The organism is Amycolatopsis jejuensis (assembly GCF_000717335.1).
In the GTDB taxonomy this organism is placed as follows: Bacteria; Actinomycetota; Actinomycetes; order Mycobacteriales; family Pseudonocardiaceae; genus Amycolatopsis; species Amycolatopsis jejuensis.
Window position 1 is genome coordinate 1 of record NZ_JNYZ01000015.1, and the last position, 57,351, is coordinate 57,351.

The 57,351-nt window shown below is 67.8% G+C and carries 52 protein-coding genes and 1 pseudogene (1 of these 53 only partly in view); 14 read left to right on the plus strand and 39 right to left on the minus strand.

The window, feature by feature from the left end; genetic code table 11:
• On the plus strand, positions 1 to 248 hold a 248-nt coding region (locus tag OO71_RS21855; RefSeq protein ID WP_033291720.1), incomplete at its 5' end, for an IclR family transcriptional regulator domain-containing protein.
• 21 nt (positions 249 to 269) lie between these two features.
• On the opposite strand, the gene OO71_RS21860 is transcribed toward OO71_RS21855, so the two are convergent.
• A complete protein-coding gene (locus OO71_RS21860; protein WP_162186090.1) occupies positions 270 to 1,031 on the minus strand; it encodes a GntR family transcriptional regulator in 762 nt (253 codons plus the stop codon).
• A 274-nt stretch (positions 1,032 to 1,305) separates the two neighbouring features.
• Between OO71_RS21860 and OO71_RS21865 the strand changes: the two genes are divergently transcribed.
• The 4 genes from OO71_RS21865 (at position 1,306) to OO71_RS21880 (ending at position 5,819) form a co-directional block, all read left to right on the plus strand.
• Positions 1,306 to 2,772 (plus strand): amidohydrolase family protein, encoded by a 1,467-nt coding sequence (locus OO71_RS21865; protein ID WP_051791824.1) that lies wholly within the window; start codon positions 1,306 to 1,308, stop codon positions 2,770 to 2,772.
• 68 nt (positions 2,773 to 2,840) lie between these two features.
• A complete protein-coding gene (locus OO71_RS21870; RefSeq protein WP_051791826.1) occupies positions 2,841 to 3,581 on the plus strand; it encodes a sulfite exporter TauE/SafE family protein in 741 nt (246 codons plus the stop codon).
• Between the two features lie 55 nt (positions 3,582 to 3,636).
• Positions 3,637 to 4,986 (plus strand): MFS transporter, encoded by a 1,350-nt coding sequence (locus OO71_RS21875; protein WP_156096470.1) that lies wholly within the window; start codon positions 3,637 to 3,639, stop codon positions 4,984 to 4,986.
• The gene (locus tag OO71_RS21880) at positions 4,983 to 5,819 is read left to right on the plus strand and encodes a polysaccharide deacetylase family protein (protein ID WP_033291722.1); all 837 of its coding nucleotides are present in this window, start codon (positions 4,983 to 4,985) and stop codon (positions 5,817 to 5,819) included. The genes OO71_RS21875 and OO71_RS21880 overlap by 4 nt, the downstream gene beginning before the upstream one ends.
• Positions 5,820 to 5,838: 19 nt before the next feature.
• Here OO71_RS21880 and OO71_RS21885 read toward each other — a convergent pair whose 3' ends face one another.
• The 3 genes from OO71_RS21885 to OO71_RS21895 are packed head-to-tail and all read right to left on the minus strand — an operon-like array spanning position 5,839 to position 8,884.
• Positions 5,839 to 7,164, minus strand: a complete 1,326-nt coding sequence (locus OO71_RS21885; protein WP_051791830.1) for an MFS transporter — start codon at positions 7,162 to 7,164, stop codon at positions 5,839 to 5,841.
• Between the two features lie 38 nt (positions 7,165 to 7,202).
• Complete coding sequence (locus OO71_RS21890) at positions 7,203 to 8,144, minus strand: arginase family protein (protein ID WP_211260577.1); 942 nt, start codon at positions 8,142 to 8,144, stop codon at positions 7,203 to 7,205.
• On the minus strand, positions 8,141 to 8,884 hold the full coding sequence (locus tag OO71_RS21895) for a FadR/GntR family transcriptional regulator (protein ID WP_051791833.1): 744 nt from the start codon (positions 8,882 to 8,884) through the stop codon (positions 8,141 to 8,143). The genes OO71_RS21890 and OO71_RS21895 overlap by 4 nt, the downstream gene beginning before the upstream one ends.
• Positions 8,885 to 9,091: 207 nt before the next feature.
• Here OO71_RS21895 and pdxR point away from each other — a divergent pair, with 207 nt between their 5' ends.
• From pdxR to OO71_RS53135, 3 genes are all read left to right on the plus strand, one after another.
• Positions 9,092 to 10,552 (plus strand): MocR-like pyridoxine biosynthesis transcription factor PdxR, encoded by a 1,461-nt coding sequence (gene pdxR, locus OO71_RS21900; protein ID WP_033291723.1) that lies wholly within the window; start codon positions 9,092 to 9,094, stop codon positions 10,550 to 10,552.
• A 100-nt stretch (positions 10,553 to 10,652) separates the two neighbouring features.
• Positions 10,653 to 12,017 (plus strand): aspartate aminotransferase family protein, encoded by a 1,365-nt coding sequence (locus OO71_RS21905; RefSeq protein WP_033291724.1) that lies wholly within the window; start codon positions 10,653 to 10,655, stop codon positions 12,015 to 12,017.
• Positions 12,018 to 12,092: 75 nt separating this feature from the next.
• Complete coding sequence (locus OO71_RS53135; protein ID WP_084145135.1) at positions 12,093 to 12,371, plus strand: transposase; 279 nt, start codon at positions 12,093 to 12,095, stop codon at positions 12,369 to 12,371.
• A 19-nt stretch (positions 12,372 to 12,390) separates the two neighbouring features.
• On the opposite strand, the gene OO71_RS21910 is transcribed toward OO71_RS53135, so the two are convergent.
• The 3 genes from OO71_RS21910 to xsc all read right to left on the minus strand — a co-directional run bounded on the left by OO71_RS21910 (position 12,391) and on the right by xsc (position 15,960).
• On the minus strand, positions 12,391 to 13,116 hold the full coding sequence (locus OO71_RS21910) for a sulfite exporter TauE/SafE family protein (RefSeq protein WP_033291725.1): 726 nt from the start codon (positions 13,114 to 13,116) through the stop codon (positions 12,391 to 12,393).
• Entirely contained in the window at positions 13,117 to 14,124 is a 1,008-nt protein-coding gene (locus OO71_RS21915; protein WP_245633745.1) for a phosphotransacetylase, read from the minus strand.
• Between the two features lie 63 nt (positions 14,125 to 14,187).
• Positions 14,188 to 15,960: a sulfoacetaldehyde acetyltransferase gene (gene xsc / locus OO71_RS21920; RefSeq protein ID WP_051791835.1), complete on the minus strand. Its 1,773-nt coding sequence runs from the start codon at positions 15,958 to 15,960 to the stop codon at positions 14,188 to 14,190.
• Between the two features lie 153 nt (positions 15,961 to 16,113).
• On the opposite strand from xsc, the gene OO71_RS21925 reads away from it, so the two are divergent.
• Genes OO71_RS21925 through OO71_RS21935 form a run of 3 tightly spaced genes read left to right on the plus strand, consistent with a single transcriptional unit; the run spans position 16,114 to position 19,559 of the window.
• Positions 16,114 to 16,914, plus strand: a complete 801-nt coding sequence (locus tag OO71_RS21925; RefSeq protein ID WP_033291727.1) for an IclR family transcriptional regulator — start codon at positions 16,114 to 16,116, stop codon at positions 16,912 to 16,914.
• The gene (locus OO71_RS21930) at positions 16,911 to 17,858 is read left to right on the plus strand and encodes an AAA family ATPase (protein ID WP_033291728.1); all 948 of its coding nucleotides are present in this window, start codon (positions 16,911 to 16,913) and stop codon (positions 17,856 to 17,858) included. Before OO71_RS21925 ends, OO71_RS21930 begins: the two co-directional genes overlap by 4 nt.
• A gap of 3 nt (positions 17,859 to 17,861) precedes the next feature.
• The gene (locus OO71_RS21935; protein WP_033291729.1) at positions 17,862 to 19,559 is read left to right on the plus strand and encodes a cobaltochelatase CobT-related protein; all 1,698 of its coding nucleotides are present in this window, start codon (positions 17,862 to 17,864) and stop codon (positions 19,557 to 19,559) included.
• Between the two features lie 207 nt (positions 19,560 to 19,766).
• Here the strand turns inward: OO71_RS21935 and OO71_RS21940 are convergent, their stop codons facing one another.
• Positions 19,767 to 19,970 (minus strand): hypothetical protein, encoded by a 204-nt coding sequence (locus tag OO71_RS21940; protein WP_033291730.1) that lies wholly within the window; start codon positions 19,968 to 19,970, stop codon positions 19,767 to 19,769.
• Between the two features lie 278 nt (positions 19,971 to 20,248).
• Positions 20,249 to 21,136, minus strand: a complete 888-nt coding sequence (locus OO71_RS21945; RefSeq protein ID WP_033291731.1) for a LysR family transcriptional regulator — start codon at positions 21,134 to 21,136, stop codon at positions 20,249 to 20,251.
• 244 nt (positions 21,137 to 21,380) lie between these two features.
• Between OO71_RS21945 and OO71_RS46550 the strand changes: the two genes are divergently transcribed.
• A complete protein-coding gene (locus tag OO71_RS46550) occupies positions 21,381 to 21,797 on the plus strand; it encodes a hypothetical protein (RefSeq protein ID WP_033291732.1) in 417 nt (138 codons plus the stop codon).
• 183 nt (positions 21,798 to 21,980) lie between these two features.
• On the opposite strand, the gene OO71_RS47590 is transcribed toward OO71_RS46550, so the two are convergent.
• The 9 genes from OO71_RS47590 to OO71_RS21995 all read right to left on the minus strand — a co-directional run bounded on the left by OO71_RS47590 (position 21,981) and on the right by OO71_RS21995 (position 30,001).
• Entirely contained in the window at positions 21,981 to 22,997 is a 1,017-nt protein-coding gene (locus OO71_RS47590; protein ID WP_162186091.1) for an NrtA/SsuA/CpmA family ABC transporter substrate-binding protein, read from the minus strand.
• Between the two features lie 111 nt (positions 22,998 to 23,108).
• On the minus strand, positions 23,109 to 23,558 hold the full coding sequence (locus OO71_RS47595; protein WP_162186092.1) for a nuclear transport factor 2 family protein: 450 nt from the start codon (positions 23,556 to 23,558) through the stop codon (positions 23,109 to 23,111).
• A complete protein-coding gene (locus tag OO71_RS47600; protein ID WP_051791840.1) occupies positions 23,558 to 24,112 on the minus strand; it encodes a nuclear transport factor 2 family protein in 555 nt (184 codons plus the stop codon). Before OO71_RS47600 ends, OO71_RS47595 begins: the two co-directional genes overlap by 1 nt.
• The gene (locus OO71_RS21970) at positions 24,109 to 25,320 is read right to left on the minus strand and encodes a pyridoxal phosphate-dependent decarboxylase family protein (RefSeq protein ID WP_051791842.1); all 1,212 of its coding nucleotides are present in this window, start codon (positions 25,318 to 25,320) and stop codon (positions 24,109 to 24,111) included. The genes OO71_RS47600 and OO71_RS21970 overlap by 4 nt, the downstream gene beginning before the upstream one ends.
• Positions 25,317 to 26,309: a phosphotriesterase family protein gene (locus tag OO71_RS21975; protein WP_033291734.1), complete on the minus strand. Its 993-nt coding sequence runs from the start codon at positions 26,307 to 26,309 to the stop codon at positions 25,317 to 25,319. Before OO71_RS21975 ends, OO71_RS21970 begins: the two co-directional genes overlap by 4 nt.
• A complete protein-coding gene (locus tag OO71_RS21980) occupies positions 26,309 to 27,178 on the minus strand; it encodes a carbon-nitrogen hydrolase family protein (RefSeq protein ID WP_084145139.1) in 870 nt (289 codons plus the stop codon). Before OO71_RS21980 ends, OO71_RS21975 begins: the two co-directional genes overlap by 1 nt.
• Before the next feature lie 84 nt (positions 27,179 to 27,262).
• Positions 27,263 to 28,138 carry an ABC transporter permease gene (locus OO71_RS21985; RefSeq protein WP_084145141.1) on the minus strand — a complete coding sequence of 292 codons (876 nt, stop codon included), beginning with the start codon at positions 28,136 to 28,138 and terminating at the stop codon, positions 27,263 to 27,265.
• Positions 28,131 to 28,937, minus strand: coding sequence for an ABC transporter ATP-binding protein (locus OO71_RS21990; protein ID WP_033291735.1), 807 nt, complete (start codon positions 28,935 to 28,937; stop codon positions 28,131 to 28,133). Before OO71_RS21990 ends, OO71_RS21985 begins: the two co-directional genes overlap by 8 nt.
• Entirely contained in the window at positions 28,937 to 30,001 is a 1,065-nt protein-coding gene (locus OO71_RS21995; protein WP_033291736.1) for an NrtA/SsuA/CpmA family ABC transporter substrate-binding protein, read from the minus strand. Before OO71_RS21995 ends, OO71_RS21990 begins: the two co-directional genes overlap by 1 nt.
• A gap of 359 nt (positions 30,002 to 30,360) precedes the next feature.
• Here OO71_RS21995 and OO71_RS53360 point away from each other — a divergent pair.
• Positions 30,361 to 31,350 (plus strand): annotated as a pseudogene (locus OO71_RS53360) (IS256 family transposase); the annotation flags it as partial.
• Positions 31,351 to 31,554: 204 nt separating this feature from the next.
• Here OO71_RS53360 and OO71_RS22005 read toward each other — a convergent pair.
• The 15 genes from OO71_RS22005 to OO71_RS47615 are packed head-to-tail and all read right to left on the minus strand — an operon-like array spanning position 31,555 to position 49,615.
• Positions 31,555 to 33,015, minus strand: a complete 1,461-nt coding sequence (locus OO71_RS22005; protein WP_425388696.1) for an amidohydrolase family protein — start codon at positions 33,013 to 33,015, stop codon at positions 31,555 to 31,557.
• Between the two features lie 60 nt (positions 33,016 to 33,075).
• Positions 33,076 to 33,834 (minus strand): pyrroline-5-carboxylate reductase family protein, encoded by a 759-nt coding sequence (locus tag OO71_RS22010; RefSeq protein WP_051791853.1) that lies wholly within the window; start codon positions 33,832 to 33,834, stop codon positions 33,076 to 33,078.
• A 30-nt stretch (positions 33,835 to 33,864) separates the two neighbouring features.
• Complete coding sequence (locus OO71_RS22015) at positions 33,865 to 36,138, minus strand: S9 family peptidase (RefSeq protein ID WP_051791856.1); 2,274 nt, start codon at positions 36,136 to 36,138, stop codon at positions 33,865 to 33,867.
• Positions 36,131 to 37,069 carry an SDR family NAD(P)-dependent oxidoreductase gene (locus tag OO71_RS22020; protein WP_051791858.1) on the minus strand — a complete coding sequence of 313 codons (939 nt, stop codon included), beginning with the start codon at positions 37,067 to 37,069 and terminating at the stop codon, positions 36,131 to 36,133. Before OO71_RS22020 ends, OO71_RS22015 begins: the two co-directional genes overlap by 8 nt.
• Positions 37,066 to 38,526, minus strand: a complete 1,461-nt coding sequence (locus tag OO71_RS22025; protein ID WP_033291738.1) for an AMP-binding protein — start codon at positions 38,524 to 38,526, stop codon at positions 37,066 to 37,068. The genes OO71_RS22020 and OO71_RS22025 overlap by 4 nt, the downstream gene beginning before the upstream one ends.
• Before the next feature lie 6 nt (positions 38,527 to 38,532).
• On the minus strand, positions 38,533 to 38,949 hold the full coding sequence (locus tag OO71_RS22030) for a Zn-ribbon domain-containing OB-fold protein (protein WP_033291739.1): 417 nt from the start codon (positions 38,947 to 38,949) through the stop codon (positions 38,533 to 38,535).
• Positions 38,942 to 40,096, minus strand: a complete 1,155-nt coding sequence (locus OO71_RS22035) for an acetyl-CoA acetyltransferase (RefSeq protein WP_033291740.1) — start codon at positions 40,094 to 40,096, stop codon at positions 38,942 to 38,944. The genes OO71_RS22030 and OO71_RS22035 overlap by 8 nt, the downstream gene beginning before the upstream one ends.
• Positions 40,096 to 41,451: a serine hydrolase domain-containing protein gene (locus OO71_RS22040; protein WP_033291741.1), complete on the minus strand. Its 1,356-nt coding sequence runs from the start codon at positions 41,449 to 41,451 to the stop codon at positions 40,096 to 40,098. Before OO71_RS22040 ends, OO71_RS22035 begins: the two co-directional genes overlap by 1 nt.
• Positions 41,411 to 42,106 (minus strand): pyridoxamine 5'-phosphate oxidase family protein, encoded by a 696-nt coding sequence (locus OO71_RS22045; protein WP_051791860.1) that lies wholly within the window; start codon positions 42,104 to 42,106, stop codon positions 41,411 to 41,413. The genes OO71_RS22040 and OO71_RS22045 overlap by 41 nt, the downstream gene beginning before the upstream one ends.
• On the minus strand, positions 42,103 to 43,482 hold the full coding sequence (locus tag OO71_RS47610; protein ID WP_051791862.1) for a serine hydrolase domain-containing protein: 1,380 nt from the start codon (positions 43,480 to 43,482) through the stop codon (positions 42,103 to 42,105). The genes OO71_RS22045 and OO71_RS47610 overlap by 4 nt, the downstream gene beginning before the upstream one ends.
• Positions 43,479 to 44,276 (minus strand): ABC transporter ATP-binding protein, encoded by a 798-nt coding sequence (locus OO71_RS22055; protein ID WP_051791864.1) that lies wholly within the window; start codon positions 44,274 to 44,276, stop codon positions 43,479 to 43,481. Before OO71_RS22055 ends, OO71_RS47610 begins: the two co-directional genes overlap by 4 nt.
• Positions 44,273 to 46,153, minus strand: coding sequence for a dipeptide/oligopeptide/nickel ABC transporter permease/ATP-binding protein (locus OO71_RS22060; protein WP_051791866.1), 1,881 nt, complete (start codon positions 46,151 to 46,153; stop codon positions 44,273 to 44,275). Before OO71_RS22060 ends, OO71_RS22055 begins: the two co-directional genes overlap by 4 nt.
• Positions 46,150 to 47,136 carry an ABC transporter permease gene (locus OO71_RS22065; protein ID WP_033291742.1) on the minus strand — a complete coding sequence of 329 codons (987 nt, stop codon included), beginning with the start codon at positions 47,134 to 47,136 and terminating at the stop codon, positions 46,150 to 46,152. Before OO71_RS22065 ends, OO71_RS22060 begins: the two co-directional genes overlap by 4 nt.
• Positions 47,136 to 48,719: an ABC transporter substrate-binding protein gene (locus OO71_RS22070; RefSeq protein ID WP_033291743.1), complete on the minus strand. Its 1,584-nt coding sequence runs from the start codon at positions 48,717 to 48,719 to the stop codon at positions 47,136 to 47,138. The genes OO71_RS22065 and OO71_RS22070 overlap by 1 nt, the downstream gene beginning before the upstream one ends.
• Positions 48,716 to 49,615, minus strand: coding sequence for a PaaX family transcriptional regulator (locus OO71_RS47615; RefSeq protein ID WP_051791869.1), 900 nt, complete (start codon positions 49,613 to 49,615; stop codon positions 48,716 to 48,718). Before OO71_RS47615 ends, OO71_RS22070 begins: the two co-directional genes overlap by 4 nt.
• 94 nt (positions 49,616 to 49,709) lie before the next feature.
• On the opposite strand from OO71_RS47615, the gene OO71_RS22080 reads away from it, so the two are divergent.
• Positions 49,710 to 50,942: an alanine racemase gene (locus OO71_RS22080; protein ID WP_033291744.1), complete on the plus strand. Its 1,233-nt coding sequence runs from the start codon at positions 49,710 to 49,712 to the stop codon at positions 50,940 to 50,942.
• An 82-nt stretch (positions 50,943 to 51,024) separates the two neighbouring features.
• On the opposite strand, the gene OO71_RS46560 is transcribed toward OO71_RS22080, so the two are convergent.
• From OO71_RS46560 to OO71_RS22110, 6 genes are all read right to left on the minus strand, one after another.
• Positions 51,025 to 51,501: a hypothetical protein gene (locus OO71_RS46560; RefSeq protein WP_051791871.1), complete on the minus strand. Its 477-nt coding sequence runs from the start codon at positions 51,499 to 51,501 to the stop codon at positions 51,025 to 51,027.
• Positions 51,502 to 52,027: 526 nt separating this feature from the next.
• Positions 52,028 to 53,260: a tryptophan synthase subunit beta gene (gene trpB, locus OO71_RS22090; protein ID WP_033291745.1), complete on the minus strand. Its 1,233-nt coding sequence runs from the start codon at positions 53,258 to 53,260 to the stop codon at positions 52,028 to 52,030.
• Positions 53,261 to 53,341: 81 nt separating this feature from the next.
• On the minus strand, positions 53,342 to 54,145 hold the full coding sequence (locus OO71_RS22095) for a helix-turn-helix transcriptional regulator (protein WP_051791873.1): 804 nt from the start codon (positions 54,143 to 54,145) through the stop codon (positions 53,342 to 53,344).
• A gap of 96 nt (positions 54,146 to 54,241) precedes the next feature.
• The gene (locus OO71_RS22100) at positions 54,242 to 54,628 is read right to left on the minus strand and encodes a RidA family protein (RefSeq protein ID WP_033291746.1); all 387 of its coding nucleotides are present in this window, start codon (positions 54,626 to 54,628) and stop codon (positions 54,242 to 54,244) included.
• Entirely contained in the window at positions 54,625 to 55,662 is a 1,038-nt protein-coding gene (locus OO71_RS47620) for a dipeptidase (protein WP_051791875.1), read from the minus strand. Before OO71_RS47620 ends, OO71_RS22100 begins: the two co-directional genes overlap by 4 nt.
• Positions 55,662 to 57,351, minus strand: the 3' portion of a protein-coding gene (locus OO71_RS22110) for a hydantoinase B/oxoprolinase family protein (protein WP_033291747.1). The gene runs 41 nt beyond the window's last position; only the last 1,690 of its 1,731 coding nucleotides appear in the window; the start codon falls outside the window, past its right edge; the stop codon is at positions 55,662 to 55,664. The genes OO71_RS47620 and OO71_RS22110 overlap by 1 nt, the downstream gene beginning before the upstream one ends.

Here is a 57,351-nt window from a genome sequence, read left to right on the forward strand (position 1 = left end):
TCGACACGCTCCACCGCGAGCGGCAAACGGCGTGCTGCATTGCGATCGACGAGCTCGAAGCAGGTCACATGTCGATCGCTGCACCCGTCCGCGATTCCATGAACTGCATCATCGCGTCGGTGAATGTCGCCGGCCCGAAGTTCCGGCTCGCCGAGCGGGTCGAGACCCTCTCGGCCACCGTGAAGGTCGCCGCCCGCCGCTTGAGTTCCATCATGGCCGGCGGACCAAGCGGATTCCGGCCGCGGTGACGGCGCGTCCCCGCGGAGTGGTCAGCCGTTGCGGCGCAACACCATCAGCCGCATCGGCTTGGCCAGGCAGTCGATGAACGAGAAGCCCAGCAGGTTGCCACTGACGCCGTAATGGGTTTCTTTGAGGCGGATGAGGGGGGTTCCGGACGCGATCCGCAAGTGCTCGGACAAATCCTCGTCGGCGAGCGAGATCTCGATTTCCGCCATCGCGTAGTCGATCGGTTCGACGCAGTGCCGTTCGGCGAACGTGAATGTCGACCCGGGGACCGGCACCTGCGGATCCAGCGCCGCGGTGAGGGAGGATTCGGGAAACACGTCGCGAACGCGGGCACACGCGACCTTGTCCGCATGAAATGTCTTGTCCACCAAGACGCAGGACTGTGCCGGGTCGAGCCCCGCGCTCGCCAGCACCTCGGGCGCCGTCTCGACCGCCACCCGGGTGACCGTCACCGTCGCCACCGCGCCGGCCTCCTGGATCAGCTGCTCGAATCCGGCGAGCCGGTTGAGCGGGATGGGCGAAGAAAGCACGTCGAAATTGATGAACGTGCCGATGCCGTGCCTGCGCGACACGACGCCGTCCCGTTCCAGTGACTGCAAGACGGCGCGGATCGTGGTGCGGCTGACCCGCTGCTCCTTCGCCAGGTCGTCCTCACGCGGCAGCCGGCCGTCGGCATACGCGCCGCTTTTCATCCGCTCGATCAGCCCGTCGCGGGCCACCTCGACCCGGGAGGCCAAGGGATACCGCAGCTGCCGGTCGTCCGGCCGGTCAACCTCAGCACTCATGTCGGACATCATACCCACAAGCCCCCGGTCATGATTCGCTGCTTGACGCACCTCCCTGGAAAGGTATGATGTCCAACGTCAATGAGCTTGGCGGGCACCCCCGGACCAAGCCGCAGGAGGAAGTCGTACTCGCGACCCCGAGGCCCTCCTGCCGAGCACGGAAGCCGGTCTGGCCGGCACCCACTCGCGAATACGGTCACGTCCCCCGGTTCCGGTAAGGAACCGGTCCTCTCACCGGCGTTCGCCGGCATACCCTGGGCAGGAGACGCACCCCATGATCGAAACGCATCCCGATCGCGGCCTTGCCGTCACCGGTGGTCTGGTCCTCGTGCGCGCCGACGGCGCCTTCGTCGCACGCCGTGCCTGCGACATCGCCGTGTCGAACGGGCGGATCCAGTCCCTGCACGACAGCGGCACCTGGCAGATTCCGGAGAGCTGGGAACGCATCGATGCTTCGGGCCACCTCGTGACGCCCGGTTTCGTGAACCTCCATTCCCACGGAACCGACACGCCCTACACGCGAGGCGTGCTGGAGGATGCCGGATCACCCTCGCTCGGCGAGAGCCCGCTTTACGAGCACCTGCCTGCCGTCCGGGCGGCAATCAGGCCCGCGGACGAACTCGCGGCGACCGAGCTCAGCTTCGTGGAGCGAATCCGCTCCGGCATCACCACCAGCGTCGAAATGACCTACTTCACGGAAGTGCAAAGCCGCGGGTCCCTCGATGTGGTCGAAGAAATCGTGAAAACGGCCCGATCCCGCGGATGGCGGATGATCATCGCCCCACGCTACAAGTCGGCCGACTGGGTCACCGACGGCCGTTCCCTGGACTACCGGTGGTATTCCGACGAAGGGTTCACCAGGTTCTCCGAATGCCTCGATTTCCTCGACTCGCTGAACACCGGGGAAAACGACCTCGTCCAGCCGATGCTGGCACCGGCACAGATCGACACCTGCACCGAGCGGTTGCTGCAGACGACGACGGAGGAAGCACGGCGACGCGGCTGGAAGGTACAGCTGCACGCCGGGCAGTCGGAAAAGGAATTCTTCAGCATGCTCGAGCGAAACGGGAAAACCCCGCTCGAATGGCTGGACCACATCGGCTGCCTGACCCCGGACATGATCCTCGGGCATGGCGTGCACCTGTCCCACCATTCCCGTGTGCAGCACGACGACGGATCCGATCTCGGACGGATCGGCGCCGCCGGTGCTGCAGTGGCGCATTGCCCGGTCGTGAACGGGAGGAAAGGGCGGCTGCTCGAGTCCCTGCCGCGCTATCTGGACGCCGGGATACGCGTCGGGCTGGGCACCGACACGTACCCGCAGGACATGCTCAACGAGATGCGGATCGCAGCCATGTTCGGAAAAGCTGCCTCCCAGACGTCCCGCCGGCCGACCGCCGCGGACGTCCTTTCGGCCGCGACGTGGGCAGGCGCCGACATCCTCGGCAGGCCGGACCTCGGCCGGATCGAGGAAGGCTGCCGGGCCGACCTCGTCTTGTGGAAGCTGTCGGCGGCGGCCAATGTACCGACGCGCGACGTCGTCAAGTCGCTCGTCTACTCCCAGCCGCATGCCTCCGCCGACACCGTCCTGATCGACGGCAGGGCGGTGCTGCGGAACGGCCGGATGGCCGGTGTGGACGAGGACGCCCTCGCCGCCCGGATCCAGGAGCTCGCCGAAGGCGTGTGGGCACGAATGGGTGAGCTGGGACGGCTCGCGCCACTCGAAGCCGAGGTGGTCTGAATGCCCGGCACGAACCCGGACGGAAAAGCCTCGAGCGCCGGCAGCTTCCGCGTGCGGCACGTGCCGACGTGAGCACTGCGCTGATCCTGCTGGTCGTGCTGGCCGCCGCCGCGGCGCAGCGCGTCACCGGCATGGGATTCGCGCTCATCTCCGCACCCCTGCTCGTCCTCCTCCTCGGCGGGTTCACGGGCGTGCTCGTGGTCAACGTGTGTGCCGCGTTCACCAGTGCGGTGATTCTCACCCGGCTGTGGCGCGACATCCAATGGCGGCGCTGGCGGATGCTGGCCGGTGGAGCCACGCTCGGCGTGGTCCCCGGGGTGTGGATCGTGCGGATCGTGCCGCCGGGCTGGCTGGAACTGACCGTGGGGATCCTCGTCGCGCTCGGTCTATTCGCGGCCAAGCTCGTGCGGACGCCGCGAACCGGTGCGGGGCGCCTCGCAGTGGTGGCGTCCGGGGCCGTGAGCGGCCTGATGAACACGTCCGCCGGGGTCGGCGGGCCGGCGCTGACCGTGTACGCCGTGGCGACCGCTTGGGACCAACGGAGTTTCGTCGCCACCGTGCAGCCTTATTTCCTGACGGTGGGGGCGATGTCGGTCGCCGCACTGCTCATCACGCATCGCCCGGCGGAAGGTCTCGCCCCGGGGCTGTGGGCAGCGATCTTCGGGGCCTGCGCAGCCGGTCTGGTGATCGGCGAATGGCTGAGCGGGAGGGTGAGCGAACTCGCCTCGTACCGAATGCTCCTTGCGCTCGCTCTGCTCGGGGCCGCGGCCGCAGCCACCCGCGGTGGCCTGTCCATCGCCGGTGGGTAGGGGAAGAAACGTCTGTCCGCTCCCAGGGGACGTCAGTCACGTGGAGGTCAACCCGATGTCAACGACCAATCAGCCTGCCGCCCATGGCAAAGCGCAGCTGCGCCGTATCGCCTTCAGCGGTTTTCTCGGCACCACCTTGGAATGGTACGACTTCTTCATCTTCGGCTCGATGGCCGCACTTGTCTTCAACAAAGTCTTCTTCCCCAATTTCTCTTCTGCCACCGGAACGCTGGCCGCCTTCGCCACGTTCGGCGCAGGATTCGTCGCCCGGCCACTGGGCGGGATCGTCTTCGGGCATCTCGGTGACCGGGTCGGCCGCAAAGTGTCCCTCGTCGTGACGCTGACCTTGATGGGCGGCGCGACGTTCTGCATGGGAGTGCTCCCCGGCTATGCGAGTATCGGTGCCGCGGCTCCGATCATCCTGGTGGTGCTGCGCTTGCTCCAAGGTGTGGCACTGGGTGGCGAATGGTCGGGTGCCGCCTCGCTGGCGATCGAACACGCACCCGAAGGACGCCGCGGTTACTACGGGGGCTGGGTCCAGTACGGCGGGGTTTTCGGCCCTGCGCTGGCCACGGTGACCGTCCTGGTGCTGAATGCGGGTCTCAGCGATGCGGCGCTCTTTTCCTGGGGCTGGCGGATTCCGTTCCTGCTGAGCGGGCTCCTGGTCGTCATCGGGCTCTTCGTGCGGCTCAAGATCGACGAGACGCCGGTGTTCCGGACCATCAAGGCAGCGCAGGAAACGGTCCGGTTCCCGTTCCTGGTGGCCATCCGCACGCAGTGGCGCAGCATCCTGGCCGTCGCCGGAATGCATCTCACGAACTCCACGATCGCCTACACGGTGGAGGTGTTCCTCCTCTCGTACGCGACCAAGGACGTCGGGCTCGACCGCACGACGGTCCTCCTGGCGATGTTCATCATGCAGGCGATCGCGTCCGTGTCGGCACTTCCGCTGGGAGCGCTCGCGGACCGGGTGCGCCCGGCCTCCATCTACCTCGTCGGCACGATCGGGCTCTTCGTCGTCGCCGCACCGATGTTCTGGCTCATCGGCACCGGGACGTTCGTGCTGATCGTCGCCGGGTTCGTCCTCGGGAAGACCATCGCGATCACCACGTACATGGTCCAGGCCAAGCTGTTCACCGAACTCTTCCCCGCCGACGTGCGGTGTTCCGGTACCGCGATCGGCCTGCAGGGGGCCACGGTCCTCGCCGGCGCCACCGCACCCCTCGTCGCCGCGGCCCTCATGACCTGGTCCGGGGGCAACCCGATGTCGGTCGCGAGCTATCTCATGGTGATCGCGCTCATCTCCACGGCCGCCACCCTGTACGCGCGGCGGAAGTCACGGGTGAACCGCGCGGCGACGGGCAGCTCGCAGGAGCCGGCCACGGCGAGCGGTGCCTCCTCATGACGTCCGGCACCGTCTGCCTCACCTTCGACTTCGACGCGCTCAGCCGCTGGATCGCGTGGGGGCTCGCGTCGCCGGGACCGTTGTCCCGCGGGGAGTTCGGCGCAGTCGCCGTGCCGCGGATTCTCCGGTTGCTGTCCGGCCACGACATCCCGGCCACCTTCTACACCCCGGGGCACACCGCCGAAACCTACCCGGACCTCGTGCGGCAGATCGCCGACGCCGGCCACGAACTGGCGCTGCACGGCTACTGCCACGAACCCGTGTCGGAGCTGAGCGAAGCGCAGGAACGGGAGGTGCTGTTGCGCTCGGCCGACATCCTCGAAAAACTGACCGGGCAGCGGCCGAGCGGGTGCCGGACCCCGAGCTGGGATTTCACCGAGCACACCGTCGGCCTGATGGCGGAACTCGGTCTCTCGCACGATTCCAGCCTGATGGGCCACGACTACCTCCCCTACCCGGCGCGCACGGGCGACCGGTGGCCGGCCGGCGAGCCGTACCGGTTCGGGTCCCCGACCGGCATCGTCGAGGTCCCGGTGAGCTGGACCCTCGACGACTTCCCGGCGTTCGAGTTCATCCGGACCGAGCAGCTCGTGATGCCCGGGCTCCGCCGTCCCGGCGAGGTGTTCGCCAACTGGCTCGACGATGTGCGGTACATGCTCACCGAGTATCAGGACGGCGTCTGTGTCCTGACCTTCCATCCCCAGGCGATCGGGCGGGGGCACCGGATGATCGCGCTGCGGCAGCTCATCGCCGAGCTGAAGGACCTGGGCGTCCGGTTCGCCCGGGTGGATACCGTCGCCGAGGCTTGGCGCCAGGGACGGCACCGCCGCTGACCGCCCCCGTGAGCTCGGCTCAGTCAGCTGTCTCGACCGCAGCCGGGCGCATCCCGGCAACCCCGGCTTCCTCAGCGGAAGGCCGGGACCTGCTTGCCCAGCAACCGGCGGCACTGACCAGAGCGACAATGGCGAGCAGCCCGGCCACGCTCCACACACTGTGGAAGACCGACAGCAGATACGTGGCGATGAACGGAGTGAACCCGCCGATCATCGCGGATCCCTGCAGGCTCAGGGAGATTCCGGTGTAGCGCAGGTGGACCGGGAACTGCGCCGCCAGCAGTGAAGGGAGAACCGCCCACAGCCCGGTCTGGAACACCGTCGCCACGGCTTGGCCGAGCCAGATGGCGACGGGCGCGCCCGTCTGCATCAGGCCGTAGAAGGGAAAGGCCCATGCCGCGACCAGCAACGCCGCTGCCGTGGCCAGCAACCGCGGTGAGCGGCGCATCGACCATGCCCCGACGACCAGGATCAGGGACGCCTGCACGATCGAGGTGACGATCTGCCCGATCAGCCCGACCTGCTGGGGCAACCCGAGCTCCTGCGTCGCATAGGTGATCGTGAAGGTGTTCACCAGGAAGTAGCCGCCGGTGGTCAGGAAGGTCGCGGCCAGTCCGGCGAGGAGCGGCTTCGGGCACGTGCGCAGCGTGTCCAGCAGCGGCACCTTGACCTGCCGGGACGTTTCCCTCGCCGCTTCGAACTGCGGTGACTCCGGAACGCGCGCCCGGATGAGGAACCCGATCACCAGCAGCACGCTGGAAAAGAGGAACGGGATCCGCCATCCCCACGAGAGGAATGCCGGGTGCGGCATCAGGCCGACCAGCAGGATCATCGCGGTGGAGAGCAGCAATCCCAGCGGGGACCCGAGCTGGGGAAAGGAACCGTAGAAACCGTCCTTGCCGCGAGGCGCATGTTCGACGGACAGCAGGGTTGCGCCGCCCCATTCGCCGCCGACGCAGATTCCCTGGACGAACCGCAGCACGACCAGCGCGATGGGCGCGATGACACCGGCTTGGCCGTAGACGGGCAAGACGCCGACCAGGCAGGTCGCCAGTCCCATTCCCCACAGGGTGATCACCAGTGTCTTCTTGCGGCCGACCCGGTCGCCGAGATGGCCGAAGAGGATCGCCCCGAGAGGCCTCGCCAGGAAGCCGACCCCGAACGTCGCGAACGCGGTCAGCGTCGACACCAGATGGTTGGCGCTGGGGAAGAACAAGGGGCCCAGCACGAAAGCGGAGACGGTGCCGTAGATGTAGAAGTCGTAGTACTCGATGGTCTGACCGCTCATCGCGGCCAGTGCGACGGCGCGCGGGCTGGGCGGAGCGGGGGTCGCCGATGTGGTCATGGGCCTGATTCCTGTCTCGCCGGTACGGAAGGGACGGGTCAGCGGTGGGCAGCCCGGTCGATGAGGTAGAGGAATTCGAGAACGATTCGCGCGGCGAGGGTCCCGGTGAGATTGCCGAGATCGTGCGGCGGGCTCACCGTGTTGACGTCGACGGTGATCGGCCGGATCCCGGTCAGCGCGCGGATGAAGGCAATCCCTTCCGCGGCGGTCAGCCCTCCCCATTCCGGGGTGCACACGCCGGGAGCCACGGCCGGGTCGAAGATGTCCATGTCCCAGCACACGTACACCGGCGCGCCGGCGAACCGCTCCGCCAGGGCGGACGCGACGTCCTCGACCCGGCTCCGGCGCAGGCTCTCCATCGTGACGACCTCGAAGCCGTGCCCGCGGGCCAGCCCGACCGGATCCGGCACCGGAGACGTTCCCCTGACCCCGAGGTGCACACACCGCTGCGGGTCGATCAACCCCTCTTCCGCGGCACGGACGAAGGTCGTGGCGTTGGTGTAGGGCTCATCGGCCGAGCCCGGAAGCGCATCGGTGTGCGCGTCCAGATGGATGACCGCCAGCTCGCCGGGCCCGTATCGCCGCGCGGCCGCTCGCAGCTGCGGGAGTGTCACCGCGCCGTCGCCGCCCAGCGTGAGCGGGACCGCGTCCATGTCCAGCACCATCCGGCTGACTTGTTCGATCGCCCGGTACGCCGGCTCCACCCGCCCCGGCGTGACGACGACGTTGCCGCCGTCGACGATCGTCAGTGATGCGAACGGATCCCCGTCGAGCTCGACCAGGTGGGGCCGGAGCTGGGCCGACAGGTAGCGGACATGGTCCGGGCCGAGCCGCGACCCCACTCGCTGCGGATGCGTTCCGATGTCGAACGGGATCCCGAGGACGACCACGTCGGCAGGCCCGCCCGGTGAGGCGGCCGGAACGCCCATGAACGTGCCTGCCGAAGGACCGGTCAGGTCCCCGAATGCCGATCCGGTCATTGCGCACCGTCCTTCCCCGGGGCGTCCCCGGACCGGGCACCGCACGTGGCCGCCACGCCCAGCGTCGACACGAGCTGGAGATGTTCGGTCATGGCCGCTCGCGCTTCCGCCGCCGCACCGCGGGAAATCGCCTCGAAGACCTGCCAATGACCGGACAACGATCGCCGCCGCCCCTCCGCCGTGCGATGGGACGCCTCCCGCGCCTCGGCGATCCAGCCGGCCATGGTGCCGACCACCGCGCCGAGCAAGGGATTCTGCGTCGCCCCGGCGACCGCGTCGTGGAACCGGCGATCCAGCTCGGCCGATCGCTGCCAGGTCAGCTCGCCTGCCGAGGAGTCCAGCAGCTGCCGCATGCGCACCAGGTCGGCCGGCGTCGCCCGGACCGACGCCCGCGCCGCGACCTCGGGCTCGACGACCGTGCGCAGGTCGTGCATCTCGAGAAAGGTGCGGCGCTGCGGGTGCAGTGCCCCGAGAAGCTGGACCTGGGACCGGCTGACCGGGCGTACCCGCGTCCCGCGCCCTTGCCGCCGCTCCACGAGCCCCTTCAGCTCGAGCTCGTGGAAGGCCTCCCGGATCGTCGAACGGCTCAGCGACAACCGCCCGGCCAGCTCCCGCTCCGGTGGCAGCCGATCACCCGGGCCCAGTACTCCCTCGTCCAGCAGCGTCTCGATGGCAGCCGTCACGTCCTCGGGCGACGTCCCGTCCAGTCCCGGCAGCCTCGACCACACGCCGATCTCCATCTGCACCTCCGCTTGGTCCTACCAATCCAGGAAGTGTCCGGTCGCGAGGCACCTCGCAGTAGGCCCAGATCCGTCCGGAACTGTGGTGCCAGTCACGCACCCCGCTCCGTCTGGTCCCCTCGAAAAGGCGCCTTCTGGCCCTTCCGACCGGGCCAGAAATCGGCGACGCTGAGCTGAGCGCGCCTCCGACGGCAGCAAGGAGCAACGGTGCCCCACCCGCTGATCGAACTCGACCGGTCGTCGCCGGAGCCGCTCTATCGCCAGGTGCGGCGCGCGATCGAGCACGGCATCGCGGCAGGCACGTTCGACCCGGGACACCGCTTGCCCAGCTCCCGGGAGCTCTCGGCCGAGCTCGGCGTCTCCCGCAACACCATCAATCTCGCGTACCAGGAGCTGGTGGCCGAGGGCTTCGTGGAAAGCCGGGAACGCAGCGGCCTCTTCGTCAATGCGGAAATGCGGTCACCGTGCCCGGCGCCGGAACAGCGAGCCCGGCCCCGCATCGACTGGAGCGACCGGGTACGCCGCTTCCCCGACGCGGGTGTGCCACACCTCGAAAAGCGCACCGACTGGCATACCTACCCCTACCCGTTCGTGGCCGGGCAGATGGACGTGAGCGCGTTCCCGGCCCGGTCCTGGACCCGCTGCCTGCGCGACGCGCTGTACCGCCCGCATCTCTTCCCGGCCCTGCAGGACAGTGTCGGGGCAGACGATCCGATGCTGGTCGACCTGGTGTGCCGGCACCTGCTCACCGCCCGCGGCATCGAAGCCGACCCGGCCGAGGTGCTGATCACCGTCGGCTCGCAGCAGGGCCTCGACCTGCTCGGACGCGCGCTGCTCGGACCGGAGCACCTGGTGGCGATGGAAAATCCCGGCTATCTCGACGCCCGGCACATCTTCCTGCGCACCGGCGCCGGGGTGCGCGGGCTCCCCGTCGACCAGGGCGGCCTGCTCCCGCCGGACGACCTCGCCGACATCGACCTGCTGTATCTGACGCCGAGCCACCAGCACCCGACCAATGTCACGCTCAGCATCGGCCGCCGCCGTCGGCTGCTGGAGCTGGCCGCGGCGGCCGGCACCGTGGTCGTCGAGGACGACTACGACAGCGAGTTCCGCTACCAGGGCAGCCCCACCCCGGCGCTCAAGGCCCTCGACGGCTCCGGCGACGTCGTCTACCTCGGCACCTTCTCGAAGTTCCTCTCCCCCGGACTACGGCTGGGATATCTGGCCGCGCCGCGGGAGCTGGTCCGGGAGCTGCGCGAGATCCGCCGTTACGTACTGCGCCACCCGCCCGGCCACCTCCAGCGCGCGATGGCGCTGCTCATCGACAGCGGGGAGTACCAGCGATCGCTGCGCCGCTATCGCACGAAGCTGATGCGCAAGTGGGAAGCGACCTGCGCGGCAGTCGCGGAACACCTGCCGTGGCCGCAGGGGCCGTACCCGCCGGGCGGGGTGAGCCTCTGGATGACTGGACCGTCCACATTGGACTGCCGTCGCCTCGCCGAACGCGCGGAACGCGACGGCGTTCTCATCGAGGGCGGGGACCTCTTCTTCCTCGGCGGCGAGCCACCCCGCAACCACTTCCGGGTGGGCTTCGCCGCCATCCCGCCCCGGGCGATCGAACCGGGGATCCGCCTGCTCGGCCAGGTCTGCCGGGAGCTGCTCGGCTGACCGGCTGGACCCATCGGAACGCGCGTTTCTGGCGCTGGGCCGGGACCAGCGCGGCTGCGAGAGTCGACGCACATCACTCGCGCCTTGAAGGAGGTTCCCGGTGGAGGTCACCCAGCTGCGAGCGCAGGCTCGCCGGCATCTCGGCCCGCATTTCACCCGCAAGGACACCTGGGACAGCGACTTCCCGGTCTTCGTCCGCGGCGAGGGCTGTCACCTCGTCGACACCGAAGGACGCCGCCATCTCGACGGGCTCGCCGGGCTGTTCTGCGTGAACCTCGGGCACGGGCGGGCCGACGTCGCGAAGGCCGTCGCCGGGCAGGTGGCCACCCTCGGCTACGCCAGCAACTGGGGCTCGGCGCACCCGCCCGCGATCGAGGCGGCCGCACTGATCGCCGAGCTGGCCCCCGGCGACCTCGGCACCACGTTCTTCGTCAACTCCGGGTCCGAGGCCGTCGAATCGGCAGTGAAGTTCGCCCGGCAGTACCACCGCAGCCAGGGGCAGCCGGAACGGACGAAGATCATCGCCCGCGAGATGGCCTACCACGGCACCACGCTCGGCGCGCTGTCGGTGACCGGGCTGCCGAAGATCAAGGAGCCGTTCGGCCCGCTGCTGCCCGGCGTCCGGCACGTGCCGAACACTCTGGGACTGATCGGCGACTGCGGGCCCGCCGCGGAACTGGCCTGTGTCAAGGCGATCGAGGACGTGATCCTCGAGGAAGGCCCGGAGACGATCGCCGCGCTGTTCGCCGAGCCGGTGCAGAACGGGCGCGGCGCGCTGGTCCCGCCCGACGGGTACTGGCCGGCTTTGCGGGCGCTGTGCGACAAGTACGGCATCCTGCTGGTCTCGGACGAGGTGATCTGCTCGTTCGGCAGGCTCGGGCACTGGTTCGGCCACGGCCTGACCGGCGTCGTCCCGGACCTGATCACCTTCGCCAAGGGTTCGACGTCGGGGTACGCACCGCTCGGCGGGCTGATCGTGCGCGAGCGGCTGGCCGCCGAGCTGTACGACTCGCCGCGCGGTGGGGTCTTCACGCACGGCGCCACCTGGGGCGGACATCCGGTGGCGACCGCCGCAGCGGTGGCGAACCTGACCGCGATGCGCGACGAAGGCGTGCTCGGCCACGTCCGGGCGGCGGCACCACGGCTCTCTGCCGCCCTGCACGCGCTGAAGGACGCACACCGCTGCGTCAAGGACGTTCGCGGGACCGGGTTCTTCTACGCGATCGAACTGACCGCCGACCATCGCAGCGGGCGCGAACTCACCGAGGCCGAGTCGCTCAAGGTCCTGCGCGAGGTCCTGCCCGAGGCGTTCCGCCGGACCGGCGTGCTCCTGCGCGGCGACGATCGCGGGGCCACGATGCTGATGATCTCGCCCCCGCTCGTGGCAGGCGAGAGCGAGCTCAGCGAGCTGCTGCACGGCATCGACGCCATGCTCACCGACGTGGAGAAGGCCGTCCAGCCCTGACCGCCTGTCGGTGATCCCGGTCAGTATGGTCGGGCCGCTGCCAGTGATCTTGACACCACCGCTTCCGAGTGGTCGTTGCTGCCGCGCCCGGCGTGCACGGGCCCGGCGGGCGGCCGTCCGGAGAAACATCAGCGGCGTGCAATCACCGACGAGTTGCGATATGTCGCGGACAACGGCGCTCTGCCGACGGATTTCCCGCCGTGGCGGACGGTGCACGGATTCTTCACCTACCGGCCGCGTGCTGGGGTTGTTCGAGAAGATCCGCGACCGGTTGCGGGAGCACTCCGCAGCATTCAGGCGCCCGACCCGCCAAAAGCGGACCATCACCTGGACAGGTTCAAAGACAGGCACTGAGGCGGGGTTGGTCACCGCGCTACGAAACCGCGGTGACCAACCCGCACACCACCACGAGTCCGGCGACCACGTATTTGAACGCCTTCTGCGGAACGCGCGCCGACGCGGCCGTGCCGAGCTGATTGCCTGCGATTGCCGCCACGAGCAGGACCGGGAGCGCGGGCAGGAGGCCGTGGTGCGGGATTCCGCCGGTCATCGCCAGCACCGCAAGGGAAATCAGGTTCGTGGAGATGAAGTAGCACGCCAGATTCGCGATGAACGCCCGCACCGGCAGGTTCGCCGCGCTCAGCAGCGCGGCGACCGGCGGCCCGTTGAGCGACACCGAGGTGGCGAGATACCCGCTCGCCAGCCCGGTCGCAACATGCCCGGCGGAGCTGGGCCCGGTTGTACTCCGCGCCGCTGCCGGGAGGAGCAGGAGCAGCCCGAGCAGCGTGACCACGATGCCGGCGAAGATTCGCAACGTGTGCACCGGTATCGCACCGACGGTCAGCGCGCCCAGCACCGCCCCTGGTGCACTGCCGGCGACGAGCAGGCCGATCCGCCTCGGTTCGATCACCTGCCAGGACTGGCACACCACCACGATCCGCGACACGAGCGTCGCCGCGAGGTTGACCGTGACCACGAACGGCACGTCGTACCCGAGCAGCAGCAACGCCGGTGTGGTCAGCAGCGACGCCGCAAATCCCGCTGCACCACCGATCAGCGCCGAGGTGCCCATTGCGAGTGCGGCGAAGAGCAGGTCCATCTAACTCCCTTCGACCGACTGGACCGCGGTGAGCAGCGCGGTCGCCCGGATGTCCCCGGCACTGCATCCGCGGGACAGATCGTTCACCGGCGCAGCCAATCCTTGCAGGATCGGGCCGAACGCGCGGGCGCGGCCGAGCCGTTCGGCGATCTTGTAGCCGATGTTGCCCGCGTCGAGGTTCGGGAAGACGAGCACCGTCGCTTTGCCCGCGACCGGCGAGCCCGGCGCTTTGCGCAGCCCGGCGCTCGTTTCGACGGCGGTGTCGAACTGCATCTCGCCGTCCACCCGGTACCCCGGGTTGCGCTCCCGCAGCAGGCTGGTCGCGCGGCGCACCCGCTCGACGCGTTCGTGAGCTGCACTGCCGAGGGTGGAGAACGACAGCATCGCGATCACCGGCTCCTCCCCGGTCAGTGCGTGGTGGGTGCGCGCCGACGCCAGCGCGATCTCGGCCAGTTCCTCCGCCGACGGATCGGGTACCACGGCACAGTCGGCGAACGTCAAGAACCGTTCGCCGGGAAGGGCGAGCAGGAAACAACTGCTCAGCGTCTTCTCGTCGGGGACGAGCCGAACGTACCGAAGACAGGCTCGCAGCACCTCGGCGGTCGGCCGGTTCGCGCCCGCGACGCACGCGTCGAAGGCCCGGGTGGCCACGCCGGCGACGGCGAGGTCGACCGGATCGGCCAGCGCTGCCGGAATGCGGTCGGGCGCTTTTCCGAGGCGGGTCGAGATCAGGGCACGAATCGCCGGGTCAGCAGCGAGGTCCCGGGGATCGGCCAGCACGTCGTCCGGCAGCCGGGCGCCGGTTTCCCGGCACACCCGGCGGATCGCCGCCGGATCGCCGACGAGACGGGGTTCCACGCCGTCGGATTCGCGAAGCCGGACGGCCGCCTGCACCACCCGTGGATCGTCGCCGTCGGCCAGCGCGACGACGGGCCGGTGCCCGGCCAGTGCTGCGCGCCAGCGACCGTGCAGCGGAAAGGGCTCGGCGACGGCAGGAGAAATCGGCACAGGACACCGCTTTCCGGGCTCAGCGGCAGGGCGGCCCCGCGCGGAGCCGCCCTGCCGAGGTGATCAGACGTAGTCGCGGTACTTCTCGAGCAGCCGCACCGGTTTGCGCAGCGCGTCGCGGCGGAACGGGTCGCCGAGCTCGCGCGAGCACATCACCTCGATGACCGTCGTACGGCCGTCGTTCATCTGCGCGTCGACCGCTTTGCGCAGCGCCGGTCCGACCTCGTCGAGCGAGTCGGCCACGATGCCCTCGGCACCCATGGCCTGTGCGATCCCGGCGAAGCTCTCGCTCTCCAGTTCGCCCGCGACGAACCTGCGGTTGTAGAAGTCGACCTGGTTCTTCTTTTCCGCGCCCCATTGGCGGTTGTGGAACACGACCGCGGTCACCGGGATGTCGTGGCGCACCGCGGTCATGACCTCGACCATGCTCATCCCCCACGCGCCGTCACCGGCGTAGGCGATCGCGGGCCGGTCCGGCGCCGCGACCTTCGCGCCGATGATCGCCGGCAGCGCGTACCCGCAGTTGCCGAAGCTCATCGGCGCGAAGAAGCTGCGCGGCTCTTCGAACCGCAGGTAACTGTGCGCGACGGAGTTGATGTTGCCGATGTCGGTGGACACCATCACCCGCTCCGGCAGCGCGTTTTCCAGTTCGCGGAGCACCTGGCGGGGATGCAGCCAGCTGTCGGCTTCCTTCTCGTGCTCGGCGATCATGTCGAGGCTGTACGGGTCGGTCTCGTGGATCCAGCCGCCGAGTTCCTTTTCCCACGCCGCTTTCTCGTCGCGGATCTCGCCTGCCCGCCGGTCGCGGGTCGCGTCGCAGGCGAGGGTCCGCGTGCGCAGCCGCTCGGTGAGCGCGGCGGCGGCTTCCCGCGCATCCCCGCAGATGCCGACGTCGATCTTCTTGACCAGGCCCAGCATCGTGTTGTCGGCGTCGACCTGGATGATCTTCGCGGTGGCCGGCCAGTAGTCCATTCCGTGCTGGGGAAGGGTGCCGAACGGGCCGAGCCGGGTACCGAGGGCGAGGACGACGTCGGCCTTCGCGATGAGCCGCATGGCCGCCTTCGAACCCTGGTAGCCGAGCGGGCCGCACCACTGCGGATGGCTCGCCGGGAACGAGTCGTTGTGCTGGTAGCTGTTCACCACGGGCGCGCCGAGCCGCTCGGCGAGTTCCCGGCACTGCGCCACTCCGCCGGAGAAGACCACTCCGCCGCCCGCGACGATCACCGGGAACTCGGCGGCGGCAAGCAGCGCGGCGGCCTCATCGAGGCTGCGGGTGCCGCCGGGGCCGCGGTCGAGCCGTTGCGGTACCGGGATCTCCGTCTCGATCTCGCCGTAGAAGTGGTCGCGCGGGATGTTGAGCTGGGCCGGGCCCATCTCCGACATCGCCCGGTCGAACGCCCGCCCGGTCAGCTCCGCCATCCGGGCCGGGTTGTTCACGTGTGCCTGGTACTTGGTGAACTCCTGGAACATGGGCAGCTGGTTGGCCTCCTGGAAGCCGCCGAGGCCGATGCCCGTGGTCCCCGCCTCCGGCGTGATCATCACGACCGGGCTGTGCGCCCAGAACGCGGCAGCGATCGCGGTGACGCAGTTGCTGATGCCGGGACCGTTCTGGCCGATCACCACGCCGTGGCGGCCGCTGGCACGGGCGTAGCCGTCGGCCATGTGTGCCGCGCCCTGCTCGTGCACGACCGGGATCAGCTTGATCCCCGCGGGCGCGAAGATGTCCATGGCGTCCATGAAGGCCGAGCCCATGATGCCGAAAATCTCGGTGACCCCGTTGGCCGCCAGCGTCTCGACGAACGCCTCCGAGGGGGTCATCTTCCGCGGCTCGCTCATTACCTGCTCCCTCCGTTTCACAAAATTTGGAACAAATCATTCCGAAAAGTTGCACTCGGCTGGACTGTAGGAGACTCCGGCGCGTCGCGTCAACGGGTTGTCTTCAAGACCGAGACGAGGTGTACTGTTTTCCGAGACGCGATAGGAGGCAGCGTGGACCATGCGGAGCTGATCCAGGAGCCGGACGGGCCGCTCTCCGGCGACACCCCGGCGCTGCGGTTGTTCGCCTTGCTCGAATTGATCGCGGCCAGTGACCACCAAGTGTCACTGCCTGCCCTGGTCGCCGAGACCGGGCTGCCGAAGCCGACCTTGCACCGCATGCTGCAGCAGCTGGAATCGGCGGGGCTGCTGCTGCGCGAGCCCGGCGGGCGCAGCTACACGACCGGCGCCCGGCTGCACCGGCTCGCGGAACGGCTGCTGCTCAACGACTCCCGCAACGGCGGGCGGCACGTGATCCTCCGGCACCTGGTCGACGAGCTCGGCGAAAGCTGCAACATCACGACGCTTTCCCGCGGCGAGGTCGTCTACCTCGACCGCGTGGAGACCCCCGAACCACTGCGGTTCTACCTCCGCCCCGGTTCCCGCGTCCCGGTGCACTGCACCGCCACCGGCAAGCTGTTCCTCGCGCAGATGTCCGCGCAGCAGCGCCACAAGCTCATCGGGCACGCACCGCTCAAGCGCTACACCGACACCACGATCACCGATCTCGACGCGCTGGAGGTCGAGTTCGAACGGATTTCCGCGCAGGGCTACGCCGTCGACGACGAGGAGTACCTGCCCGGCCTGGTGTGCGTTGCCGTGACCGTGCCCCGCGCGGACGGAAGCCCGCCGGTGCTCGCAGTCGCGGTGCAGGCACCGGTGATGCGGCTGTCTCTCGACGACGTCACCACCACGCTGCCCGCACTTCGCAGTGCCGCCGAGGCAATCGGCCGCCACGGAGAGGAACAGCCGTGACCACCGGGACGCCGGACGCGATCGTGGATGCTCGGGACGTGTTCGGCATCGGCGGGGCGCTGAAGGTCCCGGCGTTCTCCGATCCCGGCGAGCACACCCCCGCCCGCGACGACGCCTACTGTTTCTCCCCGGAGGCCACCCTCGCCGTGCTCCTCGGCTTCGCACACAACCGCCGGGTGCTGCTGCACGGCCGCCACGGCTCCGGCAAATCGACCCTCGTCGAGCAGGTCGCCGCCCGGCTCAACTGGGGCTGCCTGCGCGTGAACCTCGACGGGCACGTCGGCCGGCTGGAGCTCGTCGGCCGCGACGCGGTGACCCTGCAGGACGGCAAGCAGGTCACCGAATTCCGCGAGGGAATCCTGCCGTGGGCGGTCCGCCGCCCGATCGCGCTCGTGCTGGACGAATACGACGCCGGCCGCCCCGAGGTGCTGTTCGTCATCCAGCGCCTGCTCGAAAAAGACGGGCGATTCACGCTCCTCGAACGCAACGAGGTCGTGACGGCTCACCCCGGCTTCCGGCTCTTCGCCACGGCCAACACGAGCGGCCTCGGCGACGAAGACGGGCTCTACCACGGCGTGCGCCGGCTCAACCACGCCCAGCTGGACCGGTGGAACGTCGTCGCCAAGCTCGACTACCTGCCCGCCGGAACCGAGACCGGCATCGTCCGCGGCCAAGTGCCCACACTCGCCCCGGCGACCGCGACCGCCATGGTCGCACTCGCCCGCCTCACCCGCGAGGGCCACCACGCCGGAGACCTCAGCACGCTCATGTCCACCCGAACCGTGGTGACCTGGGCCGAGAACACCCGCTACCTCGGTGACCCCGCGCTCGCGCTGCGCATCACTTTCACCAACAAATGCGCCGAGCACGAACGAGAAATCGTCGGCGAGTACTTCCAGCGGTGCTTCGGGTACGAGCCCCGCGAGTTGCCCGCCAGCGGCTGAGCAATGAACGCGCTCACCGATCGCGCTGCCGCCCGCGCGGCGCACCGGCTCGATGTCTTGCGGGCCACCACGGTCCGGGCGATCGGGCAGGATCCCGAGGTGCGTTTCCGCGCCGGGGCGCCGTATCGCGGCGGCACCCCGCTCACCATGCTGGCCCCGCACCTGCGCGTCGATGCGCACGACGATCTTCCATGCCTGCGCGGGGCAGCGGACGGACTGGCGTTGCGGCTGCGGCACACCGACCTCGCGGTACACCGGGAGCACCGCCCCGACGACGTCGTCGGCGGCCTCGTTTTCGACCAGCTCGAGCAATACCGAGTCGAATCCCTTGTGCCACAATGGCTACCCGGCGCCGCCGCCAATCTGGCGCGCCGGATGGAACACTGGCTCGGCGCCGCTGACGACCTCATCCAGACAACCACCGGCCTTCTGCTGCACTCCACCGCCGCCATGGCCTGGTCACACCTCACCCGATGCCGGGTACCCGCGCTCGTCCAAGAAGTCACCGAGCCGATGCGGGCCGCGCTCGCCACCGAATTCGGGCCCCGCATCTCCCAGCTCGCCGCAGTACGCCGCGAACAACCCCTCTTCGCACCACTGGCCGCGGAATTCGCCGCCGGGATCGCGGGCCTGCTCGGCACCCCGGCCGGACGCCCGCGCCGCGCCCGGTCCGCCGGGCAACGCGCGCTCGCCTCGTTGCTCCACGGCTCCGCAACGGAGGACACCGGGATGTCCACGGCAGACGCCGGCCTTCCCGAGTCCGAAGTGGACGAATACCGGATCTTCACCACCGCCCACGACCGGGAGCAGGAAGCGGTTGATCTCGTCCGGCCCGCACAGCGGAACGAATTCCGGCATCGGCTCGACAACCTGGTCCACCGCGCCCGGATGAATCGCGCCAAACTGCGCCGCGATCTCGCCGTCGCGCTCGCGATCCCGGCCACCGGAGGATGGGACCACGGTCTGGAAAGCGGTCACCTCGACGGCAGGCGCCTCACCAGTCTGATCACTTCTCCTGCCGAGACGCGTCTCTTCCGCGCCGAAGCCACCACCGCGAAGGTCGACGTCTCGGTCACGTTCCTGCTCGACTGCTCCGGCTCGATGAAGCAGCACGTTCCGGTGACCGCAGTCCTCGTCGACTCGCTGACCCGGGTACTGGACGAACTCGGGGTCAGCACCGAGGTGCTCGGCTTCTCCACCGGCGGCTGGAACGGCGGCCGCGCGGCGCGCGACTGGGCCGGGGCAGGCCGGCCCGCCGACCCCGGGCGGCTCAACGACCGGCTGCACCTGGTCTTCAAAAGCCAGAACCAGTCGTGGCGGCGGTCCCGGTATGGTCTCGCCTGCTTGTTCAAAGCCGACCTGTTCCGGGAAGGCCTTGGCGGGGAGGCCGTCCGATGGGCTGCGTCGCGCGCTCACGCGAGCGGCGCCCAGCGCCGGATCATGCTGGTGCTTTCCGACGGCAGCCCGGCCGACAGCGCCACCGCCGCCCACAACGCGACCGGATTCCTGGAAACCGACCTGCGCCGCGCCGCGGATCACGCCGAATTCGACGGAATCGAAATCCGCGCATTCAGCCTCGGCGTCGACCTGGGGGACTTTTTTCCGCGGTCACTCGTACTGCCCGCGCAGGACGCGGCAAGGCCGATGGCCGACGAAATCATTGCGGCCCTCTGTCCCGCTCGTCGAGCTGCGGCGCAGTAATGCGCCGCGGCTCTATTGCCCGAGTTCGTCGACCGCCGAGTGGGCCGCACGAGTATGTCGTTGTCTTGTGATCGGCAGGTCGAGAAGGCACAAACAGGCGCGTACCGACGGCAGGGCGGCAACTCTCGTTGTGGTCCTGATCGCGGGCTGCTCGGCCACCGGTGGCCCTGCTCCAGATGCCGGATCCCGGCTCGAAGACCGGCCAAACTATTCGATCTGGAAGCCCTGCAGGACGCGCATCGTACTGCCGATCCCGGACGAGCACTGTTTGTTTTGCGGCACGGTGGCAGCATGATCAGCAAGAAGGTGCCGGTCTGTGGCTCGAGTGCGGCCGGGCTCGCCCTCGCGTACTTCCTTCGCCGCGGCGGAGCTTGCTGGCCACCAGTCGATGGGCGCGGCGACGACGACCATGGCCTCTCGCCATCCGCCAGCCACAATTCACCATGCGCGAGTCTGCTGCGCGCGGCTGGCGGCGACATCTTCATCGGCTTCTCGCCGCGTCGGGCCACGGCGACGCCGCCGTCACGGAAGCACGGGGGCAGAGGTCGGTTACCGACGCACCCTGTCCGGTGAGGCCGCAGCTCCACCGGCGAAGTATCACCCGAACCCCTGCGCAGGCCGTACTTTCGAAGATCAGCGTCGACGCGCCTGGGCAGCCGCAATGGCGAGGACGAATCCACCGGCGCTGGTTACGCCTCGCCGACCTCTCGAAAGCATTTCAGCAAGGCAGAGACCGCACGGGTCTCTTCACCTCTGCGCCATACGAGAAGCACGTCGGACAACACCGGCTTGCCGGCGATATCCAGGAACTGCACGCCCGGCCTGGGGATGATCGACAGAGCTTTGGAGATGACTGCGACGCCCTCACCTGCCGCCACCAGCGCGAGCAGCATCGGCGTACTGGTCGCCTCTTGGCCAATCTCGGGTGTGAAGCCAGCGTGCTCACAAGCATCAAGGGTGGCTTTGAGCAAACCGGTTCCAGTTCTCGCCGCGTAGACGATGAACCGCCGGTCGGCTACTTCCGTCAGGGAGACGGCCTTGGACTCGACGACATAGTTCGACGAAACAGCTAGTACGCACCGGTCAATGTGCACCCGCGCGTGGCACAGTTCGGGGTCGTCGACGGGGGCACGAAGGACGGCGCAGTCGAGTTCTCCACGGCGCAGTGCTGCGAGTTGTTCACGGGCATGCATCTCGTACAGCTCTAGTTCGACGTCCGGCATCTCCTTTCGAAACGCCGCCAGCGCGCCGGGAAGCAGGTCAAAGGCGGCTGGTTCGATGTAGCCCACCGACAGGATGCTTCCTGCGCCGGTAGCGAGACGACCAGCGTGTCTCTGCGCCCGGTCCAACGACTCCAGACATCGCCGGATGTCGGCTGCGTAGGCCTCGCCTGCGGTCGTCAGCGACACGCGCCGAGTGGTGCGGTCGAGAAGGACGAAACCAACGTTCGCCTCAAGTTTCTTGAGCATGTGCGACAGCGAAGGCTGCGAGGTGTGCAACCGTGCCGCAGCCTTGCCCAAGTGGAGCTCCTCCGCCAGGCACACAAACGCGCGGAGCTGCGAGAACGTGGGGTCCATAGATGATTGGACAGTAGTCAATCATCTCCGGGACCGCAACGGCCGATGGGGGCTGCAGCGCCTGACGAGATCACCGCTGTCACGATCCCACGTCGTCCGCGGCTGGTGTCAGCGGCCAGGTTGAGGTTCCGGCTAGCCGAGCTGACTTGTCGGCGGACGTATGCGTTGACAGAAACGAAAAAACGGCGGCAGTCGGCCCATCGCCTCGATCACGGTCCGCGACCAGGGCGACGCGGAGGCGTCGGTGCGGATCGCGAAGGCGGGATCTGACCCAACCGACACCAACCTGCTCGACGCCCACGACAGCTTCGGCGATCTGAAGGCCGCCTGCCGCGAGTTCTGCGAGCAGGTCGACAACCGGCCGTATCGAGAGACCCACCTCCGCCCGGTCGAGGCGCTCGTCGAGGAACGGCTGCAACCGTTGCCCCGCAACCCGTTCCGCTGCGGCGACTGGGACAGCCCCGTCTCGGTCAAAAGGGGGTGTGGCAATTCGATGCCACCCCCGCTGGTCGATTCCCGCATCCTGGGTCTGGTCCCACGGCGACGATCTGATGGTGACCGCGGTCGACGAGAACGGTCCGGCCGAGGTCGCCTGGCACGTCCGCTCGGCACGGGGAAATCCGTCGATCCAGGACGAGCACTGCCCGCGGCGGCGCAATGACACGGCTACCGCGCTCAGCTGGCCCCTCCCCGATCGGAAGCCGCGTTCCTCGCCCCGGGTATCGGGGCGGCCGCCTGGTTGACCGAGCGACCGCGGGTGCGACCACCAGCTCGACCAGGTGCGGAACTATCCGGCGACGGTAAGGGAATCCGACTTGCCGCCCACGGCGAGAACAACTGGCCGTCAGCCAGACTTCGTTGCCCTGCCAAGTTCCTGCATGGCCTGCACATCCACGAAGTCCGCAATCGACGGCACCGACTTCAACTGCCCGAACCCGACCTGAACCTCGGCCAGTTCTGTCAGGCTGCGCACGAGATTCGAGTCAGCGGCAGCCCCCGGCCCGAACGAGTAGAACTTCTCCGCCGACAAGAGCTGGGGGACTGACGGAAACTCGACCGCGCGGGCGAGTGTGCGCGCCTTCTCCACGGTCGTTTCCAACTCCCCGGCGACAGCCGCAAGGACGCCGTCCACATCGCGATCGCCTTGCTCCCACATGGCGCGCCCACGCTCATTCGCCTGCAGGAAGGCGGCAAGCCCACGGGGATTCGATTTCACGAACTCGTTCCTGGCAATCCAGACGGTGGTCGACGCCATCTCTGCAGGAACCGAACCGATGTCAGCCGTCGTGGTCAACATCCTGCCGCCGTCCTCGATCAACCGGGCCCGATAGGGTTCGGGGATGAATGCGGCGTCGATGTCACCACTGCTGAATGCCGGAACCGTCTGAGCGAATCCGATATTGACGACCGTGACATCTTCGATGGTCATTCCGTTTGCTTCAAGAAGATTTATCAGCCCCAGGTAACCACTGGAGCCGACTGTCACACCAATCTTCTTTCCCCGCAGTCCACGAGCATCCGCAATCCCTGAATCAGGCCGCGTAACCAGTCCCTCATTGGCGGAGATCACCTGACTCACTCCCACGATGCTCACCTCCAGACCGTTTGACATGGCCGTGATGGCCGCCCCCGCTCCCATCATCGCCACGTCGATGTCCCCATTGGACAACGCCGGAAAGATCGCCGGACCACTCTCGAAACGAGTCCATGAAACGACGCCGTCTTTGGGATCGACGAGGTTCAGCTTTCGGACCAGGTTGAGTGGCATGTCATAGGTATACTGCCATCCTGCTCGGATCTCCGGCGACTCACCCGCATCATTCCCGCCGGAACAGCCGGCAACAACGACAACCAAAGCCATTGCGGTCAACGCACCACAAAACCTGCGGATTCTACCCGAACTCATGTTCTCCAACCCTTCAGAGTAGCAGCACCGTCTCCAGCAGATTGATGGTTCAGCCCCGAGAGCTACCTACAATGCAGTTCCATACCGTGTTGCATTGACCTCGAGGATCGAGTCCACACGCAAGTAGAGCTTTCGAATCTTCCAGCCACTCGTGGAGCAACGGAAACCGACCAGGTAACTTCCGTGTGCGACGGTAAACAGGTCATCTTTTCGCATCCGGGAGTGCTGGAGGAGCAGCCACTTCCCGGTCGCCTGGCCGGGGGCGGTGAACTCGACGGCACCATTGGAGAGGTGATGGGCCGCCCATGCGAAGCGCTCCAGACCAGACATCGTAATGTGAGCGGCAATCTCGGCCCGGCCACGCAGATGAAACCCTCTGGAGCTCACCCATTCGCCGTCAGCTTCGAAGAGCGACGCAACGACGTCTCCATGGTATCCCGTATCGCATGCGGCAGCATACTCATACATCACCTTGCCAATCGCGGCTTCAGCCGACAACCGCTCGACAACAGACATCATCGGCGATCCGGATCCGCGCCAGATTTGCCGACCTGCAGCCTTGGCCCAGGCGCATCCAGCAAGGAGAATCGATGCTGTGCCCAATCGGCCGAATTAGGTGCCATCAGCTCAAAGGTAATTCGAAGGCGTTCGAACATCCAGCAACCGTCAATCCGAACGAAGTCGTTGTGGTACTTGCCGACGTAGAGTCCCCCAGCGAGCCCCTCTGCCGTCATTTGTGCACACGGCATGATCAGGAACCACTCACCCGTGGCAAAATCACCGGAATCGTCTACTTCCACCCAGCGGGGCACGTTGATGTGCACGGCCCAGGGGAATCGCTGCGACCCATCCGAGAAATGCTCGGCGATGGCCCTTCGCCCTTCAAAGGCCTGTCCATTGGGATGATTCTCCCAGATGCCATCGGCCACGAAGAGGTCGGCGATCAGGGTTCCGGGGTATCCCTCATCACAAAGATCCGAGTAGCGCCGCTGAAGCGCCTCGATCTCCTCCTCGGGCGTGCGCCCGGCGCGTCGCGCGGCCGGTTCGACCATCTCATCCGCCTCGCTCATGCGTACGTCGCGCTCGTCGAGGAGACCGCGCCGGAACTGCGTACGGCGGCCACCGATTCAGCCAGATCGCGCAGGTAGTCGTCGGTCACGGCCAGATGTGGTGGATTGACTGCGATCTGGATCGAGCGGGGCGCTTGCTGGCGACCTACCTGCCATCCACGGGCCTGTAGTTCGTCACCGACAGCCATCGTATCCAGACCAGTCGCGCGGTAGGCGAAAATCGATCCCGGCGGCTGTCCGAGGATTTCCAAGCCACCGATCTCGCCAATGCCACGCTGCCATGCGCGAGAGGCCGCCATCGTCTTCGCCGCCAGGGCACGGAACCCGTCGTGCTCCAATGCCTCCACGACTGCCCAGGCGGACGCGATGGGACCACCCGGCCGAGTTCCCGCCAGCGTCGGCGTCCGGTAGGCACCACCGGGCCAGCCTGACGAAGGCAGGGAGAAAGGCTGGAAACTTGCGTACTCGACGTCGTTGTACAGGATGGTGGAGACGCCCTTCCCGGCATAACCGTACTTGTGGAGATCCGCCGAGATCGAAGCCACCCCCGGCACTTCCAGCCCCCACCTGCACTCACTCAGCTCGTCGACGAAGGGCAGCAAGAAGCCGCCCGCGCATGCGTCGACGTGCAACGGGACATCAGCATCAAGAGCCAGCCGCCCGAGTTCCACGATCGGATCAATGGTCCCGAACGGCCAGCACATCGCGGAGCCCACCACCAGGATGCAGTCGTCCTTGACTGCATCAGTCATCGAAGCGACATCCGCTCGGAATCCGGCGGTGAGTGGCACCCGCTCGGCTCGGAGGCCCAGCAGATGCGCGGCCTTGTCGAATGCCGGATGCGCCGAGTACGGCAAAACGATCGATCCGTTCTCGATCGCGCGCGTCTTCCGTGCCCAGTCCCGTGCTGTCTTGACGGCCAGAATGATGGACTCGGTGCCACCCGAACTTACCGAGCCGACAGCTTCCGCATTTCCGAGCAGCCGGCCGGCAAAGCGGAGCAGCTGTGCCTCGAACTCCGCGACGCTCGGGAATGCCGTCGCGCTCAACGCATTGTGGGACATGAACTCGCCGTACGCCTGCCGGGCGATCTCTTCGAGCTCGTCGTCGGCAAAGTAGATGTAGCGAGTGGTCCTGCCATTGCGCCAGTCGACGTCCCCGCTTGCGATCCGGCGCCACTTGTTCACTACCTCGTCGAGCGGTCTCACTGGTGGTTCTCCATGTCATTCGGAAGGTCATCAGCAGGGGCGAACGCGCCCGCCCGGTCGACCGGACCTCTTGCCAGCGCGCGGGCCGGGTTCTCGACCGTGAGAGTTCGCAGGTCGTCTTCAGTGAGCCCCCGGTCACGCAACCTGGGCAAAAAGTGAGTGAACAGGAAGCCGTATCCGTTGCCGCCGTACGCCGTCAGATGGCTCCGAAGACAGACGTCCTGAGAAAGAAGCACCTGGTTCAGGAATCCGTCTTCGGCAAGGCGCAGGACGTAGTCCGCGGTGTTTCCATCGTCGAAGTCACTGAGTCCGCGCACCGTGTCGAACTGGACGAAGCAACCTGCTTCGGCAAGCTCCCGGTGGTAGCTGACGTCGTGGACGGTGCTGCAATGGCCGATGATCACCCTCCCTGGTCTCACGCCTTCCTGCCGGAACAGCCGGAGTTGCTCGAAGCCGACCGGATGCCGCGCCGCGTGGGTGGTGATCGTCGTATCAGTGGTCAGCGCCGCCAACGCTGCAGCGCGGAGCGCCCGCTCCTCGACCGCGGTCGGAACCGCTCCCTCGCACCCGACCTCGCCGATCACGCCGGGCCGGATTCCAGTATCACGCACCCCGTCGCGCAGCTCGGCGACCATCTCGTCGGCAAGGTCGCGGGCAGTCAGGGCGTTGACCCGGTAGTTCTCGATGTACGGCTCGCGATAATGCCCCGTGCCCATCACCACGTGGACACCTGCTGCATCCGACAGCCGCTTGAGTACCCGGGGATCACGCCCGATCTGCGCAGTCGTGCAGTCCACGACTGTCCGGCAACCAGCGGACCTGGCCGCGTTCAACTCGCCCACAGCGAGATCGAAGTTGTTCACCGCGCCATTGCCGCGCCATTCCTTGACAAGATCGATCTGGAGATGCTCATGCGGCAGAACGGCGCCGAGAGCCTCGACCGGGACCGGGCCATTGACCGTCTCCACGTACGGGGCGGAGCTCGCCATCACGGAGCCACCTCGCCGCGAACTCCCAGCCGGTGATCTGCATAGAGTTCAGGTCGTCGGTCGCGGCGTGGATCAATCTCCACTTTGCCCGGCTCGACCACGATTCGTGCGCCATCTGCCTGTGACAGGTCGATCAGCGCCTCCCACAGTCCCTCACCGTTCCCGGCATCGGCGAGCACCTCTCCGTCGGGAGCGACGATCTGCGAGCGACCGACGAACTCGGTACCGCGCTCCGCGTCGTTCCTGTTGGCGACGGCCAGATAGACCTGATTCTCATAGGCTCTGCAACGAGGAAGGATCTCCGGCGCCGCAGCCCCCGTGGCCGGCCAGTTCGTCGGGAAGGCAAGCAACTGCGCGCCGCCGAGGGCCAGCGACCTCGACCACTCCGGAAAGCGCAGGTCGTAGCAGATCCCGATGCCGACCCGCACTCCGGACAGCTCCACCACAGACGGGGGCTCCGTTCCACGAGCAACGAATCGGTCAGCGCCGAGGTAGGGCAGGTGAGCCTTTCGGTAGACCGTGGCCAGATCGCCGTTCTCGATACCCACCACGGAATTGAAGTACTGGTCCGCTGAAGACTCGATCAGTCCCACCAGGATCGATGGGCCTGCGCTCCTCGTCGCCGCGATCAACCGGCGTAGCGGATCCGCGTCGAGCGACAGCCCGATCGACGAAAGCTCCTCGGCCCGGTCCACCACGTATCCGGTCAACATCGCCTCTGGAAAGACCAGCAGATCGACACCACGTGATCGGGCCGACTCCAGATAGGACAAGCACTTGCCGGCATTCTCTTGAGGTTCCCCCAAGGTCACTCCGGTCTGAACAACGGCAACTCGCTTCTTAGGCATCTCGCGGTGATTCACTTCCATTTGGTGGGCGGTAACGCTCCGGAGGGGCAATACGTCGGCGACGAAACACGTCCGCTGTTGCGGAAAGCGGAGGAGCGAACCTTCCTACGCCTTACCTGCCCAATGCAGAATCCGCCGTTCGGCGATGCTGATCATCAGCTGGAGCAAGAATCCGATCAGCCCGATCAGCGCGACGCCGACATACACGTCGGAAACACGATAGAAGGTCGCCGCATCCATCACCATGCTTCCGAGGCCTGAGCGAGCGGCAATCAATTCGGCCGCGACGACCGCGGACCAGCTGATGGTTGCTCCGATCTTGAGACCGGTCATGATGAACGGCATGGACCCCGGGAGGTAAACGTGCCGGATGAGCTGGCGCCGGGAGGCACCCAGGCTCTGGCAGGCGTGCACCCACTCGACCCGGAGCTGGCGGGCACCATCCGCCACCGTCGGGGTGATGTAGAGAAAGCTTGCAGAGAAGATCACCAGCACCTTGCTCAGCTCGCCGATCCCGCTGAACAAGATGATGATCGGGATCAGAGCGATGGCCGGGATCGGTCGTAGGATCGCGAAGTACGGATAGACTGCGGAGCCGAAAACCCGGCTTTGCCCGATGACCAGCCCGAGGGGAATGCCGAGACCCGCACCCAGCATGAAGCCGATCGTGGTTCGGCGCAGTGACATGCCGACGTGCTCTGCCAGCGGAATGCTGTTGTACCCGTTCTTCACCAGGTACACGAACTCCTCGAGGATCTCCCCAGGAGACGGAACCCAGCGTCCGGGCAAGACCTCCAGATGGCTCAGCAGGCTCCACACCACCAGACCGATGATCACCGAGGACAGGCCAATGCCGATACCGGGGCGCCGCGCTATGCGCCGGCCGAGGCGGGAGGCCGCGGAACGCCGGCCACTTCCGCTTCGCCGGCCGAGATCGTCGCCGCCCGCAGCCGCTCGGCGCTCGAGCTGACCACTACTCATCAACGCCACCTTCTACGCTCGCCTTGATCATGGGTAGCAGGTGCGCCACCTGCTCGAAGAACTCCGGAGCTTCTCTCCCCAACCTGTCGATGCCGCCACGTTCGACCTTGACGATGCTCTCCAGGCGCCCGGGGTTTGCCCCCATCACACATATCCGGTCGGACAAGAGGACTGACTCATCAACAGAATGGGTCACGAATACAACCGTCCGCTTCGCCTCTCGAGTAATCCGCAGCAATTCGTCCTGCAAAGAACTTCGGGTCAACGCGTCCAGCGCTCCGAAAGGCTCATCCATCAGCAGGATCGGAGCCTTGGTCGCGATCGCGCGCGCGATCGCGATCCGCTGCTTCATGCCACCCGAGAGCTCGTGGGGATACTTGCCCGCGGCGTGGTGGAGATGCACCATCTCCAGGCAATCCAACGCCGCCGCTCTCCTGGAATTTCGATCGGCCCCTTGAAACCGGAGACCCAGCTCCACGTTTTCCACTGCCGTATACCACGGAAGGAGTGCATAACTCTGGAAAACCACGGCACGGTCGGCACCCGGCTCCTCGACTCGCTTCTTGCCAGCGACGACCTCGCCCTCCGTCGGCCGGACGAATCCGCCGATGATGTTCAGCAGGGTCGTCTTCCCACATCCGCTCGGACCGAGCAAGCTGACGAACTCGCCCGGCTCGATATCGAGGTCGATTCGCTGGAGGACCGGTCGCGGATCTCCCCCGCGCTCCCGATAACTGTGACTCACTCCGGCTATCCGAATTCCCGCGGTCTGCTTCTCGAGTGCTGAATCGGCAGCCATCACTGGTTGCCTGCCTTGCCCGGAGCATGAGACGCAGCCTCGATCACGCTTCCATCCACCCGCCCCGCGACATCGGGGACCGCCTTGAGCGAACCGAAATCGACCTGCAACTTGGCGAGGCGCGTCAGGGATTCCACGTACGGCGATGCCTTCGAGCCGGCGACCGCGAAGAAGTTGCTCTTGTCCGACTGGTCCGCAAGGCTGGGGAAGACCGCAAACGAGGCGATGGTCTTGACCTGATCGGCCGTCATGTTCAGTTCGGAAGCAACCTTCTCATTGACGCGAGTCGCAATTTCGGCGTCCGACTCATATTTCTGGCGGGCCGACTCGTTGAGCCGGATGAACTCTGCGACCGCGCCCGGATGCTCGGCCAAGAACGACGTACGGACGACCCACGGGCTGGTGTCGGCCGTGGACACTGCCACGTCATCGAGGTCGGCGGTCGAGAGCAACTGGGTGCCACCCGCTGCCAAGATGCGGGAGCGGTACGGTTCCGCCACGTAGACCGCGTCCACGTCACCGGCCTCGAACGCAGGGACCATCTGCGCGAACTGCATGTTGACGACCTTGACGTCATCGATCTTGAGGCTCTCGGACTCCAGCACCTTCGTGAGGCCGAAGTAGCCGCTCGAGCCGGCGACCACCCCGACCCTCTTGCCCTTCAGTCCGCCGGTCGACGAGATCCCCGAGCCGCTTCGGGCGATGAGACCTTCGGCCTTCGTGAACTCCTGTCCGACGCCGATGATCGTGACATCCAACCCGTTCTCGATCGCCGTGATCGCAGCGCCTGCGCCCATATGGGCAATGTCCACGTCGCCGCGGGCCAGAGCGGGAAAGGTCGCCGGACCGTTGTCGAAACGCGTCCACTCGATCGACAGCCCGGACTTCCCTTCCAAGCCCAGGATCCGTACTGCCATCAAGGGCATCTGGGTGCTGTACTGCCAGCCGACCTTGATCTTCTCATCGCCTGCCTTGCTGCCGGTGCCGTCACCACAGGCGGTGAGCCCCACCGCGATGGCCAGCGCCACCACGACAACGCGGAACGATCGCTTGATCGCCGTCATTCTGCATCTCCTTCGCCAAGGTGGCACTAGGCCGCTCCAGCAGCCGCGGAACGGTGCAGTTCTTCGTCTGGGGAACTTACGGCGTCGATTGATATCAGTCCATTACATCTTTGATACCGATTCATGTCTCTGCGAGCATAAATAAGGCCGGCCACCAGAGGTCACCAGAGCGAGGCTCTCGATTGCCTGCTCCACACAGTGAGTGACGCGAGGCGGGGACTGCTTCAGCATCGGTGTTTCCGGCCCGGCGCGCCGGGCTGGGGTCTGGCGAGATGGGCACTGTGGGTGATGACGTGGTAGCTGGTGAATCCACGCAAGCGTGACGGGAGCAGTCTCCGGAGCAGGCCACTGCGGCGCCGATGGTGGCCGGGGCGAAGGCACGGGGTTGGCGTTGCCTGCCCGGATGGTCTGCTGAAGTTGTTCACGAAGAGTGTGCTGGAAACGGGTGTTGAACGAGGAAACGACCGAGCATCTCGGTCATGAGAAGAACCAGGCTTGCCTGGATCGGGAATCGACCGATGTCCGGAACGGGATGTGGTCGAAGGTGGTGGTCTCGGACGTGGCCGGTGAGGCGCGGGTTGAGGTGCCGCGGGAGCGGGAAACCATGTTCGGGCCCGGATCGTGAAGAAGCGGCAGTGGCGGTTTGCCGAGGTGGACCGGATCGTGCTGGCATGGTGTGCGAAAGGGGATGACGACCGGGGAGATCTCCGCGCATGTCGGTGAGATGTATGGGGCCGTCGGCGAGCAGGGAGACGATCTCGCGGATCACCGGCAACGTTGTCGCTGAGATGCAGGAATGGGTCAGCCGCCCGCTCGGCCCGATCCACGTGGCGGGTGTTCGTCGATGCCGTCAAGGTCCACGGGCGGCCGGGTGCCAATCGCCCGGTCTGCCGTGGACGGTGGTAAAGACGTGTTGGGCCTGTGGATGGGTGTCGGCGGCGAGGATGCGAAGTTTCAGGGCGTCCCGGTCGGCCGGAAGTACCCTGGGGTACGGGACGTGTTCTTCCTGGTGTGCGATGGCATCGAGGGCCCGCAGGAAACGGTGGCGAACGGGTGGACGTACACCATTGTCCAACCCTGCATTGTTCACCTTGTCAGGAATACGCTCCGGTTCGCGGCTCGGCATCATGGGGATGCGATCAAACGGGATATCAGACCCATCCATATTGCGCCCAACCCCATGCGACAGCCGTCGCGTTGGGCGACCGCGACGAGAAATTGGGGGAAGACGGCGCGTAATCTGTTCGACGAAAGCGATCGAATCACTGAACGCCCGCTATCGGCGGGCGATCCGCGCGCGTGGGCATTTCCCCACCGAGCTAGCCGCGATGAAGTGCCTGTATCTTGTGACCCGCAGCCTGGACCCCACCGGGTGGGGCGCGTCCGGGGGAACGATGCGTACTTCGGCGCGCGTGAAAGCCGTAGTACGGCTTGCCAATGTCGTACAGCCGTTGCATTTCCACCCGCGGCATCCGACAGTCTGTGGCGAGCAGGCGAACGGGGACGAACTTTTCGTACGCACGGCGGGATCCCGGGGGGGAAGCACACACGATTCATCCGGCGCGGATCGGCTGTCCGGGGAGGACGCCGGGATCCAACTGCCCGTCGGTGACGACCGGTGTTCCGGCGACGAGCAGGTGGCGGATGCCCGACGACGGGCGCGTGGGGTCGGTGACCGTGGCCCGGTCGGTGATCGTCGCCGGGTCCAGGACGACGATGTCGGCGTCGGCGCCGACCCCGAGATGGCCCTTGCGCCTGGCCGCTGCGCAGATCCCGTCGAGGACCCTCGCCGGCAAGTAGGAACAGCGCCGGAACGCCTCCAGCCAACTCCACCGCTTCTGTTCACGGACCATCAGCCGCCACGCCTTCGCGAACGTCCCCGCCGTGCGCGGATGGGTCCGCGCACCCGGCGGCAACGGCCACTCATCACTCTCGTGCGACCCGTCCGGCCAGGTCAGCCACATCGCATCACTGGCGACAATGCTGTCCGGGAACGCCAGCGCACGAAGCAACCTCGCGTTGTCGGCCTCGTCCCGCTCATCCAGAAAATGCACCAGACACTGCGTGGCCGGATCCTGCACACGGATCTCCCGCAACCGGGACACATCGGCGATACGTTCCCCAGTGTCCACGACAACCAGGTCGGACGGAGCCAAACCGGACACGGCCAGCCGTTCCGGAGCAAGGAAAAACGCGCCGATCGCGGTGGAACCGAAACCGTACGGATACGCCTCCACCGTGACCTGCAACCCGTCACGACGGGCCTCATCGAGCGCACCGAGCACCCGGTCGACATAACGACGTGACGTGCTGTTGACGTGACAATGATGCATCGCCGCACCCGCCTCCACCGCCGCACGAACGACCTCACCCGACCCGTCGATCGGCGTAGTCGGATCGGCCTCGACCAGCTCACGGACATGGGTGAACACCGGCACGCCGGCCCGGGCGGCCAGCCGGGCGACGTCCAGGAACTCACCAGGGTCGGTCCGCGGCGCATACCCCTGCAAAACCCCGATCCCCAGCCCACCCACGGCCAGCTCGTCCTCCAGCAGCGACAACCACCGGCGACGCTCGGCACCGGTGGACGAGCGCTGCCACCGCGACTCACCCACCAGCGCCAATGTCCCCGACGGCTCGACCCCGGTGTGCGCCAGGAACCGGGCACTCCCCCACGACGCCGAATACCCGTAATGCAACGGCCGCCCACTCGCCGCCGCCGCGGAGTAGGCTCGCTCGACCCGCATCGCGCCGGCTTCGAGCTCCAGCGCGGTACACACCCCGTCCATCGCCTGCAACCGATGCCCGGCCACCGAATCCACATGACTGTGCACATCGACGAACCCAGGCCCGACCACCAGCCCGGACACATCCACCACCACACTGTCTTCGGGCACCACAAGATCTGCGCCGACTGCCCCCACCCGACCGCCACTGACCAGAACATCGGCGACCTCAAACAACCCAGTACCCGGATCACAGACGGTACCGCCCCGGAACACCAAACCAGTCAACAGTCTTCCCCTTCGGCAATTTCGCGACAATGGCGACGCTGTCGGCTGCGGCGAAGGAGGCTACCTGGTTGCCGGATCCGGGTACGGCTGCTCCAGCCGTTCGAGCACGGCGCGGGCGGCATCGTTGAATGCCGATCGAAGTCCGCGACGCTCCAGCATCGCGACCCCGCGCACAGTCGACTCTCCGGGCGAAGCGACCTCGCGCCGGGCTGCGATGGTGTCGCCTCCTCGCGACAGAAGGAGTTCTGCGGTGCCCGCCAGAGTGTGCAGGAACATTTCGGTGGCTTCCCGCTCCGGCAGTCCGTAACACATCGATGCATCGATTGCCGCCTCGGCAACCAGCGCGATATACGCGGGCATCACGCCACTTGTTGCGGTGGCGAGGTTCATCTGGTGCTCCGGCAGGACGACGACCCGCCCGAGACCGGACAGCAGCTCGGTCGCCGCCTCGCCGCCCTCGGCAACCGCGATCACGCCGCGGCGCATTTGCACGGCCGTATTCGGCATGGTCCGCACCACGGTGGATTCCGGATACGCCGCCCGCAGTTCGCCGGTGGTGGTCGGCCCCAGTACCGAAATCACCATTTTTCCGGCGGCATCCACCGAAGCGGCGATCTCCCGGAGCTGCCCTGGCCGATGTGCGAGCACGAGCACCTCGGCCGCCGCGGCCAGTGCGGCATTGTCCCGGAACGCCTCTCCCCCGAGCTCTTCGACGAGCGCCGCCGCTCGCCCGGAACCACTGTCGCTGGCGAGCACGGGTCCGCCCCATCCCCGTGCCATCGCCGTCGCCATACTTCCCGCACCGATGAAACCGATCATTGCCGACTCCAGACATTCAATTCAGGGAACTCACCGAGATTCGCCGTACAGCACTTCCATCGCAGCGTCACGCAACGGCCGTTTCGAGCTCATCACATGACCCGGCGGAGATTCCTTCCGCAGATTCCGGACGAAGTAGTCCCACCTCCTGCGCACCCAATAGTCTTCGGTTTCGAGCAGCGAATGATCAGTGTTGGGCAGGAGAAGGAAATCGAAGTCCTTGCCTGCGTCGATCAGGGCCTTCACGAACCTCATCGTGAGATCCGGGTACACGTTGTCGTCCATTTCGCCGTGCACCAGCAGCAGCCGCCCCTGCAACCGGCTCGCCAGCGCCGCATTGCTTCGCGCGAAGTAGTCCACTGTTCCGGGGCTGCCCACGAAACGCTCACCCCAGAGCGCATTGTAATAGCGCTCATCGTGATTGCCCGCAATGGACACGGCGGCGTGATAGGTGTCCGGATATTCCAGGATCGCGCGCGCCGCCGCATAACCGCCGCCGGAGACACCGTGGATTCCGACGTTGCCGAGGTCCAACCGGGGATAGCGGCCGGCCAGCTGCCGCAAAGCAGCGACGTGGTCGCTCAGGTGGGGTTCCGCTGCCGCCAGCCCCCGGCCGGCCCGCTGCATCGCCCGCGATCGCAACGGCGTACCGCGGGCATCGACCACCATCACGGCGAAACCCAGCGCCGCCATCGAGGCAGCGTGAGCACTGGGCCACCGCGCTGTCGCGCTCGGGAATCGGTACGGCGCGGCGAGATGTTGCGGACCGGGGTAGATGTCGTCGAGCACCGGCAACTTCTCCGCGCCCTCGCCGGGGAGGTACAGCAGCCCGTACAGTTTCGTCTCGCCATCAGCCGCCATGACGCTGAACCGCTCGGGTGGTGACCAGCCGGCCGCGCGCAGCGCCGTGACGTCGGCCGTCGCGAGGTCGAGCGTGTCCCGCCCGTTTTCGTCGAGCAGCCGGGTCGCCGGTGGCGTCTTCCAGTCCGATCGGACGTCGATGAAGAAACGGCCGGACGGGGCGGCGATCACGTCGTGGTCGAGGGTGTCGTGCGTCAGCCGGTCGACGACCCCGGTGGCCAGGTGCACCCGGTAGAACTGCCGGGCATAGGGGTCGAGGCCGTTTTCCCGGCCCGCGCCGGTGAAATAGACGTGCTGACGTGTCTCGTCGACTCCGACGAGGTCTCGCACCAGCCAGGCGCCGGCCGTGACCGCGCGCTCCACCCGGCCGTCGCGCACCAGATACAGCTGACCCCATCCGCTTCGTTCGGACCACCACAGCACGTCTCCATTGGCCAAGACGTGCACATTGGGGCGATGGCAGAACTCGGGATGCGTCTGGACGTAATCTTCGGACGTCTCTTCGAAGAGAGTGGTCACCGCACCCGTGTCCGGGTCGATGGCCAGCAACGTCGCGCGATCGCCGCTTCGTGATTGGTCGACGTGGTAAACGCTGTCCCGGCCTGGCTGGCGCCACAGGCTGCCGGTCTGCAGCGGGGTCGCCCAGGGGCAGTCGATCGGCGCTCGCGACACCGGGGTCGTGGCACCGGTTGCCATGTCGACGACGAGAAGTTCCGCTCGGGCCACCACCGCGTCGCCGGGATGTGCGTAGCGGTAGTGGTGCCGGCGCGGCCCTGACCCGTCCGGAGGCGATGACTGGCTCAGGTACGCATCCCGCATCCCGTCTTGGTGCAGGCGGTGGGTGACGACCCGGCGGGAGTCCGGCAACCAGAGCAGGACGGGTGGCAGCGGCAGGGCGTGCCGCTGGGCCAATGCGTTCGGCGTCGACGCGTCCGGGCCGATGGCGTAAGGCACCTCCGCGGTGCCGTCAAAGGTCACTTGCCGTCCGGTATCAGTGCGCGTGTCCCGGACCCACAGGTTGTGATCGTCGACGTAGGCAGCCAGCGTCCGATCCGGAGACAGCAGCTCACCCGGCCGGCGTACCTCGGGAGCAGGGCGATCCTGCAGCGCGGCGGTCGCGGGATTCCAGCGAAAACGCCGACCGCCCACTGTGAACGCGATCGTCGCGCCATCGCAGACGACATCGCCGATCCGCGGCGGAGCGCCCGGTGCGGTCCCTTCCGGACGGGGCAGCTGACCGGGCAGCAGCACGCCGGTCCGCTGCCGCGTCCGTGAATCGACGCGATAGACCGCGTCACCCGCTGCTTCGCGCACGGTGTAGCAGAAGTCGTCCGTACCGGACAGCCAGACGGGCTGCACGGTGTCGGAGAAAATGAGGTTGCGAAAATTCCGGGGCAGCAGCGATTCGGCACGCCGGTAGGCACCGGCCGGCCCTTCATCCATGGTCACCCCCGCCGTCCGGCGTGAACCAGTCCGTCATCACGGACGGCGCGATCAGCTTGCCGGGAAGCTCGGCATCGAGGCGGTCGAGATCCCAGCGTCCGGCCGCCGTGAGCCGGTGCCTCGGAACCGGCAGCGACGTGACGGCAAGTTCCCGCCCGACCACCTGATACACCTGACCTTGTGCCGGGCACCGCGCATCGGCGAGCCAGGCGATCAGCGGGGACACATTCGCCGGGTCGTACTGGTCGAACTTCCCGGGCTCCGGCCGCATCGCGTCCTCGGCACCCTGCACGGTGGCGGCGATGCGGGTGCGCCCGGCCGGCGAGACTGTGTTCGACCGGACCCCGTAGCGCTCCCCCTCGATCGCGACCGCATGGGACAACCCCAGTACGGCCAGCTTCGCGGAAGAGTAGTTCGCCTGCCCGAAATTCCCGACGAAGGCCGCCAGCGAACTGGTCATCACGACGCTGCGGTCCTGCCTCCGGTTGTTCTTGGCCTGCTCGCGCCAATAGTTCATCGCGTGGTGGGTGGGCGCTGCGTGCCCCTTGAGATGGACGCGCACCACCTCGTCCCAGTCCGATTCGGCCATGGTCACGAGCGCACGATCACGCACGATGCCGGCATTGTTCACCAGCACGTGCAGATCGCCGAACTCGTGCACCGCCAGGTCGATCATCTCGAGCGCCTGCGGCCAGTCCGCGACGTCATGTCCGCTCAACGCCGCCCGGCCGCCGTTGCGGCGGATTTCCTCCACGACCTGTGCCCCCGCCGCCGGAGCTGCGTCGTCCCGGGTGCCGTCGACGGCCGCTTCCACATCGTTGACGACGACGGCGGCGCCGTGCCGGGCCAGTTCCAGTGCGTGCGCGCGCCCCAGCCCCCGGCCGCTGCCGGTCACGATCGCCACCCGGCCGGCCAGCCTGCCGCCGCTCATGACGTCCTCCCCTCGGCAACGGCCCCGCGGCGGATCTTCCCCGCGCCGTCCCGCGGCAGCGACGCACGGAACTCGAAAGTCTTCGGTACCTTGTGTTTCGACAGCCGCTCCCGGCACCACGCGATCAGCTCCGTGGCGGACGGACGGGCGTCGCCCGGTGCCGCTTCGACGACCGCGTGCACCCGGCTCCCCCATTCCTCGTCGGCAACACCGACCACCACGACGTCGGCAACCGACGGATGCTCACTCAGCACTGCTTCGACCTCGGATGGGTACACGTTGATTCCTCCGGTGATGATCAGGTCGACGCGGCGGTCGGCGATGAACAGGTAGCCGTCGCCGTCCAGCCAGCCGAGGTCGCCGAGCGTGGTGTAACCGCTCCGGGACTGTTCGGTGGAAGCGCCGAGGTACTCGAAGGGTGGCGAGTCACCCGTGCGCGCGTGGATCGTGCCCACCGTCCCCGGCGGGCAGGGCCTGCCGTCGTGATCGAGGACGAGGAGCTGCCCTGGCGCCGGTTTGCCGACGCTTCCCTGGTGCTGCAACCATTCGTCGCCGCGGATGATGCTCCCGGCGAGCCCTTCGGTCGAGCCGAATGCCTCGAACACCTTCTCCGGTCCGACGAGCTGCAGCCAGCCGTGCTTGACCCAGTCCGGGCACTTCGCCCCCGAATGCACGACCGCGCGCAGCGAGGACAGATCACGTCCGGCCGCCTGGGGGCAGCGCAGGACCCGCTGCATCATGGTCGGCACCATGGTGATGAACTCGAGGTGGTCCCGCTCGATCAGGTCGAGCACCTGCAGGGGACTGAACTTCTTCATGACCGTGACGGCCTGGCCGGCGAACAAGGCGAGGTGGGTCCACGCGAATCCGAGGTTGTGCTGCAGCGGGCCGGGCACCAGCGACGACTTCGCGACATCGAAGTGAATGCGTGGTCCGAGCGGGCCGAGCGGGCCGGCCGGGTCGAACGCCCACGGTGTCGTGTCGACGATCAGCTTCGGAGCTCCGGTGGAGCCACCCGACATGATGGCCTTGCCAGTGCAGGGGGCCGGTTCGGGCAGGCCTTCGAGATCGGAACGAGCGGCGGCAATGGCGGTCCGGGGAATGGCGTTGTCCACCGGCCAGTCGGCGAGGACGGCGCGCGGAGCGGCAAGGCCGAGGATCCGGGCGCGCTCCGGGACCGTGAGGTCCGGGTTCGCCGGCAACGCCACCGCTCCCAGCGACCAGGTCGCCCAGGCCGCTGCGATGGATTCGGCACAGTTGCCCAGCCCGATCACCACGAAGGACCCTTCGCGAACGCCGGACCCGCTGAGCAGCCGGCTCACCCCGCTGACCTGCTGCCCGAATTCGTTCCACGTCAAGGTTTCCCGCGCGCCGCCGGCATCCACGACGGTCACCGCCCGGTCACTCGGCCGGTCGCGAGCGAGTTGCTTGAGCCGCGACGGAAAGCTGGTAAGCATCTGCAGTCACCTCTGCGTGGGTTCGGGGGGAAGTGGCTCGAAAACCGGGACCGGCGGACCAGCCGGACGGTGCCGCCAGGCCACGCGGACGCGGTCTCCGATACTTACGGGCACAGATCCGGCGATGTTCGTCAGGATCCGTGGCCCTTCGGTCAGTTCGACCAGCGCCACCACGTAAGGCGGGTCGAGGTGCTCGACGGTACGGAGGTGGACGGTCGTCTTCGAGTAGACGCGGCCGGATCCCGCCGCCTCGACCCACTCCAGATCGCCGGCGCCGCACTGAAGGCAGAACGGCCTCGGGTACAGCTGAAAGTTGCCGCAGCGCAAGCATTGTTGCAGCAACAAGCGCTGCGCGCGAGCGCCGTCCCAGTACGGTTTTGTCGTCGGGTCTTCGAATCGCTCGTCGAGCGCCGGCTCAGTCACGGGCCAGCACCACCGTTGCGGCGACCGAACCCAGCCCGCCGATCCCGTGGACCACCCCGACTTGCGCGCCGGGGACCTGCCGGGCGGCAGCGTCTCCGCGAAGCTGACGTGTCGCCTCGATCAGCAGCTGTACCCCGAATGCGCCGGGATGGTTGTAGGAAAGCCCGCCACCGGAGGTCATCGAGGGAAGCGCTCCGCCGGGGGCCAGCCGTCCGTCGCGGACGAACTCTCCGCCCTCGCCTTTCGCACAGAAACCGAGATCCTCCAAGGCCATCAGGACGTTGATGGTCGTCGCGTCGTAGGGTTCGAAGACATCGACATCGCCGGGGACGATGCCGGCCATGGCGAAAGCGGCGCGTCCGGTCCTGACGCCGGGAGTTTCGGTGAGACTTGCGTGCTGGGAGATGTGCCAGGCGGTGTGATGTTCCGTGGCGGCAAGGACTCTGATCGGAGTGCGCGCCGCATCACGGGCTCGATCACGGGTCGTGAGGACGACAGCTCCGCCACCGTCGAGGAGCAGGCAGCAATCGAGCTTGGTCAGCGGCTCGCACACCGGTGGCGAATTCAGCACGTCGTCGACGGTGAGTGGTTCCCGGCGCCACGCTTGCGGGTTCAGCGCGGCCCAGCCACGCGCGGCCACCGCGATTTCGGCTAGCTGTTCCCGGGTCGTGCCGAACTCGTGCATGTGCCGCGCGGCGAACAGGGCGAACTGCCCCAGCGGAGCCGGAATCCCGTACGGCGCCTCGAACTGGGCCATCAGCGAGCCCGGCGCGCCGGCGTCACGTGATCGGATGCGTTTGCTCCGTTGCCGTGAGGCGAAAGCGATCAAGGCCACCGAGCAGTGCCCGGCAGCGAGGGCGAGCATCGCGTGGTGCACGTAGGCATCGAACGCGGCGCCGCCGAGGTCGCTGGAATCCGCGTAGTCGGGGCAAATGCCGAGATACTCACCCAGCTGCACAGTCCCCTCGTCACCCATGTAGTTGGTGAACAGCCCGTCGACGTCACGGAAGCTCAGCCCGGCCTCGTCGAGGGCGGCCCGGCTTGCCAGCGCAGCCATCGACAGCTCGGAGTGATCGGTGACGATGCCCAGTGGAGCTTCCGCGACACCCGCGATGCAGATCTCGTCCCTGCGAGCGGAGGTGGACATCAGCGTTCCTTACCGAGAAGCAGTTTGAGGCTCTGCCCGGCGATCTCGTCGACCCCGTGCCAGTCGTGTGCCGTGATCGCCACCACCGTGGCGAGGCCGGGCAGCACGTGGAGGACTTGGCCGCCGTGGCCGAGCGCGCTCGCACTCGCCACCGTGCAGTCCTCGCCGACGACCGTCGAGAGCAACCACCATTGATACCCGTACGCGACACATCCACGCGGGATGACTGCGGTCGAGTCGGCTTCGACGCGTGCCTGCGGCGAGACGCAGCGGTCGACCCAGTCCTCCGGCAGCACCTGCCGACCGTGCCATCGCCCGTGATCAGCGACGAGCCAGCCGATTTTCGCGAAGTCACGCGGGGTGAGCCACAGCCCGCCGCCGGTGTGGGTCGTCCCGCTTTCGTTGGTCATCCAGTGGTATCTCTCGATGCCAAGCGGTTCGAACAGCAGCTCGCGCGCCGCTTCGGAAACCGGCTGCCCGGTGACCGACCGGATGACTTCGCCGGCCAGTAGCGTGAGCCCGGTCTGATACTCGAACACGCCCTCGGGGAACGCCGACCGGACTTCCTTCGCCAGCACGTAGCCGACCCAGTCGGCGGCCTGGTTCATCCGGACCACGTCGTTGCCCGGATCCTGGTAACTGGTCTGCGTTTCGTTCCACTCGAGACCCACCGACATCGACAGGACCTCGTGCAGGGTGATCTGCTTGCCCGCACGGACCAGCCGCGAACCGGCCTGCCCACGGAGGTACTGGGCGACCGGCGCGGCGACATCGATCTCGCCCCGCGCCACCAAGGCACCCATCAGCAGGCTGGTGACCGACTTGGTCGCCGATTGGAGAGACCGCAGGCTCGCGTGGGACTTTCCGTAGCTGCCGGCGAGCAGGACACTGCCGTCCTGCACGACCGTCAGACTGTCCACCCATGGCAGGACACCGTCGGCCACCGCGCGCTCCAGGCGTTCCGGATCGATGTCGTGGGCGCCGGACGGGATGGTTCCGGCTTGGTGCGTCCCCCATCGCCGGCGGAGGCACCGGGCCTCGAGAGACGGGAGCACCGGACTGGTCATCCCCACGACGAGCGCGGGTCCTTCCCGGCGCAGGATGAGCGTCAACGGGCCGGCGACGGCATGGCAGGCCGCGCCGTCGACGTGAATGTCCGACAGCGGGATGCTGGTGCCCAGCGAATCGACCTCGACCGAGCCTGCCGCCGGTTCGCCCGGGGCGGGGCGGAACAGGATCAGGTGCACGACCCCCTCGATGGGCAGGGCGCTGGAACCCAGCCAGGTACCCAGGTAAGGCGAAAGAGGGTCGTCATCATGCGTGTGCACGAGCAGCTCCAGGGTGCGGGCGGGCATAGCCGGTCACGTAGTCCGGTGGCGGCGCGGGATCCGTGGATTGCGGCGGGCCGAAAGCCAGGTTGACGGGGACGACACCGGACCAGGCACCGGCGGGCTCGGTGCCGTCGGTGTCGCCGGTGTCCTTCTCGATCGGCATTCCGGTGCGTTCCTTGAACGACGACTGGGCAAGGCTGAGCCGGTGGATTCCGGTGGCGGCGAGCTCCCGGCGGCTCGGCGGTTCGCAGTCACGCGCCCGTCCGGGGGCGATGTGCTCGAGGAGAGCATCGAGTACCCGCAGTTTTTCCTCGGTGCCGGTGACCGCGCCCAGTTCTCCGTGGACGACCACACTGCGGAAGTTCACCGAGTGGGTGAAGTAGCGCCGCCCCAGTACGATGCCGTCCAGCACGGTGACGGTCAAGCAGACGTTCGCCGGCGCGCGCTCCAGACCGCGGAACGGACCGGCCCCCGGGGAACCGTGCAGATACACGTCATCGCCGATCCGGACGTGCGTCATCGGAAGCACCACCGGCCGGTGATCGACCTCGAAGGCGAGATGGGAGACGAGCGCCTCGTCGACCAGGCGGTGAATCCGGTGCTTGTCGTAGCTGAACCGTTCGGGCCGCCGCGTCGGCCGGGTCAAGGGGGTCTGCGGGTATTCCGGCCGCGCGCTCATCGCGCCACCCGCCGTGCCGCGAACGCGCCGTTGAGCAGATATTCGGCACGTCCGTCAGGGCCGAGGACGAAGGCGAGCTCCCACCGATGGTCGTCGGTCAGCTCGTCGGCGTCGGGCAGGAAGCGATGGTCCCCCAGTGCCTCGAGCGAAGCCTCGATGACGCGGCCGGCCGAGCCGGGTTCGAAGTTGTCGGCGGTGAGGTGGTGCCGCCGGGCCAGCAGCCGGCCGTCCGGGCGTTCCCGGATCTCCCATTCCTGACCGTAGCTGCGGTAGATACCCCGGTATACGTCGGGATCGACCTCGCCGGCTTGCCGCCCGGTGGCCGGGCCCGGCCCGCCCATGCCAAGGTGAGCGGCCACGCCCTGCAAGATCTGTGCGGCAAAAGGGTATCCCGCCTGCGGCACGTTGACGGTGGTCGCGATGGTCACGTCGTGTTCGGGGATCCACAGCAGCGTCGACGAGCCACCGAGGTTGGTTCCCGAATGCCCGTAGAGGTCCGTCCCGTTCCACTTCCGGTGGTATGCGCCGACTCCCCAGTCGTCTGCGAACAGCTTGGCCGGCACGGCTACCTGGGGTTCCTGCATGAGCGCGACGGCGCGGGGAGAAAGAACCTGGTGCCCGCCAGGGCCCTTGCCTTCGCGCAGCATCATCTGCCCGAACCGGGTCAGCTCGCTCGCCGATGCGCAGAGCGTCGTACCGGCCGGTCCCATGCCCCGGCTCAGAATCCACGGGCGCCGGAACTCCGGCGGGTCGGCACGCGGAACGTGCCCTACGGCGACCGAGAAGTAGACCTGGTCCTCCGGCCTGGTGCAGGAATGCCGCATGTCGAGCGGGCCGAGGAGCTCCAGCCGGAGCAGGTCGTCCCAGCTGCGGCCGGTGAGCGTTTCGAGCAGGTGACCGAGGACGATCGTCGACGCGTTGCTGTAGCCGAACTGCTTGCCGGGCGGGGAAATCAGCGGGATGTCGGCGAGGATCCGGACGTATTCGGCGATGGCGTCCGCCCCGCACCCGGTGTCCCGGTACGGCCCGTTGTCCATTCCGCTGCTCATGGACATCAGGTGCCGTGGCGTTATCTCTTGCGCGGCGCTGTCCTCGGCGAACCTGGCGGCCGGCAGGTAACGGGCCACGGGAACGTCGATGTCGAGTTCGTTCCGATCCGCGAGCCGCAGCGCCAGTGCGGCGGTGAAGAGCTTCGTGGTCGAACCGACCTGGAAGATCGTATGGCCGGTGACCGGAGCCCGGGTGCCGAGGTTGGCGTATCCGCACTGCGCTTCCCGCAGCTGGTCTCCCTGCCGCACCGCCGCTTGCGCGCCGACGATGTCGAGGGCTTCGGCACTGGTCCGGACAAGATCGCACAGGTCGTGGTGGGTGATCAATGGTCGTCGCTTTCTCTCGCTGCGGCCGCGGGGCCGCCGGCCGGGAGCCGGGGTACCGAGCTCAGCAACCGGCGCGTGTAGGCGTGCTGGGGGTCGTGGAGAACGGTCGTTGTCGTTCCGTGCTCGACGACGCTGCCGCGGTACATGACGTAGACGTGGTCGGTCATTTGGGCGATGACCGCCAGATTGTGGGAAATGAGCAGCAGTCCCATCCGGCGGTCCTGGTTGATCGTGCGCAGGAGCCGCAGGATCGAAGCCTGGGTGGTCACGTCGAGAGCGGAGGTGGCTTCGTCGGCGAGCAGGTACCGGGGATTCATGGCCAGCGCCCTGGCGATCGCCACCCGCTGCCGCATCCCGCCGGACATCTCGTGCGGATAGGCGGCCGCGCACCGGGAATTCAGCGCGACCATGGCCAGCAAGTCGGCAGCCGTCGGAGCCGCTTCGTCCCAGCGGCCGAACCGCAGGGCCTCGCGCAGGGCGGAGCCGACCTTCTGGCGGGGGTCCAGCGACGCGTACGGGTCCTGGAAGATCATCTGCGCAGTGGTGTGCAGACGACGTCGATCTGCCCGCTTCTTCAGGTTCAGTGCCGTGCCGTCGAGGGTGATTTCGCCGCGGTCGATCCGGGTGAGGCCGAGCATCGATCGGGCGAGGGTCGACTTGCCGCACCCCGATTCGCCGACGACGCCGACTCGCGACCCGCGTGCCACCGTGACCGAGACGCTGTGCAGCACGTGCCGGCGGGACTGGCGGTGACCGTAGGAAACGTCGAGCCCGGTTGCCGCGAGTCCGGTCATGCCACACCGCCGCGCCGGGTGAGCGGGGCGGACTTCTCCGCTACCCGCAAGCAGGCGCTCGAATGGTCCGGCGTGACGGGGAGCGGCCGGGGCTCCCACGAGGCGCAGTCCGGCATCGCTACCGGACAGGCGTGCCGGAACGGGCAGCCGTGGCTGTCGAGGTCCGGCGTCGGCTCGGCTTGCTCGAGGTCCTCGGCGGCACCCAATGGCGTGTCGATCGCGGGCGCGCTGCTGATCAATTGCCGGGTGTAGGGGTGGGCGGGAGCCGACAGCACCGTCTCGGCCGGTCCCTGTTCGACGACCGTCCCGCGATACATCACCAGTACGCGACGGCAGACCTGGGCAATCACGCTGATGTCGTGGGAAATGAGCAGCAGTGTGAGGTTCCGCTCCTCGTTGAGATCCACGAGCAGCTCGAGAATGCTCGCTTGCACCGTGACGTCGAGCGCCGTCGTCGGTTCGTCGGCAATGAGCAGTTCGGGATCTCCGGCCAGCGCCATCGCCAGGAGAGCACGCTGGCGCATCCCGCCCGACAGCTCATGGGGTCGTTGCCGCATCCGCTGCTGCGGCGCATCGAGAGCGACCCGGCCGAGCTCGCTCGTCGCCCGCGCGACCGCGGCCCGCCTGCCGAGGTGCCGGTGCCGCCGGAGTCCTTCGGTCAGCTGGGTGCCGACCCGCAGCATCGGGTTGAACGAGGTGCTCGGGTCCTGCGGCACATAGGCGACCCGGAAGAACCGGGGGTCGTCCTTGCGGGAGCAGCCGAGCGCGCTCCGGCCCCGGAACGTCAACGCGCTCGCGCTGAGGCCGGCGCGGGCAGGCAGCAGTCCGGCGAGCGCAAGAGCCAGCGTGCTCTTGCCACTGCCCGATTCCCCGACGATCCCGCAGCGCTCCCCCGGCGTCAGCCCCACGGTGACGTCCGCAACCGCAACAGCGCGACCGTAGGTCACGCGCAGATTCGCGGCGGCGATCTGGGTGTTCGCGTCGGCAGGCCCGGTGAGCTGCCGCACGGGACGCGCGTCCGGCTCGGTTCGGCGGCTGGGTCCCCGCCGCCGGGGGTCGGCCATCGCAGCGAGACGTTCGCCGAGCGCGTTCAGTGCCAGCCCGGTGATGACGATGCCGGCTGCCGGACCGACCGGGGCGATCGGGTTGCCGAACATCTCCGCAATCCCGGCGGTCAGCATGGTGCCCCAGTCACCGGCGCCGGTGGTGGCAGGCGAACCGAGCCCGAGAAAGCTCAGCCCGGCCAAGGCAATCAGGCTCCCGCTCGCGGTGACCGACGTCAGGATGATCAGGGTCGCGCTCATGTTGGGCACGAGGTGCCGGGCAATGAGCCTGCCTCGCGGCACGGTCAGCAACCGCAGTGCGACCATGAATTCCCGGCCGCCCAGCGAGGCGGAGATGGTGGCGACGGTGCGCGCGAACTCGGGAGCGATCGCCAGCGCGACCGCGATGACCGCACTGGTCGTGCCGACCCCGAGGATCGCGATCAGCAGCACCGCGAGGATGAGCGGCGGGAACGAAACCGCCAGATCGATGCCGCGCATCAGCAGGCCGCGTAACGCCGGGGGAAGCACGCTGACCACAGCGCCGGCAACGGTGCCCAGCACCGCGCCGAGGGCGGTGGCCAGCAGGGCGAACGCAATGCTGTTGCGCCCCGCAGCGATGGTCCGGATCAGAATGTCCCGCCCGAAGGTGTCGGTGCCCAGCGGGTGCTGCACCGACGGGCCGAGCCGGGCTTGTGCCGGGTCCAGGTGGGTGGCCATGCTGCCGAGCACTTCGGGTGCGACGGCAAGAAACAGCAGCCATCCGAAGACCAGGAACAGCAGGAACACCTGCCGGGGACCGAGAGAACCGATCCGCGCTCGAAAAGTGGTCATGACCGGCCCACCAGTGATTTCGGGTCCAGGATGCCGAGCACGACGTCGACCAGCGTGTTGATCACGATGACCCCGGCGCCGAGCACGAGCACAATCCCCTGGACAGTGGGGTAATCCCGGTTCAGCACCGCCGTGACGACGGCATTTCCGAGACCGGGCCAGGCGAACAAGCTCTCGATGATGATGGTCCCGCCGAGCATCGAACCGAACAGCAGGCCGGCGATGGTCAGGCTGCCGGTGATGACGTTGGGCAGGAGATGACGGAGGTAGAGAATGCGGTTCGGGAGCCATTTCGACCGCGCGACCCGCAGATAGTCCTCGTCGAATGCGGCGAGTCCCTCCGTGCGCACGATCCGCGTGAGGAGCGCGATCGGCCGCAGTGCCAATGCCAGTGCAGGCAGCACGAATGCGGCGGCGGAAGCGTTGCCTCCGGCGGGAAGTACACGCGTGGTCACGGCCAGCAGCAAGACGAGGTAGGTGCCGACGACGTAGTCGGGGATCGACGCGACCAGCCCGGTCACCGCGGTGAACGAGCGTTCCCACCGCCTGCCGAGCCGCCTGGTGAGCGCAATGCTCGCCAGGCCGAGTACGACACTCGCCACGACGATCAGCAGGAGCGACACCCCGGCCAGCGAGACCGTGATCGGCAGGCGTTGCGCGATCAAGGCCCGGACCGGCTGGTTCGTGCTGAACGAGGTACCGAGGTCGCCGTGCACCAGACCGGAAAGGTAGCCGGTGTACTGGCTCCACAGCGGCTGGTCGAGACCGAGGGACCGGCGGATCTGCTCCACCTGCGGTCCGGTTGCGGAAATGCCCGCGACGTTGCGTGCCGGGTCGCCCGGAGCCACCCGGAGGGCAAGGAACACCACCCCGGACAGGATGACCAGGCTCACGACGAGGGTGCACAGCCGCCGGGCGACGGAAACGACGACCGGGGTGAGCCGGGCTCCGGGGGAAACCGGCGCCAGTGTGGTGGTCGTCATCAGCCGCTCACCAGGAAGCCGGTCGGCACGAGGGAGGTTCCGGTTTCGGTGCCGACCTCGAAGGACACGTTCTTGCCGAAATACTCGGCAGTGTCGTAGTACAACGGGATTTCGTTGACCTGGTTGTTCAGTTTCTCTTCGGCCGCGCGCCAGTGCGCGCAGCTGGTGCCGGCCGGGCCGGTCAGTGCTTGCTTGGCGAGCGAGTCGTACTCCGCATTGGAGATCGAGCTGAAGTTGGTCCCGGCCGGCGGTGCGTCGCCGGAATGGTAGGGCAGCAACAGGTTCGGTGAGGACACGCCCAGCTGCGCAAGGATGGCGACGTCCCAGTTGCCACCGCTGAAAAGGGTCTGGACCACGCTGGTGCCGCTCGGCGTGTTCACCGTGACGTCGACACCGGCCTTCCGCCAGGCGTCGGCAAGGAATTGCACCGTGTCCGATTCACCGGAGACACCGTCACCGGACGCCAGCAGATTCACGTGGAGGTTCTTTCCGCGCAGCGCCGCCGCCGCTGCCTGCGGGTCGTATTTCGCGATCGTGTTGCCGGCAGCCAGGTCATAGCAGTCGGCGCTGTCCAGAATCGTGCTGGGCGCCGGCTTCGCGTAGCCCTCCTGGACCACTTTGGGGAGCGTGGTCCGGTCGATCGCCTCGGCCAACGCCCTTCGCACGGCGGCGTCGGCCACCGGAGAACCGTGCTTCTGGTTGAAGTAGAGCATCATGTTCGATCGGCTGAACGCCTGCGAGCTGGTCGCGACTGCCTTCGCGCGTTGCCGGTTCGAGCCGGTCAGAGCCGTGACGTCGAGTTGCCCGCTGGTCAGGAGGTTCGCGGCGGTGGTGTCACTGCCGACCACCTTGAGCATGATCGACTTCGGCGACTCCGTGTACCACTGCGTATGGCCGCCGGGACCCCAGGAGTAGCCGGGCCGCGCGGTCAGTTCATATTCGTTGCCCGGGACGGCTTTGGTGAGCGTGTACGGGCCGGTCCCGTGCGCTTCGTGACTGAGCTTGCCCGGGTTCGCCAGCCCGGCCGGGCAGACGATCCCGGGATACGTCGCAAGGCCCTGCAGGAATTCACTGTTGGGCGAGGGCAAGGTCAGCGTGAGAGTTCCGGCGGAGTCGTCCGCGGCCGCCTTGACGTTGTTCGTGCCCAGGTAGACGCCCGCGAACGGCGCGACCGTCTTGGGGTCGGCAATGCGAGTGAAGTTGGCCGCCACGTCACTCGCGGTCAGGGTGGTTCCGTCCGAGCAGGTCACTCCTGGCGTGACCGTGAATTGGTAGCTCGTCGGGGAAAGCTGTTTCCACGCCGAAGCGATGCCGCTGACGATCCGGTGGTCGTCGCCCATGGCGAGCAACGTGTCGTACAAGTAGAAGCCGACCTCCCTTGCCACCGCTTGGTTGGTGGTGTGCGGGTCCAGGTTGCCCGGGTCAGCGGTCAGCCTGACCGCGATCGGCCTTCCGGCAGGCTCGCCGGGGTGACCACTCGGCGGCGCCGCCTTGCTTTCCGGGGCCGCGGCTCCGGCGCACCCGGTCAGCCCGAGGGCGACCGCCAGCAGGACCGCAACGCTCCATTTACCGCGTCTGCTCACGAGGCATCGCCTTTCTTCCGTCCGGCGGTCGCCGGACGATCGTCGAGAACGCTCAGTACGTGGTGGCCGGCAGGCTCTTTCAGCTCGGCGATGAGGTCGGTCACCCGGTCCCGGACGCGGTGGCCCACCCACCCGCGGGGAAGCACCGAGGCAGGCAAACGAGGGTCGCCCTGCACGATGAGCCGCCACTTGTTGTGCACCAGGGTCAGCCGGGCGAACGCCTCCCGCGGGGTCAAGGGTTTCGTTCCGGTGGTGCTTTCGTCCAGGTCCGTCAGGAATTCCCGGTACTGGGCTTCGAGGGCAGGCAGGTCCCAGCAGCGCGCGGCGAGATCACTGTCCCCGATGTAGTTCGCGGTGAACAGATCGACCTCGTCGGCCACCCCGAGCTGGTCCACGAGGCGGTTCACCCGGGTACCGTCGCTCGGCGCAATCCACAGTCCCGGCGCGAGACTGCCGAAACCCAGTCTCGTCAACGTCTTCCGGAGCAAGTGCCGGTCCGCGCGCCGCGATTCGGGGATGGAGAAGCTGACCAGGGTCCACGAGACCGGATCCGTGTCGTTCGCGGCGTGGAACAGCTCGGGGTAGCGCATCCGCATGAACTCTTCCCACTGCCGCGTGACCGCATACCCGTTCGCCTTCCCTTCCCGCCGCGATTCCACGAACCCGCCCCGGCTCAGCCGATGCAGGCCGGTGCGTGCACTGCTCGGCACCACGTCGAGGTCACCCAGCAGGGAGACGTACGCGGCCGTCGGCAGCCAGCCGCCGCGATCGAGCACGTAGAGCAGGCACAGGTCGGTGATCAGGCTGTTCTGCGGGGTCGACGGCGTGAGCCAGTCGATCGGGGGCGTGTCCCGGCGGGCACCATCTCCGTGGCTCAGATTCGTGACGTCCGTCATGAGATGCGAACGTAGCACTGGTACGGTGCCGTGACAAGGAACTCCCCGCGCCCGCTGCCTCAGCCGGTGCGTCCGAGAACGAAGGAGATTGCCCGTGTCCGGTTCGATCGCCGAAGAGTCTCCGCCGCACGGACGGCGATTCGTCACGCGCGCTGCGGGCCGCACCGTATTCACCGATGGTCACCCATCGCCCATTGCGGTCGTACTGGCGTCCGCGCTGGAGAACAACGTCGCACTCATGGCCGATTACTGCGCACGACGTGACGTCCGGCTGGCCCCGCACAGCAAGACGGCACTTTCCCCGGAGGTCGCGCGGCTCCAGATCTCGTCCGGGGCATGGGGCCTGACTGCCGCCAATGCCTGGCAAGCAAGCAGGCTCCGGGAATGGCAGACCGAACGCATCCTCCTCGCCTCGATCGTCGCCGACGGCTCCGGGCTGCAGTGGATCGCCGACGTTCTCGCCGACGGCGACCGGCAAACGGACCTCTACGTGTTCGTCGACTCGATCGAGAGCGTGGATCTCCTGCACCGGGCCCTGCCCCGCCACCGTCCGCTGAAGGTCTTGCTCGAAGTGGGGTACGACGGAGGCCGGTGCGGAGTCCGCAGCCCGGACAACGCTCGAAAACTCGCCGCACTGATCGCCTCGCACGACTGCTGCCGGCTGGTGGGGCTGGCCACCTTCGAGGGCCTCATCGGGCCGGCCCGGAGCGCCGGCGTCGTTCAGGAGGTCGGCCGCCTCGCCGGCGGCATCATGGAACTGGCCCGGGAACTCTTCGCCGCCGGCCTCCTGCCCGCCGAGCGGATCGTGTCCGCAGGCGGAAGCGCATTCTTCGACCTCATCGTCGACGCCTTCGACTCGGCGGGCCTGCGCGACGAAGGATTCGAGCTGGTCCTGCGCAGTGGTGGATACTTGTTCCACGACCACGGGCTGTACCGCGGCGTATCCCCGCTGGACCTGCCGGACGCCGGCCCGCCCCGGCTCAGACCGGCCCTGGAGGTCTGGACCACGGTCGTCTCCCGGCCGGAACCGGCACTGGCGATCTGCGACTTCGGCCGCCGCGACGCCGGTACGGATGCCGGACTCCCGATCGTCGTTTCGCGACGCCACGCAAACGGCGAGCCGGCCGCCCTTGCCGACGGGATCCGGATCAGTCACCTCAACGATCACCATGGCTTCGTCCACGTGCCACCGAACGCTCCGCTGCTGGTCGGCGACCGTCTCGGCATGGGAATCAAGCACCCCTGCTCGACGCTCGACCGATGGAGAGCGATGCCACTGGTGAACGACGAATACCAGGTACAGGACCATCTCGACATCGAGCTCTAGCTGTTTCGGAAACGCGAAACTCGTCCGCGCGGAAGGGCACGGCACGCTCGGTTCGGTTCGGCGGCCGGCCCTCCCGAAAGCGTCAAGCCGGCCCGGATGGCGACAACCGGGGGCGCGCGCCGAACGCACGCATTGCCGCCGCGCTGTGTAACGGCCCCGGAGCCAGCAACAGAAACGCATAGCGCCAACCGGCCAGCCCTGCCAGCAGGGGGACCAGCTGGATACTCACGACGGTCAGCGCGAACCCGATGGCCGTCGGTGCCGTCAGCGCGGTTCCGATGCATCGGGCTGCCCCCAGACGATGCAGAACGCCGCGCGCAACCCAGGCTGCGCGGCAAAGCCCGGGGAGACAGCAGACAGCACAGGCCGCTGGCCAGAAGGGCCGCCATGGCCGTCGGTGCGCGGCCGAAGCGGTCTGCGGGAAGACGAAGATTCCTACCGCGCCCGTCTCATCGGCGGCCAGCGGGAACGCCGGGAGCCAGGTCCAGAGCGTGTAAAGCTCCCACATGTGCCCGAAATAGCCGAGATTCGCCAGCCGTGGACTGCGATCGGAGAACATCGCGATTGCGTACCGCGGGTTCCGCGCCGGTGCCGCCGCGGCCCGGTGGGGACCCCGGCCGGACGACGGTCAGTGCAATCAGGGCCCCGCGATCCCCACCCCGGATGCGGTGAACAGCACCGCCCGCCATCCCGGTCACCCATCCCGCCAGTACCGTCGTGCAGCAGGCCGCCGCGGCCGCCGAAATCCCCCGCTCCGCGCGCAGGCACGGCACCACGGCAGACACCGAAAACACACTGCCAGGCCGAAAACCTGCACGAGCGGGATTGCGCTGCGGTGCACCCTGCCGTCCGCCTGCCACTCCTCACCCGGCATCGGCAACCGGAAAGCGGCCGCCGTCGGAACCGGTCGCCGGGCAGGTCTCCCTGCACGGTGAACCATTGTGCCGCGGTGAACGCCTCGATGATGCCCGCACCTCCGAGCGGGGCAGCTTCGTCGTCGACGGTCGGTGGGTCAAGATGCCCAGCGGCAGCCGCCCACCCGGACCGGCCGATCGAGGCCGCCCAACCCGCGTGCGGAGCCGCTGTCAGCCCCGGAGTGCTTCACCATTGTCGTATCCGGCCAGTACGAAGTCGGCATCCTTGTCGCCGCGGCCGGACAGGTTGACCAGGATGCGCTCGGTCGGCGGCCGGTTCGCCGCCAGGCTGATCGCGAATGCGAGAGCGTGCGCGCTCTCGAGTGCCGGGATGATCCCTTCCGACCGCGCGATGCGGAGAAACGTGGCGGCTGCTTCCTCGTCGGAAACGGTGCCGACGGACAATCGGCCGGCTTTGCACAGCATGGCGATCTCGGGGCCGACACCGGGGTAGGCGAGCCCGGAGGCGATCGACCGCACTGGGGCGGGCCTGCCGTCGTCCTCCTGCAGGAGCACCGACCGGGCCCCATGCAGCGTTCCTGGACGGCCGAAGGTCAGGGTGGCCGCATGCTGACCGAGCCGGGCGCTCGTCCCGAGCGGCTCGACCGCGTGCAAGGCCACCTCGGGGTCGTCCAGGAAACCGGAGTACACCCCGAGCGCATTCGAGCCACCGGCGACGCACGCGACGACGTGGTCGGGCGCCGTTCCTCCGGTGATCGCCAGGAATTGCGCACGAGCCTCCTGCCCGACGACGGACTGGAAGTCCCGGACGATCATCGGAAACGGATGTGGTCCGATGGCCGAACCGATCGCGTAGAGAGCATGGGCGTGTTGCTCGGTGTAGGCGTGCAGCGCCGAGTCGCTGGCCTCCTTCAACGTCGATTGGCCGGCGGACACCGGAACGATCCGCGCACCCAGCAGGCGGATGAGGCCGACGTTCGCGTTCACCTTGTCCACGTCGGCCGCGCCGATGTGCACCTCGCAGTCGAGCCCGAACCGGGCCGCGGCACTGGCAAGTGCGACGCCATGCTGGCCGGCCCCCGTTTCGGCGATCAGCTTCCGCTTGCCCATCTTCCCGGCCAGCAGCGCGAACCCCACGCAGTGATTGATCTTGTGCGCGCCGGTGTGGTTGAGGTCCTCGCGTTTGACGTAGATCCCGGCGCCACCCACCTGCTCCGAGATGTTCTTCAGGTAATGCACCGGCGTGGGCCGGCCCTGCAGACCGGCGCGGACGGTGTCGAGCTCGTGCCGGAAGTCCGGCGAGGACCGCAGTTCCTCGTAGGCTCCGGCAAGTTCCTCGAGTACCGGACCAAGGTGCGGAGGCCACTGGTTACCCCCGAACTCTCCGTAGTAGCCATGGGCATCGGGAAAACGGCTGACGTGCTTGCTGCTGGGGTGCGGCATCGTGACCACCTTTCGGGCAGGTCGACGCTAGGCCACCCCCGGCCCCGAAATCTTGAACAGGATGTGCACCGCTCCCGCGGCTCAGCGGCCTGCCGCCGGGGATCCCCGGTACCCGCCCCGCGACAGCGCTCCCGGCGGCACGCCGAACACCTTCTTGAACTCGCGGGTGAGGTGTGGCTGATCGCAGAAGTTCACCATCTGCGCGACCTCGTTCAGCCCGAACCCGGCGCAGATGAGTTCCCGGGCCCTGGCGACGCGGACCTGGCGAACGTAGGTCTGCGGCGGGATCCCGATCGTTTTCGTGAAGGAGCGGACGAGGTGGCTGGGATGGACTCCGATCTCGCGCGCGAGGTCGTCCGTGCGAGTCGAGCGCAGGCCGTCCCGCCTGATGAGCTGGCACGTCCTTCGCGCGATCGACATCGGCGTCGATGCGGGAGCCTCCACCGAGAAACTGCATTCCTGCAGCACCCGGCGGAGAGATTCCTCGACCGGCGCATCGTCGACGACCGGCGCGGACAGCGCATCGACCAGCGCACGGGTGCTCCGGCTTCGTGCCACCACGTCGGTGCGGATGGTTCGGACCTCGCCGGGCCCGACCGTGGCGGTACAGCTCTCGAGAAACGCCTCCGATGGGTAGAGAACGCAGTACTGCGCGGAACCACCCGCACTCCGGCCCGCGTGCACCTCGAACGGGTTGAAGAAGAACACCTCACCGGCACGGACGATCCCGCTCCACCGGCGGGACCAGATGTGCGCGCTTCCGTGCGTGACGACCACGACCGAATACGTGCCGTGCAGATGCGGGTCGAAATCCACCGCCGTCGCCCGCGCACGGAGCAGATCCGCGTGCTGGAACGCGAACGTCATCGAGTCGACTCGGGTCACGGCGAGGAACCTACCCCGCGACCACCTCGCCTCCGGGAGAGCCTTCCGGTCTCGAGATGGCCGGGGGTGGTCCTTTCTCCGTGGTGGCACAGCCTGCTACCCAGGTATCGGCGGCCGGCGTGCCCATGCCTCCACCTCGGCCCTGATCCCCCACAAGCCCGCTTCGACGGTCGTGCGGGCGGGCAGTGGTGCGGTGAAGTATTCGAGGTAGACCTCGTTGTACACCGCGAAATCGTCGAGGCTGGCCAGGTAGCCGTTCACCTTGAACACGTCCGCCAGCGTGCAGCCGGCGGCGGACAGACCGGCCTGCAGGTTGACGAACACCTGGTGCGCTTGGGCGCGGAAGTCGCCGTCGACGACCTCACCCGCCGGGGTCAGCGGTCCGTGGCCGGCGGTCACCACCAGGTCGCCGGTGATGACGACGGGTGTGTAGGGCACCGGCGGCGGCGCGTAGCCGTCGGGTTCCACCGGAATGAATGTCATGCCATCCCTCCTCGAGCCGGGAGCGCGTCGTGCATCAGGCGCGCGAAATTGCCGAGCAGAAGCCCGTCGAGCCGATTGCCGTGCCAGCCGCGCCGTTGCAGAGCTTCGACCAGGTTGCCGAAGTCGGCCGGGCCGGCGAGGTCCTCGACGCTCGCGTCCGGCGCCATGGTGGCCGCGCGCTGGTTGGCCGGCAGCCATTCCGAGATCTTCGGGGCCGGCCCCATGGCACCGCTGCGGACGACCTGGGCAATGAAGTCACTGCCGATGCCGACGTGGTCGTCGCCGGCGATCGCGGCGACGTGGCCGGCGTGGTCGGCGACCCGGTCGAGGGTCGGGCCGTCGAGATCGACGGTCAGCGGGAGCAGCATGATCCCGATGACTCCGCCGACCTCGGCGAGTGCGCGCAGCTGATCGTCGTCGTAGTTGCGCGGCGTGTCGAAGACCGCGCGGCAGCCGCCGTGCGACAGCACCGGCGGGCGGGTGGTGCTGAGCTCGACGATGTCGTCGTAGGTCTTCGGCGAGGTGTGCGCGAGGTCGAGGACGTAGCCGAGATCCTGCATCCGCCAGACGAGTTCGCGGCCGGCCGGCGTGAGGCCGGTGTCGGTGTCGTCGCTGCCGCCTCCGGTGGCGAACCGGTTGCTCGCGTTCCAGGTGAGCCCGGCCATCCGGACTCCGAGGTCCCACAGCAGGTCGACCGCGGCCTCGTCCTCCTCGAACGCCTCGACGCCTTCCATCGCCAGCACCATGCCGATCCGGTCACCGGCGAGCACCTCGGCCAGGTCCTCCCTGGTCCGCACCCAGGTGAGCACGTCCGGGTGATCGGCGACGGCGCGGTGGAACGCGGCGGCCTGGAACAACGTCCAGCGCAGCCGCTCCCCCGGCGGCAGGTGCGCCGAGAACATCGGGCACACCTGCACCTTGACACCGCCCTTCACCAGCTGGTCGAGCCAGTACCTGCCGAACGGACGAGGTTCCGCCCGCCGGTAGGTGACCTCCGCGAGCAGGTCGTTGTGCGCGTCGAAGATGCCGGTCATCACGCCTCCATCGCATGCGGATAGTGCTCGCGGGCATAGGACTCGGTGATGTACCCGGCTTCCAGGTCACGCCGGACGGCGTCCGGATCGCGGCCGGCCGGGTCGCCGTAACCGCCACCGCCGCCGGATTCGATGCGGACCAGCGTGCCTTCGGGCAGCGGGTACGACGTCACCTTGCGCACGGCGGCCCGCTCGCCGCCCGGCGGCGTGACATAGATGCGGTTCGGCCGTGCCTCCGCCCCGCCGTGGACTCCCAGCGGCGGCACGTCCGCGCCTTCCAGGCTGATGGTGGAGGCGGCGTCGGCCCGCAACCGGTACTCGCAGTCGATGCCGAGGCCGCCGGCGAACTCTCCGGCACCGCCCGAATCCGGTGCGAGCGCGCAGCGTTCGATCACCACCGGATAGCGCTGTTCGACGACCTCGGCAGGCGAATTGCGCACGCCGGAGATGGCAATGTGCATCAGCGGACCACCGCCGTCGTACCCGGGCCCGGCGCCCTGGCCGATCAGGTGGTCGAACCCGATCACCCACGGCTCGCTGCCGACGCCGCCCCAGAACATCAGCGGCAGTGCGTCGCCGCCGCTGCTCGCCCGGCCGAACCCGGGCACCGCTTGCGCCAGCACCGCGTGGACGGCCTCGACCATCCGCAGCCCGGTGAAGCCGTAGAGGAAGATCGGGGCAGGCGGCAGCGGGTGCAGCAGGGTCCCCGGCCGGGTCAGCAGGCTGATCGGGCGCAGGAACCCCTCGTTCACCGGTTCGCCGTTGCCGACCAGCGACAGCACGGCCAGCCGCGCCTGCGAGACGGTGCTCGGCAGCGGGCTGTTCACCGGACCGGGACACTGCGGCGCGCAGTCGGTGACGTCCACCTCGATGTCGCTGCCCGAAACGGTGATCGCCACGGTGAATTCGACCGGCTCGTCGGTCAGGCCGTTGCCGTCGATCTGCCACGCCCGCTCCCACCGGCCGTCCGGGAGGTCCGCCAGTGCCTTCCGGACCACCGCTTCGCCGTGGTCGAACATGTGCTCCACCGACGCGTCGAACGTCTCGCGGCCGTACTTCCGCACGACTTCGGCGAATGCCCTGGCGCCGGCCCGCGCCGCGGCCACCTGTGCGCTCAGGTCACCGGCCGCGAACTTCGGCATCCGCGAGTTCGCGACGAAGGTGCGGAACAGGTCGTCGTCGCGCTTTCCCGCCTTGAACAGCTTGACACCGGGGAAGATCATGCCTTCCTGGTACACGTCGGTGGTGTCCGTGCAGTACGGCGCCTGCGCACCGATGTCGGTGTGGTGGCCCTTCTGCGCCGTGTAACCGACCAGCTCACCGTCGACGAACACCGGCATCACCACGGCCACGTCCTGTGAGTGCGAACCGGTGTCGTACGCCCACGTGGTGACCAGGATGTCGCCGGGCTCGAGTACCCCGGCGCCGCCGACCGCCCGCACGGCACCCTCGACGCAGAAGTTCATCGTGCCGAGGAAGGCGGGCATCGCATCGGCTTGGGCCAGCAGCCGCACGCGGTCGTCGTAGATGCTGCAGCAGAAGTCGATGATCTCGTAGATCGTCGGCGAAAACGCGGTGCGCCGCAGCGTGATCTTCATCGTCTCCGCCGCCGACTTGAGCGCGTGGCGGACGACCTCGGTGGTCACCGGGTCCGCGGCGGCGGAGCTGCCGGACGTGGAGGTGGACGTG

Bases quoted from the DNA above. Each gene is read 5' to 3' on its own strand.
- OO71_RS21885 (WP_051791830.1), bottom strand. From the start codon at position 7,164: ATGACCACATCGGCGACCCCCGCTCCGCCCAGCCCGCGCGCCGTCGCA.
- OO71_RS21945 (WP_033291731.1), bottom strand. From the start codon at position 21,136: ATGGACCCCACGTTCTCGCAGCTCCGCGCGTTTGTGTGCCTGGCGGAG.
- OO71_RS47620 (WP_051791875.1), bottom strand. From the start codon at position 55,662: ATGACCGGCATCTTCGACGCGCACAACGACCTGCTCGCGGAGGTCACC.
- OO71_RS22055 (WP_051791864.1), bottom strand. From the start codon at position 44,276: ATGACCGGACTCGCGGCAACCGGGCTCGACGTTTCCTACGGTCACCGC.
- OO71_RS22035 (WP_033291740.1), bottom strand. From the start codon at position 40,096: ATGTCCACCTCCGCTCGCAGGGACGAGATCTGCATCGCGGGTGTCGCG.
- OO71_RS46560 (WP_051791871.1), bottom strand. From the start codon at position 51,501: ATGTTCTCCGATCGCAGTCCACGGCTGGCGAATCTCGGCTATTTCGGG.
- OO71_RS21975 (WP_033291734.1), bottom strand. From the start codon at position 26,309: ATGGCGAGCTCCGCCCCGTACGTGGAGACGGTCAATGGCCCGGTCCCG.
- trpB (WP_033291745.1), bottom strand. From the start codon at position 53,260: ATGCCGCACCCCAGCAGCAAGCACGTCAGCCGTTTTCCCGATGCCCAT.
- OO71_RS22060 (WP_051791866.1), bottom strand. From the start codon at position 46,153: ATGACCACTTTTCGAGCGCGGATCGGTTCTCTCGGTCCCCGGCAGGTG.
- OO71_RS21865 (WP_051791824.1), top strand. From the start codon at position 1,306: ATGATCGAAACGCATCCCGATCGCGGCCTTGCCGTCACCGGTGGTCTG.
- OO71_RS22065 (WP_033291742.1), bottom strand. From the start codon at position 47,136: ATGACGACCACCACACTGGCGCCGGTTTCCCCCGGAGCCCGGCTCACC.
- OO71_RS21860 (WP_162186090.1), bottom strand. From the start codon at position 1,031: ATGAGTGCTGAGGTTGACCGGCCGGACGACCGGCAGCTGCGGTATCCC.
- OO71_RS22015 (WP_051791856.1), bottom strand. From the start codon at position 36,138: ATGGATGAAGGGCCGGCCGGTGCCTACCGGCGTGCCGAATCGCTGCTG.
- OO71_RS47595 (WP_162186092.1), bottom strand. From the start codon at position 23,558: ATGTCTGTTGTCGAGCGGTTGTCGGCTGAAGCCGCGATTGGCAAGGTG.
- OO71_RS21890 (WP_211260577.1), bottom strand. From the start codon at position 8,144: ATGACCGGATCGGCATTCGGGGACCTGACCGGTCCTTCGGCAGGCACG.
- OO71_RS21910 (WP_033291725.1), bottom strand. From the start codon at position 13,116: ATGGACCTGCTCTTCGCCGCACTCGCAATGGGCACCTCGGCGCTGATC.
- OO71_RS22040 (WP_033291741.1), bottom strand. From the start codon at position 41,451: ATGCCCGCCCGCACCCTGGAGCTGCTCGTGCACACGCATGATGACGAC.
- OO71_RS22100 (WP_033291746.1), bottom strand. From the start codon at position 54,628: ATGACATTCATTCCGGTGGAACCCGACGGCTACGCGCCGCCGCCGGTG.
- OO71_RS22045 (WP_051791860.1), bottom strand. From the start codon at position 42,106: ATGAGCGCGCGGCCGGAATACCCGCAGACCCCCTTGACCCGGCCGACG.
- xsc (WP_051791835.1), bottom strand. From the start codon at position 15,960: ATGAGCGAGCCGCGGAAGATGACCCCCTCGGAGGCGTTCGTCGAGACG.
- OO71_RS21935 (WP_033291729.1), top strand. From the start codon at position 17,862: ATGAACGCGCTCACCGATCGCGCTGCCGCCCGCGCGGCGCACCGGCTC.
- OO71_RS21995 (WP_033291736.1), bottom strand. From the start codon at position 30,001: ATGACGGCGATCAAGCGATCGTTCCGCGTTGTCGTGGTGGCGCTGGCC.
- OO71_RS21990 (WP_033291735.1), bottom strand. From the start codon at position 28,937: ATGGCTGCCGATTCAGCACTCGAGAAGCAGACCGCGGGAATTCGGATA.
- OO71_RS21895 (WP_051791833.1), bottom strand. From the start codon at position 8,884: ATGGAGATCGGCGTGTGGTCGAGGCTGCCGGGACTGGACGGGACGTCG.
- OO71_RS21875 (WP_156096470.1), top strand. From the start codon at position 3,637: ATGTCAACGACCAATCAGCCTGCCGCCCATGGCAAAGCGCAGCTGCGC.
- OO71_RS22010 (WP_051791853.1), bottom strand. From the start codon at position 33,834: ATGATCGGTTTCATCGGTGCGGGAAGTATGGCGACGGCGATGGCACGG.
- OO71_RS21985 (WP_084145141.1), bottom strand. From the start codon at position 28,138: ATGAGTAGTGGTCAGCTCGAGCGCCGAGCGGCTGCGGGCGGCGACGAT.
- OO71_RS47590 (WP_162186091.1), bottom strand. From the start codon at position 22,997: ATGGCTTTGGTTGTCGTTGTTGCCGGCTGTTCCGGCGGGAATGATGCG.
- OO71_RS21980 (WP_084145139.1), bottom strand. From the start codon at position 27,178: ATGGAAGTGAATCACCGCGAGATGCCTAAGAAGCGAGTTGCCGTTGTT.
- OO71_RS21880 (WP_033291722.1), top strand. From the start codon at position 4,983: ATGACGTCCGGCACCGTCTGCCTCACCTTCGACTTCGACGCGCTCAGC.
- OO71_RS47600 (WP_051791840.1), bottom strand. From the start codon at position 24,112: ATGAGCGAGGCGGATGAGATGGTCGAACCGGCCGCGCGACGCGCCGGG.
- OO71_RS22020 (WP_051791858.1), bottom strand. From the start codon at position 37,069: ATGAGCGGCGGCAGGCTGGCCGGCCGGGTGGCGATCGTGACCGGCAGC.
- OO71_RS21940 (WP_033291730.1), bottom strand. From the start codon at position 19,970: ATGGTCGTCGTCGCCGCGCCCATCGACTGGTGGCCAGCAAGCTCCGCC.
- OO71_RS22025 (WP_033291738.1), bottom strand. From the start codon at position 38,526: ATGCTTACCAGCTTTCCGTCGCGGCTCAAGCAACTCGCTCGCGACCGG.
- OO71_RS47615 (WP_051791869.1), bottom strand. From the start codon at position 49,615: ATGACGGACGTCACGAATCTGAGCCACGGAGATGGTGCCCGCCGGGAC.